Annotated in this window: 56 protein-coding genes and 1 tRNA gene (1 of these 57 only partly in view); 21 read left to right on the forward strand and 36 right to left on the reverse strand. The window is 65.5% G+C overall.

Annotated features, from left to right (window positions below):
- Positions 1-550 (forward strand): 2-polyprenyl-3-methyl-6-methoxy-1,4-benzoquinone monooxygenase (coq7, locus tag DN824_RS07455; protein ID WP_138407722.1); only part of this gene is annotated, 550 nt, incomplete at its 5' end.
- A 55-nt stretch (positions 551-605) separates the two neighbouring features.
- Here coq7 and speD read toward each other — a convergent pair.
- Entirely contained in the window at positions 606-1400 is a 795-nt protein-coding gene (gene speD / locus DN824_RS07460; protein ID WP_138407858.1) for an adenosylmethionine decarboxylase, read from the reverse strand.
- Between the two features lie 235 nt (positions 1401-1635).
- Complete coding sequence (locus tag DN824_RS07465) at positions 1636-2058, reverse strand: OsmC family protein (protein WP_138407723.1); 423 nt, start codon at positions 2056-2058, stop codon at positions 1636-1638.
- Between the two features lie 227 nt (positions 2059-2285).
- Here DN824_RS07465 and crp point away from each other — a divergent pair, with 227 nt between their 5' ends.
- Positions 2286-2930 carry a cAMP-activated global transcriptional regulator CRP gene (crp, locus tag DN824_RS07470; RefSeq protein WP_138407724.1) on the forward strand — a complete coding sequence of 215 codons (645 nt, stop codon included), beginning with the start codon at positions 2286-2288 and terminating at the stop codon, positions 2928-2930.
- 52 nt (positions 2931-2982) lie between these two features.
- On the opposite strand, the gene trpC is transcribed toward crp, so the two are convergent.
- From trpC to rpe, 6 genes are all read right to left on the reverse strand, one after another.
- Positions 2983-3816, reverse strand: coding sequence for an indole-3-glycerol phosphate synthase TrpC (gene trpC, locus DN824_RS07475; protein ID WP_138407725.1), 834 nt, complete (start codon positions 3814-3816; stop codon positions 2983-2985).
- The gene (trpD, locus tag DN824_RS07480) at positions 3813-4859 is read right to left on the reverse strand and encodes an anthranilate phosphoribosyltransferase (RefSeq protein WP_138407726.1); all 1047 of its coding nucleotides are present in this window, start codon (positions 4857-4859) and stop codon (positions 3813-3815) included. The genes trpC and trpD overlap by 4 nt, the downstream gene beginning before the upstream one ends.
- On the reverse strand, positions 4859-5452 hold the full coding sequence (locus DN824_RS07485) for an aminodeoxychorismate/anthranilate synthase component II (RefSeq protein WP_138407727.1): 594 nt from the start codon (positions 5450-5452) through the stop codon (positions 4859-4861). Before DN824_RS07485 ends, trpD begins: the two co-directional genes overlap by 1 nt.
- Position 5453: 1 nt before the next feature.
- On the reverse strand, positions 5454-6944 hold the full coding sequence (gene trpE / locus DN824_RS07490) for an anthranilate synthase component I (protein ID WP_138407728.1): 1491 nt from the start codon (positions 6942-6944) through the stop codon (positions 5454-5456).
- 217 nt (positions 6945-7161) lie between these two features.
- Positions 7162-7845 (reverse strand): phosphoglycolate phosphatase, encoded by a 684-nt coding sequence (locus DN824_RS07495; RefSeq protein ID WP_138407729.1) that lies wholly within the window; start codon positions 7843-7845, stop codon positions 7162-7164.
- Positions 7845-8519, reverse strand: a complete 675-nt coding sequence (gene rpe / locus DN824_RS07500; protein WP_138407730.1) for a ribulose-phosphate 3-epimerase — start codon at positions 8517-8519, stop codon at positions 7845-7847. The genes DN824_RS07495 and rpe overlap by 1 nt, the downstream gene beginning before the upstream one ends.
- A gap of 123 nt (positions 8520-8642) precedes the next feature.
- On the opposite strand from rpe, the gene DN824_RS07505 reads away from it, so the two are divergent.
- Positions 8643-9617 (forward strand): DUF3530 family protein, encoded by a 975-nt coding sequence (locus DN824_RS07505; RefSeq protein ID WP_138407731.1) that lies wholly within the window; start codon positions 8643-8645, stop codon positions 9615-9617.
- A gap of 19 nt (positions 9618-9636) precedes the next feature.
- On the opposite strand, the gene DN824_RS07510 is transcribed toward DN824_RS07505, so the two are convergent.
- The 3 genes from DN824_RS07510 to DN824_RS07520 are packed head-to-tail and all read right to left on the reverse strand — an operon-like array spanning position 9637 to position 12086.
- Complete coding sequence (locus DN824_RS07510; RefSeq protein WP_138407732.1) at positions 9637-10401, reverse strand: TerB family tellurite resistance protein; 765 nt, start codon at positions 10399-10401, stop codon at positions 9637-9639.
- Positions 10402-11070 (reverse strand): N-acetylmuramate alpha-1-phosphate uridylyltransferase MurU, encoded by a 669-nt coding sequence (murU, locus tag DN824_RS07515; protein ID WP_138407733.1) that lies wholly within the window; start codon positions 11068-11070, stop codon positions 10402-10404. It lies immediately after the preceding gene.
- Positions 11067-12086 (reverse strand): aminoglycoside phosphotransferase family protein, encoded by a 1020-nt coding sequence (locus DN824_RS07520; RefSeq protein ID WP_138407734.1) that lies wholly within the window; start codon positions 12084-12086, stop codon positions 11067-11069. Before DN824_RS07520 ends, murU begins: the two co-directional genes overlap by 4 nt.
- Positions 12087-12215: 129 nt before the next feature.
- Between DN824_RS07520 and DN824_RS07525 the strand changes: the two genes are divergently transcribed.
- The 11 genes from DN824_RS07525 (at position 12216) to DN824_RS07575 (ending at position 26087) form a co-directional block, all read left to right on the forward strand.
- Complete coding sequence (locus DN824_RS07525; protein WP_138407735.1) at positions 12216-14972, forward strand: LPS-assembly protein LptD; 2757 nt, start codon at positions 12216-12218, stop codon at positions 14970-14972.
- A complete protein-coding gene (locus tag DN824_RS07530) occupies positions 14953-16251 on the forward strand; it encodes a peptidylprolyl isomerase (protein WP_138407736.1) in 1299 nt (432 codons plus the stop codon). Before DN824_RS07525 ends, DN824_RS07530 begins: the two co-directional genes overlap by 20 nt.
- Positions 16252-16265: 14 nt before the next feature.
- Positions 16266-17246: a 4-hydroxythreonine-4-phosphate dehydrogenase PdxA gene (pdxA, locus tag DN824_RS07535; RefSeq protein ID WP_138407859.1), complete on the forward strand. Its 981-nt coding sequence runs from the start codon at positions 16266-16268 to the stop codon at positions 17244-17246.
- Positions 17247-17346: 100 nt separating this feature from the next.
- Positions 17347-18144, forward strand: coding sequence for a 16S rRNA (adenine(1518)-N(6)/adenine(1519)-N(6))-dimethyltransferase RsmA (rsmA, locus tag DN824_RS07540; protein ID WP_138407737.1), 798 nt, complete (start codon positions 17347-17349; stop codon positions 18142-18144).
- A gap of 21 nt (positions 18145-18165) precedes the next feature.
- On the forward strand, positions 18166-18546 hold the full coding sequence (gene apaG, locus DN824_RS07545) for a Co2+/Mg2+ efflux protein ApaG (RefSeq protein WP_138407738.1): 381 nt from the start codon (positions 18166-18168) through the stop codon (positions 18544-18546).
- Positions 18543-19367 (forward strand): symmetrical bis(5'-nucleosyl)-tetraphosphatase, encoded by an 825-nt coding sequence (locus DN824_RS07550; RefSeq protein WP_138407739.1) that lies wholly within the window; start codon positions 18543-18545, stop codon positions 19365-19367. Before apaG ends, DN824_RS07550 begins: the two co-directional genes overlap by 4 nt.
- On the forward strand, positions 19364-19690 hold the full coding sequence (gene glpE, locus DN824_RS07555) for a thiosulfate sulfurtransferase GlpE (RefSeq protein WP_138407740.1): 327 nt from the start codon (positions 19364-19366) through the stop codon (positions 19688-19690). The genes DN824_RS07550 and glpE overlap by 4 nt, the downstream gene beginning before the upstream one ends.
- Positions 19691-19962: 272 nt before the next feature.
- The gene (locus tag DN824_RS07560; RefSeq protein WP_138407741.1) at positions 19963-21885 is read left to right on the forward strand and encodes a PrkA family serine protein kinase; all 1923 of its coding nucleotides are present in this window, start codon (positions 19963-19965) and stop codon (positions 21883-21885) included.
- Between the two features lie 86 nt (positions 21886-21971).
- Positions 21972-23243: a YeaH/YhbH family protein gene (locus DN824_RS07565; protein ID WP_138407742.1), complete on the forward strand. Its 1272-nt coding sequence runs from the start codon at positions 21972-21974 to the stop codon at positions 23241-23243.
- Positions 23244-23274: 31 nt separating this feature from the next.
- Positions 23275-24825, forward strand: a complete 1551-nt coding sequence (locus tag DN824_RS07570) for a SpoVR family protein (RefSeq protein WP_138407743.1) — start codon at positions 23275-23277, stop codon at positions 24823-24825.
- Between the two features lie 68 nt (positions 24826-24893).
- Complete coding sequence (locus tag DN824_RS07575; protein WP_138407744.1) at positions 24894-26087, forward strand: multifunctional CCA addition/repair protein; 1194 nt, start codon at positions 24894-24896, stop codon at positions 26085-26087.
- Between the two features lie 21 nt (positions 26088-26108).
- On the opposite strand, the gene folK is transcribed toward DN824_RS07575, so the two are convergent.
- Both folK and folB read right to left on the reverse strand, forming a co-directional pair.
- The gene (gene folK, locus DN824_RS07580; RefSeq protein WP_138407745.1) at positions 26109-26657 is read right to left on the reverse strand and encodes a 2-amino-4-hydroxy-6-hydroxymethyldihydropteridine diphosphokinase; all 549 of its coding nucleotides are present in this window, start codon (positions 26655-26657) and stop codon (positions 26109-26111) included.
- On the reverse strand, positions 26648-27001 hold the full coding sequence (gene folB / locus DN824_RS07585; RefSeq protein ID WP_138407746.1) for a dihydroneopterin aldolase: 354 nt from the start codon (positions 26999-27001) through the stop codon (positions 26648-26650). The genes folK and folB overlap by 10 nt, the downstream gene beginning before the upstream one ends.
- 74 nt (positions 27002-27075) lie before the next feature.
- On the opposite strand from folB, the gene plsY reads away from it, so the two are divergent.
- Complete coding sequence (gene plsY / locus DN824_RS07590) at positions 27076-27645, forward strand: glycerol-3-phosphate 1-O-acyltransferase PlsY (RefSeq protein WP_138407747.1); 570 nt, start codon at positions 27076-27078, stop codon at positions 27643-27645.
- Positions 27646-27654: 9 nt separating this feature from the next.
- On the opposite strand, the gene tsaD is transcribed toward plsY, so the two are convergent.
- Positions 27655-28680, reverse strand: a complete 1026-nt coding sequence (gene tsaD, locus DN824_RS07595; protein WP_138407748.1) for a tRNA (adenosine(37)-N6)-threonylcarbamoyltransferase complex transferase subunit TsaD — start codon at positions 28678-28680, stop codon at positions 27655-27657.
- A gap of 200 nt (positions 28681-28880) precedes the next feature.
- Between tsaD and rpsU the strand changes: the two genes are divergently transcribed.
- The 4 genes from rpsU to DN824_RS07615 all read left to right on the forward strand — a co-directional run bounded on the left by rpsU (position 28881) and on the right by DN824_RS07615 (position 33430).
- Positions 28881-29096: a 30S ribosomal protein S21 gene (gene rpsU / locus DN824_RS07600; protein ID WP_102826188.1), complete on the forward strand. Its 216-nt coding sequence runs from the start codon at positions 28881-28883 to the stop codon at positions 29094-29096.
- A gap of 219 nt (positions 29097-29315) precedes the next feature.
- Complete coding sequence (gene dnaG, locus DN824_RS07605; RefSeq protein WP_138407749.1) at positions 29316-31280, forward strand: DNA primase; 1965 nt, start codon at positions 29316-29318, stop codon at positions 31278-31280.
- A 67-nt stretch (positions 31281-31347) separates the two neighbouring features.
- On the forward strand, positions 31348-33204 hold the full coding sequence (gene rpoD, locus DN824_RS07610) for an RNA polymerase sigma factor RpoD (protein WP_138407750.1): 1857 nt from the start codon (positions 31348-31350) through the stop codon (positions 33202-33204).
- A 149-nt stretch (positions 33205-33353) separates the two neighbouring features.
- Positions 33354-33430, forward strand: a tRNA-Ile gene (locus DN824_RS07615).
- A 301-nt stretch (positions 33431-33731) separates the two neighbouring features.
- Here the strand turns inward: DN824_RS07615 and DN824_RS07620 are convergent.
- The 4 genes from DN824_RS07620 to DN824_RS07635 all read right to left on the reverse strand — a co-directional run bounded on the left by DN824_RS07620 (position 33732) and on the right by DN824_RS07635 (position 39042).
- Positions 33732-35252 carry a PepSY domain-containing protein gene (locus tag DN824_RS07620; protein ID WP_241666670.1) on the reverse strand — a complete coding sequence of 507 codons (1521 nt, stop codon included), beginning with the start codon at positions 35250-35252 and terminating at the stop codon, positions 33732-33734.
- A 5-nt stretch (positions 35253-35257) separates the two neighbouring features.
- On the reverse strand, positions 35258-37417 hold the full coding sequence (locus tag DN824_RS07625) for a TonB-dependent receptor (RefSeq protein ID WP_174236480.1): 2160 nt from the start codon (positions 37415-37417) through the stop codon (positions 35258-35260).
- 75 nt (positions 37418-37492) lie between these two features.
- Complete coding sequence (locus DN824_RS07630) at positions 37493-37918, reverse strand: DUF2946 domain-containing protein (protein WP_138407753.1); 426 nt, start codon at positions 37916-37918, stop codon at positions 37493-37495.
- Between the two features lie 179 nt (positions 37919-38097).
- Positions 38098-39042: an AraC family transcriptional regulator gene (locus DN824_RS07635; protein WP_241666639.1), complete on the reverse strand. Its 945-nt coding sequence runs from the start codon at positions 39040-39042 to the stop codon at positions 38098-38100.
- A gap of 62 nt (positions 39043-39104) precedes the next feature.
- On the opposite strand from DN824_RS07635, the gene DN824_RS07640 reads away from it, so the two are divergent.
- Complete coding sequence (locus tag DN824_RS07640) at positions 39105-39848, forward strand: SDR family oxidoreductase (RefSeq protein WP_138407754.1); 744 nt, start codon at positions 39105-39107, stop codon at positions 39846-39848.
- Between the two features lie 157 nt (positions 39849-40005).
- Here the strand turns inward: DN824_RS07640 and phnP are convergent, their stop codons facing one another.
- The 13 genes from phnP to phnC all read right to left on the reverse strand — a co-directional run bounded on the left by phnP (position 40006) and on the right by phnC (position 50521).
- On the reverse strand, positions 40006-40752 hold the full coding sequence (gene phnP, locus DN824_RS07645) for a phosphonate metabolism protein PhnP (protein ID WP_138407755.1): 747 nt from the start codon (positions 40750-40752) through the stop codon (positions 40006-40008).
- A complete protein-coding gene (gene phnN / locus DN824_RS07650) occupies positions 40743-41294 on the reverse strand; it encodes a phosphonate metabolism protein/1,5-bisphosphokinase (PRPP-forming) PhnN (protein ID WP_138407756.1) in 552 nt (183 codons plus the stop codon). Before phnN ends, phnP begins: the two co-directional genes overlap by 10 nt.
- Positions 41294-42439: an alpha-D-ribose 1-methylphosphonate 5-triphosphate diphosphatase gene (locus tag DN824_RS07655; RefSeq protein WP_138407757.1), complete on the reverse strand. Its 1146-nt coding sequence runs from the start codon at positions 42437-42439 to the stop codon at positions 41294-41296. The genes phnN and DN824_RS07655 overlap by 1 nt, the downstream gene beginning before the upstream one ends.
- Positions 42429-43130 (reverse strand): phosphonate C-P lyase system protein PhnL, encoded by a 702-nt coding sequence (gene phnL / locus DN824_RS07660; protein WP_138407758.1) that lies wholly within the window; start codon positions 43128-43130, stop codon positions 42429-42431. The genes DN824_RS07655 and phnL overlap by 11 nt, the downstream gene beginning before the upstream one ends.
- A gap of 94 nt (positions 43131-43224) precedes the next feature.
- Positions 43225-44037: a phosphonate C-P lyase system protein PhnK gene (phnK, locus tag DN824_RS07665; protein ID WP_138407759.1), complete on the reverse strand. Its 813-nt coding sequence runs from the start codon at positions 44035-44037 to the stop codon at positions 43225-43227.
- A complete protein-coding gene (locus tag DN824_RS07670; protein WP_138407760.1) occupies positions 44034-44909 on the reverse strand; it encodes an alpha-D-ribose 1-methylphosphonate 5-phosphate C-P-lyase PhnJ in 876 nt (291 codons plus the stop codon). The genes phnK and DN824_RS07670 overlap by 4 nt, the downstream gene beginning before the upstream one ends.
- Complete coding sequence (locus DN824_RS07675; RefSeq protein WP_138407761.1) at positions 44906-46015, reverse strand: carbon-phosphorus lyase complex subunit; 1110 nt, start codon at positions 46013-46015, stop codon at positions 44906-44908. Before DN824_RS07675 ends, DN824_RS07670 begins: the two co-directional genes overlap by 4 nt.
- Entirely contained in the window at positions 46015-46617 is a 603-nt protein-coding gene (phnH, locus tag DN824_RS07680) for a phosphonate C-P lyase system protein PhnH (protein ID WP_138407762.1), read from the reverse strand. Before phnH ends, DN824_RS07675 begins: the two co-directional genes overlap by 1 nt.
- Positions 46617-47072: a phosphonate C-P lyase system protein PhnG gene (gene phnG, locus DN824_RS07685; protein WP_414718399.1), complete on the reverse strand. Its 456-nt coding sequence runs from the start codon at positions 47070-47072 to the stop codon at positions 46617-46619. Before phnG ends, phnH begins: the two co-directional genes overlap by 1 nt.
- Positions 47072-47776: a phosphonate metabolism transcriptional regulator PhnF gene (gene phnF / locus DN824_RS07690; RefSeq protein ID WP_138407764.1), complete on the reverse strand. Its 705-nt coding sequence runs from the start codon at positions 47774-47776 to the stop codon at positions 47072-47074. The genes phnG and phnF overlap by 1 nt, the downstream gene beginning before the upstream one ends.
- A 21-nt stretch (positions 47777-47797) precedes the next feature.
- Positions 47798-48592 carry a phosphonate ABC transporter, permease protein PhnE gene (gene phnE / locus DN824_RS07695; RefSeq protein ID WP_138407765.1) on the reverse strand — a complete coding sequence of 265 codons (795 nt, stop codon included), beginning with the start codon at positions 48590-48592 and terminating at the stop codon, positions 47798-47800.
- Between the two features lie 51 nt (positions 48593-48643).
- Complete coding sequence (gene phnD / locus DN824_RS07700) at positions 48644-49648, reverse strand: phosphonate ABC transporter substrate-binding protein (RefSeq protein ID WP_138407766.1); 1005 nt, start codon at positions 49646-49648, stop codon at positions 48644-48646.
- Between the two features lie 36 nt (positions 49649-49684).
- On the reverse strand, positions 49685-50521 hold the full coding sequence (gene phnC, locus DN824_RS07705; protein WP_138407767.1) for a phosphonate ABC transporter ATP-binding protein: 837 nt from the start codon (positions 50519-50521) through the stop codon (positions 49685-49687).
- Positions 50522-50856: 335 nt separating this feature from the next.
- Here phnC and DN824_RS07710 point away from each other — a divergent pair, with 335 nt between their 5' ends.
- Positions 50857-52155 (forward strand): hypothetical protein, encoded by a 1299-nt coding sequence (locus DN824_RS07710; protein WP_138407768.1) that lies wholly within the window; start codon positions 50857-50859, stop codon positions 52153-52155.
- Here the strand turns inward: DN824_RS07710 and DN824_RS07715 are convergent.
- From DN824_RS07715 to DN824_RS07735, 5 genes are all read right to left on the reverse strand, one after another.
- A complete protein-coding gene (locus DN824_RS07715) occupies positions 52130-52933 on the reverse strand; it encodes an alpha/beta hydrolase (protein WP_241666657.1) in 804 nt (267 codons plus the stop codon). The genes DN824_RS07710 and DN824_RS07715 overlap by 26 nt on opposite strands.
- A gap of 85 nt (positions 52934-53018) precedes the next feature.
- Entirely contained in the window at positions 53019-54266 is a 1248-nt protein-coding gene (locus DN824_RS07720) for a hybrid sensor histidine kinase/response regulator (RefSeq protein ID WP_138407770.1), read from the reverse strand.
- A 5-nt stretch (positions 54267-54271) separates the two neighbouring features.
- Complete coding sequence (locus tag DN824_RS07725; protein ID WP_138407771.1) at positions 54272-54871, reverse strand: chemotaxis protein CheB; 600 nt, start codon at positions 54869-54871, stop codon at positions 54272-54274.
- Positions 54868-55686, reverse strand: a complete 819-nt coding sequence (locus DN824_RS07730; RefSeq protein ID WP_138407772.1) for a CheR family methyltransferase — start codon at positions 55684-55686, stop codon at positions 54868-54870. Before DN824_RS07730 ends, DN824_RS07725 begins: the two co-directional genes overlap by 4 nt.
- Positions 55687-56367, reverse strand: the final stretch of a protein-coding gene (locus tag DN824_RS07735; RefSeq protein WP_138407773.1) for a response regulator. It continues 2853 nt past the right edge of the window; the window shows 681 of its 3534 coding nt (coding positions 2854-3534); its start codon lies off the right edge, out of view — the gene reads right to left on this strand; the stop codon is at positions 55687-55689.

The following is a 56367-nucleotide window of genomic DNA, read 5'->3' on the forward strand; positions in this document are numbered from 1 at the left end:
CCCTTCCCCTGCGCAGCTGAAGGACGAAGCCGAGCTGAGCGAAAGCGAGTCGCGTCATGTGGCCGGTCTCATGCGAATCAACCACACCGGGGAAGTCTGCGCGCAAGCCCTCTATCAAGGCCAGGCGCTCACGGCCAGCCTGCCCCGCGTACGCCAGGCGATGGAAAAGGCGGCCGATGAAGAAGTCGACCACCTGGCCTGGTGCGAACAGCGAATCCATCAGCTCGGCAGCCATACCAGCGTGCTCAACCCCTTGTTCTATGGACTGTCGTTCGGCATCGGCGCTGGCGCCGGAGTGATCAGCGACCGCATCAGCCTGGGCTTCGTCGCCGCGACCGAAGAGCAGGTCTGCAAGCACCTGGACGATCATCTGCAACAGCTGCCCGCGGCAGACGAGAAGTCCCGTGCGATCCTCGAGCAAATGCGCGAAGACGAAGCCCATCACGGGGCCATCGCGATCGATGCGGGCGGCTTCCGTTTCCCGGCTCCGGTCAAGTTCGGCATGTCGCTGCTGGCGAAGGTCATGACCAAGGCGACCTACCGCATCTGAGCAAGGGGATATGAAAAAGGGCGCCTCGGCGCCCTTTTTCGATCAGCGAGATCAATCAGCCCGGCATGTTGCGGGCATAGAAGATTTCCAGCATCTCGTGGCGCAGGCGGTCCTCGACCTGCTTGCGCTGTTCCTTGGAGAGGTTGCGCGTGGCATCGCCGAACAGGTAGTTCTCCAGTTCGAAGTCCTTGAGCAGCATCTTGGTGTGGAACAGGTTCTCCTGGTACACGTTCACGTCGGTCATCTGGTACGCGGCGCGGGTGTCATCGGAGAGGTATTTCTGGATCGAGTTGATCTCGTGATCGATGAAATGCTTCTTGCCTTCCACATCCCGAGTGAAACCGCGGACGCGATAGTCGACGGTGACGATATCCGAGTCGAACTGGTGGATCAGGTAGTTCAGCGCCTTCAGGGGCGAGATGACGCCGCAGGTGGACACATCGATATCCACCCGGAAGGTGGCGATGCCGTCGACCGGGTGGATTTCCGGATAGGTGTGAACCGTGATGTGGCTCTTGTCGAGGTGAGCCAGGATGGTTTCGGGCAGAGGGCCCGGTGACTCTTCGATCTGGCTGTCGGTCGGCGTGACCGGCTGTTCCGAAATGAGGATAGTCACGCTCGCGCCCTGCGGCTCGTAGTCCTGCCGGGCAATATTCAGGATGTTGGCGCCAATGATGTCGACCACATCGGTCAGTATCTGAGTAAGGCGCTCGGCGTCGTACTCTTCGTCGATGTATTCCACGTATGCCTGCTGATCTTCCGGGGTTTCGGCATAGCAGATGTCGTAGATATTGAAGCTCAAGGTCTTGGTCAGGTTATTGAACCCGTGGAGCTTGAGTTTGCTTTTCACCATTGGAAACTCTCTTCAAAGCGGCTCTGCCGCGTGGTTGAGCATGCCCGTCAGATACCGGTGGTTCTGCGTAGGGCGATTTACACCTCTCGCGATGCGATTTTGGCAATTGATTGCACACCCCGAAAAATCGGGGCGCGCATTATGCAGAGCGGCCAGCCCATGCGCCAGAGCCTGACGCCCCATTGTGATGATCGGATGTCAGCGACTGGAGTCGAAGCCGCAACCTTTCGGTTCAGCCGAGTTCGACGATCTCGTAGTCGTGGGTGATTTCCACACCTGCACGGCCAAGCATGATGGAAGCCGAGCAGTACTTCTCCGCCGACAACTCGACGGCCCGCTTCACCTGGGCCTCTTTCAAGCCGCGCCCCTTGACCACGAAATGAAGATGGATCTTGGTGAACACCTTCGGGTCCTCGCTCGCCCGCTCGGCCTCGAGAAAGGCTTCGCAGCTTTCCACCGGCTGGCGGGACTTCTTGAGGATGCTGACGACGTCAAAATTGCTGCACCCGCCCAGGCCGATCAGCAGCATTTCCATGGGACGAACGCCGAGATTCCGTCCACCGTTTTCAGGCGGGCCATCCATGACGACGGCATGGCCACTGCCCGACTCCCCCAGGAACAGAGCTTCTCCAGCCCATTGAACGCGTGCCTTCATCGGAAACCTCTGGTTATTGGCAAAGGAGTTGCAAGAGTACCACGAGGCGGGAAAACCAGCCTGCGACACCATGAAGGCACATTGACATCACATATCTGTTGACTGGACGACATTTTGCGGGTTGCCGGTCGTACTACGTCTGTTAAGCTGACGTCGACTTAATGACATCCTAGTCACATCAAAATAGACCAGTCGTTTACAAAACGCTGCTCTCGGGACCTCACTGCATGGTTGCTATCACCCTTACCCCAAAGATAAAGAACCTCGACAAGCTGCTCGCGCATTGCCACCGCCGGCGTTATACGGCCAAAAGCACGATTATTTACGCAGGCGATCGTTGTGAAACGCTGTTCTTCATCATCAAGGGGTCGGTCACGATCCTGATCGAGGATGACGACGGCCGCGAGATGATCATCGCGTATCTGAACTCGGGCGATTTCTTCGGCGAGATGGGTCTTTTTGAAAAGGAAGGCTCCGAGAAAGAGCGCAGCGCCTGGGTACGGGCCAAGACAGAGTGCGAAGTCGCCGAACTGAGCTACGCCAAGTTCCGCGAACTGACCCAGCAGGATCCCGATATCCTCTACGCACTGGGCAGCCAGATGGCCGAGCGCCTGCGCAACACGACCCGCAAGGTCGGCGACTTGGCGTTCCTGGATGTGACCGGTCGGGTCGCCCGCACGCTGCTGGACCTGTGCAAGCAGCCGGACGCCATGACCCACCCGGACGGCATGCAGATCAAGATCACCCGCCAGGAAATTGGCCGAATCGTCGGCTGCTCGCGGGAAATGGTCGGACGCGTGCTCAAGAGCCTCGAGGAACAGGGCCTGGTACACGTGAAAGGCAAGACGATGGTGGTCTTCGGCACTCGCTAAGCCGAACACCGCGGACAAAAAAGCCGGTCATCGACCGGCTTTTTTGTGCCCGTTATTCCGGATCGGCGGTCGTCGTGCGCGGCTTGCGCTCCGGGAAGAACAAGCGCTGCAGCTCGAGCCCGGGCTGCTCGGCGCGCATGAACGCCTCGCCCACGAGGAAGGCATACACCTCGTTGATCTCCATCAGCTCCACGTCGGCGCGATTGAGGATGCCACTTTCTGTCACAACCAGACGATCCTGCGGCACTCGCGGCAGCAGATCCAGGGTGGTTTCCAGGCTGACTTCGAAGGTGTGCAGGTTACGGTTGTTGATTCCGATCAGCGGCGTATCCAGACGCAGCGCCCGCTCCAGCTCATCGCCGCCGTGCACTTCGACCAGCACGTCGAGCTTCAGGTCAGCGGCCACGCTGGCGAGTTCGGCCATGCGCGCATCGTCCAGCGCCGAGGCGATCAGCAGGATGCAGTCGGCACCCAGCGCACGGGTCTCGACCACCTGGTACGGGTCGATCAGGAAATCCTTGCGAATCACCGGCAACGCGCAGGCGCCACGGGCCTGCTGCAGGTAGACATCGGCCCCCTGGAAGAAATCGATATCGGTGAGTACCGACAGGCAGGCCGCGCCACCGGCCTCGTAGCTGGCCGCAATCTCGGCAGGCTCGAACTGCTCGCGCAACACGCCCTTGCTCGGCGACGCCTTCTTGATCTCGGCGATCACCGCGGGCGCCTTGCGCTGCGCACGTTCCAGCAAGGCACTGGCGAACCCGCGCACAGGGTCGGCCTGGCTGGCCCGCCGCTCGAGTTCATCCAGGCTCACCTGGCTCTTGCGCTGCGCCACCTCGACAGCCTTACGCGCCAGGATGTTTTCCAGCACCGTCGGCACGCTCATGCCTGATTCTCCTGTCTGAATACCGCCGTGAAGGCGCTGAGCTCTTCCATCTTCTCCCGTGCCAGCCCCGAACTCAGCGCATCCTGGGCCAACGCCACGCCCTCGGCCAGACTGCTGGCACGGTCGGCCGCATAAAGCGCCGCGCCGGCGTTGAGGGCAATCATGTCGGCCGCTTTGCGGCCATTCTCGGTATTACGCCTGCCCAGTGCCTCGCGAATCAGCTCGAGGGATGCGGCAGGACCGTCCACATTGAGCCCGATCAGGCTCTGACTCTTGATCCCGAAATCTTCCGGCTGGATGCGGTACTCGGTGACCTGGCCATCCTTGAGTTCCGCCACATGGGTCGGCGCCGCCAGGCTGATCTCGTCGAGACCATCCTGCGCGTGGACCACCAGCACATGCGAGCTACCCAGCCGCGCCAGCACTTCGGCCATCGGCCGGCACAGCGCCTGGCTGAACACGCCGACCACCTGATGACTGACTCCGGCCGGGTTGGTCATGGGGCCAAGCATGTTGAACAGCGTACGCAGCCCGAGTTCGCGACGCGGGCCGATAGCGTGTTTCATCGCGCCATGGTGGGCCGGCGCGAACATGAACCCGACGCCGACGGTCTCGACGCACCGGGCGACCTGCTCCGGCCGCAGGTCGAGATAGACGCCGGCGGCCTCCAGCAGATCGGCACTGCCGCTTTTACCCGACACCGCGCGGTTGCCGTGCTTGGCGACCTTGCCGCCCGCCGCCGCGACGACGAAGGCGGCGGCTGTGGAAACGTTGAAGATGTTCATCCCGTCGCCGCCGGTGCCGCAGGTGTCGACCAGCTGCTCGGCGTCGATCACCACCGGGGTGGCGAGTTCGCGCATGACTATCGCGGCCCCGACGATCTCGTCGATGGTTTCGCTCTTCATGCGCATGCCCATCAGGAAGGCGCCGATCTGCGCGTCGCTGCAGTTGCCGGTCATGATCTCGGTCATGACCTGCTTCATTTCCTCGGTGGTCAGGTCGAGCTGACCGACGATCCGGTTGAGGGCCGTTTTGATGTCCATCAGCGCGTGCCTCCGGTCTGCTTGAGGAAATTGGCGAACAGTTCATGGCCCTGCTCGGTGAGGATCGACTCGGGATGGAACTGCACGCCCTCGACGTTCAGCGTCCTGTGCCGCAGGCCCATGATCTCGTCGACCGAGCCGTCGTCGGTCTGGGTCCATGCCGTGACCTCAAGGCAGTCCGGCAGGGTCTCGCGCTTGACCACCAGCGAGTGATAGCGGGTCACGGTGAGCGGATTGTTGAGACCGGCGAACACACCCTGGTCGAGATGAAACACCGGGCTGGTCTTGCCGTGCATGACCTGGCGCGCGCGGACCACGTCGCCACCGAACGCCTGGCCGATGCTCTGGTGCCCCAGGCAGACGCCCAGGATCGGCAGCTTGCCGGCGAAATGGCGAATCAGCTCCAGCGACACACCCGCCTCGTTCGGCGTGCAGGGGCCGGGCGACACCACGATGCGCTCGGGCGCGAGCGCCTCGATTTCGGGGACGCTGAGTTCGTCGTTGCGCACCACCTTGACCTGCGCACCGAGCTCGCCGAGGTACTGCACCACGTTGTAGGTGAAGGAGTCGTAATTATCGAGCATCAGCAACATGTCAGTTCACCTTCGATTGATGGGGCTGCTCGGCCAGCGCCACCGCACGGAACATGGCGCGACGCTTGTTCAGGGTTTCTTCCCACTCCATCGCCGGCTGCGAGTCGGCGACGATTCCGGCACCCGCCTGCACGTGCAGCTGGCCGTCCTTGATCACCGCCGTGCGAATGGCGATGGCGGTGTCCATGTTGCCGTTCCACGCGAGATAGCCGACCGCGCCGCCATAGACGCCGCGCTTGACCGGCTCGAGCTCGTCGATGATTTCCATGGCACGGATCTTCGGGGCGCCGGACAGCGTGCCGGCCGGGAGAATCGCCCGCAGCGCGTCCATGGCGGTCAAGGGCGCCTTGAGCTGGCCGGTGACGTTGGACACGATGTGCATGACGTTGGAATAGCGTTCGATGACCATCTTTTCGGTGAGTTTCACCGAGCCGGTCTGTGCGACGCGCCCCACGTCATTGCGGCCGAGGTCGATCAGCATCAGGTGCTCGGCCACTTCCTTGGCGTCGCCGAGCAGGTCTTGCTCGAGCGCCAGATCCGCTTCTTCGCTGGTGCCGCGCGGCCGCGTGCCGGCGATGGGGCGAACGGTGACCAGGCCGTCCTCGACCCGGACCAGCACCTCAGGCGAGCTGCCGACCACATGGAAGTCGCCAAAATCGAAGAAGTACATGTAGGGCGTGGGATTGAAGCAGCGCAGCGCGCGGTAGAGATCGATCGGCGCCGCCTTGAAGGGGATCGACATGCGCTGGGAAATCACCACCTGCATGCAGTCGCCCGCCAGGATATAGTCCTTGATCCGGTTGACCGCATGCTCGTAATCATCGCGGCTGAAGCTGGAGTTGAAGTCCGGCTCGTGCTGCCGCGCGGTGTCGAAATCGAGCCCCAGACGCGGCTCGATCGGCTGGCGCAGCTTTTCCCTCAGCACCCGCAGGCGCGCCTGGCCCTGCTCGAACGCATCGGGCTCGGCCGGATCGACCAGCACGATGCAGTGCAGCTTGCCGGCCAGGTTGTCGAATACCACCACCGCATCCGACACCATCAGCAGGATGTCCGGCGTGCCCAGCGGGTCGGGGTTGGGGCAGCGCGCGAGCTTGCGCTCGACGTAGCGCACGCTGTCGTAGCCGAAATAGCCGACCAGGCCGCCATTGAAACGGGGCAGGCCTTCGACCGGGGCTACCCGATAGCGCGCCTTGAATGCCTCGACGAACGCCAGTGGGTCCTCGACTTCGCAACGTTCGCTTTCGCGTCCGTCGACGGTCACGCTCACATGGTGGTCATGGACCCGCATGACGGTGCGGCACGGCAGGCCGATGATCGAGTAGCGGCCCCATTTTTCGCCGCCCTGGACCGACTCGAGCAGGTAGGCGTTGGGCGCGTCGGCGAGCTTGAGGTACAGCGAGAGCGGGGTATCGAAATCGGCGAGGGTTTCGAACGACACAGGGATGCGGTTATGGCCTTCGGCGGCCAGGCGCAGGAATTCGTCGCGGGTCATGATCAGCCTCGTGGCTAACAAAGGGGTAGGTCAGGGCAAACGCGCCAGCTCTCGGCCGGCCAGTACGATTCAGGCGCGCCAGCGCCAACGTGCCAGGGCCTTGACGACTTTCATCCAGGCGCTGGTGTACCGATGTTTGCAGATGACAACCACGTGTCTGATCTCGTAAGGCGGGGATAAAACGGTTCGGCCACACTAGCGCAGCGCGAATGCCGAATCAACCTACGAGCAATTCGCGCAGATCATCGAGAACGAACTCGGGGTTCTCCTCGTCGATGGGCCGGCCATGGTTATAGCCGTAACGCAGCGCGACGCAGGGAACGCCGGCGGCCTTCGCCGCCAACACGTCGTTGCGCGAGTCGCCCACGAACAGCGCCTGGTGCGCCGACACCCCTGCCCGTTCGAGCACATGCTGCAACCCTGCCGGATCGGGTTTCTGCCGGGGCAATGTGTCGCCGCCGACGATCCAGGTGAAGAAGCCGCCCAGATCCTTTTCCTGCAGCAGCGGCTCCACGAAGCGCTCGGGCTTGTTGGTCACCACCGCCATCGGCACGCCCTGCGTACGCAGCCATTGGAGCAAGGGCGGGACACCGGGATACACGGTGGTCAGGGCATGGCCGCCCGCATAGGCCTCGAGGAACAGCTGCAGCGCCCGCTGCGCCAGCTCGTCGTCGACGCCCCGGTGATCGATCCCGCCGGCCAGGGCCCGGCGCACCAGCACCGGCGCACCGTTGCCAACCCAGTCGCGAACCCGCGCCAACCCGGCCGGCGGGCGCCCCAGCTGAATCAGGACGCTGTCCACAGCGGCGGCCAGATCCGGCACCGAGTCGAGCAGGGTGCCGTCGAGATCGAACATCACCAGACGCGGCAGTTCGCCGTCGAACAAGCGGCGCAGCAACATCAGGCGGTGGCCAGCGCCAGCTCGGCGCGCATGGCGTCGATCACCTGGCGGTAATCGGGTGCGTTGAAGATCGCCGAGCCGGCGACGAAGGTGTCGGCCCCGGCCGCGGCGATCTCGCGGATATTCTTGACGTTGACCCCGCCGTCGATCTCGAGGCGGATCTCATGACCCGAGGCGTCGATCAGGGCCCGCGCCTCGCGCAGCTTGTCGAGGGTGCCGGGGATGAACTTCTGACCGCCGAAGCCCGGGTTGACGCTCATCAGCAGGATCATGTCGACCTTGTCCATCACGTAGCGCAGCACATCCAGGGGCGTCGCCGGATTGAACACCAGCCCGGCCTTGGCGCCGCCATCGCGAATCAGCTGCAGGGAGCGGTCGATGTGCTCGGACGCTTCAGGGTGGAAGGTGATGTAGCTGGCGCCGGCCTCGATGAAGTCGCCGATGATGCGGTCCACCGGCTTGACCATCAGATGCGCATCGATAGGCGCGGTGATGCCGTACTTGCGCAACGCAGCGCAGACCATCGGCCCAATGGTCAGGTTGGGCACGTAATGGTTGTCCATCACATCGAAGTGGACGATGTCGGCGCCCGCGGCGAGAACCTTGTCCACCTCTTCGCCGAGACGGGCGAAATCGGCAGAGAGAATGGACGGAGCGATGGCGAACGGCTGCATGACGCACCTCAGGCGGAAAAACACGGGCGCGTAGTGTACCCGAAGCCCCGCACGACGGCGCGTGCGGCTGGCGGTCGCCGCGACGTGCCGCTAGGCTGGCGTTTCGTCCTTAAGGAACCGCCGATGTCGAAAACGCTGATAGCCGCCCTGCTGCTCCTGTGCGCCGCGGCCACTCCACTGATGGCCGACGAGCCGGGCGACGAACAACCTGCCGAGGCAAAGCCCGTGCTGCGCGCCCCGCTGGGCGAGCGAAGCGCGATCGAGGCGCAGGAACTGGCGCGCAAACTTCCGGCGCAGGCGAAGATGCTCGATGCTGCCGGCCAGTCCTTCGTCGCCCTCTGGATGCCGGCCAATACCGCCCAGGCCAAGGGCGCGGTGATCCTGCTACCCGGTGACGGACAGACTGCCGACTGGCCACGGGGCATCGGTCCGCTGCGTCGCCGGCTGCCCGACGACGGCTGGCACACCCTGAGCCTCAGCCTGCCGGACAACCCCGGCGAGGCCCTGCCCAGAACACCGGAACCCGACGCGCAAACCGCTCCACAGCCTCAGGAGGAAGACGAAACGGCACCTAGGCCGGAGGAAGCCCCGGCCGAGGCGGGGTATTTGCCGGAGCAGACGTCGGCACCCGAGGACAGCGCCCCGGAAGCCGAGCCGGCCGCCGATGCCCCGCCCGCGGTCGAATGGCCAACCGCGCTGTTCGAGCGGATCACCGCCGGCATCGGCTTCGCCCGCGAGAGCGGCGCCACCACCATCGTACTCGCCGGCCAGGGCAGCGGCGCCTTCTGGGCGGCCCGCTACCTGCAGGAACATCCGGCGCCGGAAGTGCGACACCTGGCGCTGATCGCACCGCGTGCCGTGCCGGGCGAAACCGCGCTGGAGGATCTGGTGCCGGCGCTCAAGATCGCCACGAGCGACTTCTATTATCCCCAGCCCGAGTATCTGCGCGACGCTGCCATCGCCCGGCGCAACGCCGCCCGGCGGATCGGCCATCCCAGCTACCACCAGGTGATGCTGCAGGCCTTGCCCGCCGATCCGGACGCCGAACAGGAGCAGCTGTACCGCCGGGTACGCGGCTGGCTGGACCGCCAGCCCTGAACGCCCCGGCGCGGACCGGTCAGCGAAAGCCACGACGCTCCCGGATCAGGGCATAGGCATTGTGCAATTCACGGGTACGCTCGGTGGCATCGCGCACCTGCGCGGGCGAGGCGCCCGAACCGGCCAGCTTGTCGGGATGATGCTGGCTGAGCAGCTTTCGATAGGCGCGCTTGATCACCTGCATCTCGCTGTCGGCGCGAACACCGAGCAGCTGCATGGCTTCCTCGTAGGCACCGCCGCGACTGGCGGGCGCGCCCTGCCGCCGCCCGGCGTCCCGGTCCTGAGCGGCAACCTCGTCGCGACTCCAGCCCAGCCACTTGCCCCACAGCATGATCAGCTCATGCTCCCGGGTGTTGACCCTACCTTCGGCACGTGCCATTCGCCAGCAGGCCTGCAGCACGGCAGCCGCCTGCTCGCGATCACGCAGCCGGCGTAACGGCTGACGCAGGCTGTCATCGCCGGATTTGCCGCGATAGAAGGCATCGATGGCTTCACGCTGGCCCGCCTGGTCCAGCCCCCGTCGCTGCATTTCGGCGCGGGCGACGCGGATGTGCGCCTCGCTCACGCGCCCACCGCTCTTGGCCAGGCGCCCGAGCAGGACGAACAGCAAGGCTTCGCCCTGCAGCGGCGCCCCGCTTCGCATGCGCTCTCGCAGACTTGCCCAGGAGTCGAGCCCGAGGCGACGATCCAGCACCTGCCCCAGCAGACCGCCGAGCAGGGCACCGGGAATGCTCGCCAGCAGCCAGCCTGCCAGCGCACCCAGCAAGGTGATGGGCCAGAACATTCAGCGTCGCGCCTCGATCAACCGTTCGACTTCGGCCAGACGCTCGAGCGTACCCACGTCGACCCACCGCCCCGCATGACGCTCGCCGCTGACCTGCCCCCGCGCCATCGCCGCGCGCAGCAGCGGTGCGAGCTTGAACGCGCCTGGCGCACAGCCTTCGAAGAGCGCCGGATGCAGCACGGCCAGCCCGCTATAGGTCAACCGTTCGCCGCCACCGGCTTCGCTCACCCGGCCGCCGGCCAGGTGAAAATCCCCGTCGGGATGGTGAGCCGGGTTATCCACCAGTACCAGATGGGCCAGGCCTTCGAGCCAGCGCGGCAGGGTGGCGAACGAATAATCGGTCCAGACGTCGCCGTTGACGACCACGAAGGGCTCGTCGCCCAGCAGTGGCAATGCCTTGAAGATGCCGCCGCCGGTTTCCAGCGGCTCGCCTTCTGCGGAATAGCGAATGCTCACGCCGTAGCGGCTGCCGTCGCCGAGATAGGCCTCGATGCGCTCGCCGAGCCAGGCGTGGTTGATCACCAGCTCGTCGAACCCGGCCTTCGCCAGCGCCTCGATGTGGTAGACGATCAGGGGAACCCCCGCCACCTCCACCAGCGGTTTGGGCGTATGCAGCGTCAACGGGCGCATCCGCTCGCCCTTGCCGGCAGCCAGGATCATTGCCTTCATTGACGCGGCTCCGTCGGGAGGCTGGCGAGCAGTTCGCCCAGCTCGGCGAGTTCAGGGCGCCGGGCGAGCACGGTATGGATGTAGGCGAAGAACCGCGGCACGTCCGCCAGATAGCGAGGTTTGCCGTCGCGATGGCAGATCCTCGAGAAGATCCCTATCACCTTGAGGTGGCGCTGCACGCCCATCAGGTCGCTGGCCCGCAGGAAGGCCTGGAAGTCCCCCTGGACCGGGATGCCGGCTTCGGCGGCCTGCGTCCAGTAGGCCTCGAGCCAGCCCTGCACGCGCGCCTCCGGCCAGCTGACGAAGGCATCCTTGAACAGCGAGGTGATGTCATAGGTGACCGGCCCCAGTACCGCATCCTGAAAATCGAGAACACCCGGGTTCGGCTCGCTGAGCATCAGGTTGCGCGGCATGTAATCCCGGTGCACCAGCACGCGAGGCTGAGCCAGCGCCGAATCGATCAACAGGCTGCAGACGCGGGCCCACTGCCGCCGCTGGCCCTCGTCGAACTCCACGCCCAGGTGGCGTGCCACGTACCAGTCTGGGAAGAGCTGGAGCTCGCGCTGCAGCAGGGCTTGGTCGTAGGCGGGGAAGCCCGGCTCCGGGCGGATGCGCTGCAGCCGGACCAGCGCGTCGATGGCATCGGCGAACAGCCGGTCGGCATTGCCTTCGTCGATGACGTCCAGATACGTCTGGCGTCCCAGATCGTTGAGCAGCAGGAAGCCACGTTCCAGATCCTGGGCCAGCACCCGGGGCACGTTGAGGCCGCCGGCCGACAGCCGAGCGGCGATGTCCACGAACGGACGGCAGTTTTCCTGCGGCGGCGGCGCGTCCATCACGATCAGCGTCCGGCCGTTGGCTTCCCAGCGGAAATAGCGGCGAAAACTGGCGTCGCTACTGGCAGCGGTCAGCGTCGCCGACGGCGGCGTTCCCCAGTCATGCTCGGCGAACACGGGAGGTAGAACATGCGCCAGCCAGTCGTTCACATCCAGCAGGCGTTGGTCTTGAAGCGGCATTTCAGGGTCTCCCTCGGCGCTAGCCGATAGTCGGGTCATGCTTTATTATCCAGAATCTTTTTCAGCCCATCGAGAGGCGGGCGGCCCAGCCGGCCGATGGCTCGCAGGAAGCCGGGACTAATAAACCAGATGGCACTCAAATACCCCGCATTTCGCAAGAAATTTCCCTTACTGTTCACTGGTAGCCTGCTCGCTCTGCAACCAATGGCAGTCCCTTTCGTTATCGCAGCCGAGCAATTCGATTGCCAGCCTGGCCCCTCCGGCGGCTGGGCATGCGCCCCCAAGGCCACCAACACCGCACTGCCACCCCGCCCGGTACACAGCAGCAGCGCCGTCAGCAGCGCCGGCGCCCAGGCTCCGGCCAGCCGCGCGACCGAAACGCCGACCACCACGCTAGTCACCGAGAGCAAGGGAAAGGGCCTGGCTTCGCGTAGCGCCGACTACAGCCATCTGGACTGGGTGCCTCGCGACCAGCTCACCGCCGCACAGCTGGCCGAAGCCGGCCCCTATTGCGCCGGCGCCTATGTCGAGCCGGATCGCCCAGGCATGTTCGACGACACCCCGCTGAGCGAGGCGCCGACCTACGTTTCGGCGAAAGCCACCCGCTACGAGCAGGCGACCGAGACCGCCACACTGGCTGGCGACGTGCTCCTGCGCCAGGGCCGCATTCAGGTCGAAGCGGACGAGGCGAACCTCTACCAGCTGGAAAACCGCGGCGAGCTGACCGGCAACGTTCGTTTTCGCGACGCCGGCACCCTGGTGGTCGGCGACCGCGCCGAACTCTTTCTCGACAATGGCGAGGCCAAGATCGAGAACGCCGAATACGTGGTACATGCCGGCAAGGTCCGCGGCAGCGCACTCTACGCCAAGCGCGAGGAGACCGCGATCGTCCGCCTCAAGGACGGTACCTACACCCGCTGCGAGCCGGGCGACAACGCCTGGCACCTGGCCGGCAACAACGTCACCCTGGATCCCAACACCGGCCGCGGCACCGCGACCAACGTCACCCTGCGGGTCAAGAACGTGCCGGTGTTCTACACGCCGTACATCTATTTCCCGATCGACGACCGCCGCCAGTCAGGTTTCCTGACCCCGAGCATCAGCTCGTCGAGCAGCAACGGCGTCACCCTGCAGACGCCTTATTACTTCAACCTCGCGCCCAACTTCGACGCCACGCTCTACCCGCAGTACATGAGCGAGCGCGGCCTGCTGATGGAAGGCGAGTTCCGCTACCTCACGCGCAGCAGCGAAGGCCAGTTCGGCGCCGCCTACCTGAACGACCGCGAAGACGAGCGCAAGCTGCAGTCCGAGTACGAAGACCAGCGCTGGATGTACAGCCTGCAGCACCGCACCGGCCTCGACTCGCGCTGGCTCGCGGAGGTCGACTACACCGACATCAGCGACCCTTACTACTTCCAGGATCTCAGCACCGGCCTCGGCATCGATCGTCCCTCGCACCTCAACCAGCGCGGCATGCTGACCTACCGCGGCGACAGCTACGTCGCGCAGATCAATGCCCACGCCTACGAACGCGCGACGGTCACCGACATCACCCCTTACGATCGCCTGCCGCAGATCACCCTGAACGGTGGCCTTCCCTTCCAGCCGGGCGGCCTGCAGTTCGGCTACGAGACCGAGTTCGTCAAGTTCCAGCGCAGCCTGCGCAGCGGCAACTTCATCAACGACAACGGCGCCCCCGAAGAATGGTATGACGAGCGCCTGCAGGGCCTGAACCGAGCGGAGGGCGAGCGCATCCACGTGGAACCGGGCGTCAGCCTGCCGCTTAACTGGGCCTGGGGCTTCCTGACGCCATCGGTCAAGTACGCCTATACCCAATACGACCTCGATATCGACGCCCAGGGCCGCGCCGGTCTCCCGGGCGAGTTCAATTCATCGCCCGACCGCAGCGTGCCGATCCTGAGCGTCGACAGCGGCCTGTACTTCGACCGCGACACCCAGTGGTTCGGCCAGGGCTACCGTCAGACCCTCGAACCGCGGATGTTCTACCTCTATGTGCCGAACGAGGACCAGGACGACATTCCGGTCTTCGACACCAGCGAAACTCCGTTCAGCTACGCCTCGCTGTGGCGCGACAACCGCTTCAATGGCAACGACCGCATCGGCGACGCCAACCAGGTCTCGCTGGGCGTCACCAGCCGCTGGATCGAGGCCAACGGCGTCGAGCGCCAGCGCATCAGCGTCGGCCAGGCGTTCTACTTCGAAGACCGCCGCGTGCAGATGCCGGGCATCGACTACCGCGACTTCGACCAGGCCCAGTCGTCGGTTTCGCCCTACGCCCTGGAATACCAGTACCGCTACAACCAGGACTGGCGCTTCACCTCCACCTTCAACTGGGACCCGGACACCCACACCACACGGTCGGGTAGCGCCATGTTCCACTACCAGGCGGCGGACAACCCGAACAAGATCGTCAACATCGGCTATCGCTATCGCAACGACACCATCCGTTTCGACCAGGCGACCGGTACCTGGAAATACAACGACGATTTCGGCAACCCGGGCGATGCCGACTACATCAAGGACTACTACAAGATCAACCAGCACGACTTCTCCACCATCTGGCCAATCGTGCCGCAGTGGAGCGCGATCGCGCGCTGGCAGTACGACTACGGCCGCAACCGTACGCTGGAGGCGTTCGGCGGCTTCGAGTACGACACCTGCTGCTGGAAGCTTCGTCTGATCAATCGCTACTGGATCGACAACGACGAGACCAGCCTCAACCCACGCCTCAACGACGAGCCGGACCGTGGCATTTTCCTCCAGATCGTCCTCAAGGGGCTCGGCGGCGTATTCGGCGCTTCGACCGAGTCTTTCCTGGACCAAGGCATTCAAGGTTACCGTGAACGTGAAGACCAAGCTTTCTGATCTCCTGCGCCCGCTGATGCTGGGCGCCCTGCTCCTGAGCGGCGCGACCGCCGCCACCGCCCAGGTGCAACCGCTGGACCGTGTCGTGGCCATCGTCGACAACGACGTCATCATGCAAAGCCAGCTCGACCAGCGTGTCCGTGAAGTCCAGCAGACGATCGGCAGGCGCGGCGCCGAGCTGCCCTCCGACGACGTCCTGCGCACCCAGGTGCTCGAACGCCTGATCACCGAGAACCTGCAGTTGCAGATGGGCGAGCGCTCCGGCATCCGCATCTCCGACGAGGAACTCAACCAGGCCATGGGCACCATCGCCCAGCGCAACAACATGACCCTCGAACAGTTCCGGACAGCGCTGGCGGGGGACGGCCTGACCCTGGAAGACGCCCGTGAGCAGATCCGTCGCGAAATGGTGATCAGCCGCGTGCGCCAGCGCCGGATTGCCGAGCGGGTGCAGGTCTCCAACCAGGAGGTGCAGAACTTCCTCAGGTCGGACCTGGGCAAGATGCAGCTGTCCGAAGAGTACCGCCTGGCCAACATCTTGATCCCGGTGCCCGAGTCGGCAGACTCGGCAACCGTGCAGGCCGCCGAGCGCAGCGCCAACGAAACCTACCAGCAGCTGCAGCAGGGCGCCGACTTCGGCCAGCTCGCCGTATCCCGCTCCGCCAGCGAGAACGCCCTCGAAGGCGGCGAGATGGGCTGGCGCAAGGCGGCGCAGCTGCCACCGCCGTTCGACTCCCTGGTACAGGGCATGCAGGTCGGCCAGGTCACCGAACCGATCCGCACGCCGCCCGGCTTCATCCTGGTCAAGCTGCTGGAAAAGCGCGGCGGCGAGACCCAGGTCCGGGACGAAGTCCACGTACGCCATATCCTGATCAAGCCCAGCGAGATCCGCAGCAACGAGGAGAGCCGCCGGCTCGTCCAGCGCCTGCATGACCGTATCAGCGCCGGCGAAGACTTCGCCGAACTGGCCCGCAGCTTCTCCGAAGACCCGGGCTCGGCGCTCAACGGCGGCGACCTCAACTGGGTCGACCCCAACTCGCTGGTCCCCGAATTCCGCGAGGTCATGGCCAACACCGCTTCCGGGCAACTCTCCGCACCGTTCCAAAGCCCCTATGGCTGGCACATCCTGGAAGTCCTGGGCCGCCGCGCCACCGACGCCAGCGAAGAGTTCCGCGAACAGCAGGCCATGACCATCCTGCGCAACCGCAAGTACGACGAAGAGCTGCAGGCCTGGCTGCGTCAGATTCGCGACGAAGCCTACGTGGAAATCAAGATCTGAGGCGCCCGCCGATGATCGTCAGACGCTTCGCCCTCACCCCTGGCGAACCGGCAGGCATAGGTCCGGACCTGTGCCTGCTGCTGGCCGGCTCGGCACATCCCCATGTCCTCATCGCCATCGCCAGCCACGCCCTTCTGAGTGACAGGGCAGCCGCCCTCGGGCTCGCCACCCGCCCGCAGTGCGTCACGCCCGACGCCTGGCCCAGCGAGCCGGCACCTGCCGGCACGCTGTACGTCTGGGACACGCCCCTCGCCCAGCCCGCCGAGCCCGGACACCTCCAGGCCGCCAACGCACCCTATGTGCTCGAGACCCTGACGCGGGCCGCGCAGGGCTGCCTGGACGGCAGCTTTGCCGGCATGATCACCGCCCCGGTGCACAAGGGCGTGATCAACGATGCCGGTATCGCCTTTTCGGGCCATACCGAATTCCTGGCGCAACTGACCGGCACACCGCAGGTGGTGATGATGCTCGCCACCCACGGGCTCCGAGTCGCACTGGTGACGACGCACCTGCCGCTCAAGGATGTCGCGGCGTCGATCACGCCCCAGCGCCTGGAAGAGGTCACCCGGATCCTGTATGCCGACCTTCGGGACAAGTTCGGCATCGGCTCCCCTCGCATCCTGGTCTGCGGGCTCAACCCCCACGCCGGCGAAGGTGGGCACCTGGGGCGCGAGGAGATCGAGATCATCGAGCCCACGCTGCAGCGCCTGCGGGACGAGGGCATGGATCTGGTCGGCCCCCTGCCGGCCGACACCCTGTTCAGCCCGAAGAACCTCGAGCGCTGCGACGCGGTGCTCGCGATGTATCACGACCAGGGCCTTCCGGTGCTCAAGTACAAGGGTTTCGGCGCCGCGGTCAACGTTACCCTCGGGCTGCCCATCGTGCGCACCTCGGTCGACCACGGCACGGCGCTGGACCTGGCAGGCACCGGCCGTATCGACACCGGCAGCCTGCAGGTCGCGCTGGAAACCGCCTACCAGATGACCGGCCGATAGCCATCGCAGCGGCACAGTGCGCGCCGCGCTACCGGCATCAGCGTTATAATCTCTCCTTTTGCATCGGCCCAAGCACCGCTCGGGCCATCGGGAGCTTTGCATGGCGGAAACCTATCAGCACCGTGCGCGCAAGCGTTTCGGCCAGAACTTCCTGCACGACGCCGGCGTGATCCATCGCATCCTGCGCGCCATTCATCCCCGCGAAGGCGAGCGCCTGGTGGAGATCGGCCCCGGCCAGGGCGCCTTGACCGAAGGCCTGCTGGGCAGCGGCGCACAGCTGGACGTGGTGGAACTGGACCTCGACCTGATTCCGATCCTGCAGAGCAAGTTCGCCGATCGCGCCAACTTCACGCTGCATCAGGGCGACGCGCTGAAGTTCGACTTCGCGCGCCTGGGCGGCGAGCCGGGCAGCCTGCGCATCGTCGGCAACCTGCCCTACAACATCTCCACGCCGCTGATTTTCCATCTGCTCGAACACGCCCACCTGATCCGCGACATGCATTTCATGCTGCAGAAGGAGGTGGTCGAACGCCTGGCCGCGCAGCCCGGTGGCGGCGACTGGGGTCGTCTGTCGCTGATGGTGCAGTACCACTGCCGCGTCGAACACCTGTTCAATGTCGGCCCGGGCGCGTTCAATCCGGCGCCGAAGGTCGACTCGGCCATCGTCCGCCTGGTCCCGCACGAGACACTGCCTCATCCGGCACGCGACCCCCGGCAACTGGAACGGGTGGTGCGCGAAGCCTTCAACCAGCGCCGCAAGACCCTGCGCAACACCCTCAAGGGACTTCTCGATGCCGATGCCATCGAGGCCGCCGGCGTCGACGGCAGTCTGCGACCCGAACAGCTCGACCTCGCCGCCTTCGTTCGGCTGGCGAACCAGCTTTCCGACCGCGCCTAACCCGCCTTTCGAGAGAATGCCATGACCGATCCCCGCTACCGGATAGACGTCAGCGTCGCGACCCAGTACCTGCCGGCGCAATCGCAGCCGGAACAAAACCGCTTTGCCTTTGCCTACACCGTAACCATCGAAAACAAAGGCCAGCTCCCTGCCCAGCTGCTTTCGCGCCACTGGATCATCACCAATGGCGACGGCCAGGTTCAGGAAGTCCGCGGCGACGGTGTGGTCGGCGAGCAGCCGCTCATCGCCCCCGGACAGCGACACGTCTACACCAGCGGCACACTGATGGAGACCCGGGTAGGCAGCATGCAGGGCAGCTACGCCATGCTGGCCGAGGACGGGTGTGAATTCGAAGCCGTGATCGCGCCGTTCCGGCTGGCCGTACCCGGAGCATTGCATTGACCACCTACGCTGTCGGCGACCTGCAGGGTTGCCTGGATCCGCTGCTCTGCCTGCTCAGGCAGGTCGACTTCAGCCCCTCGCGCGATTGCCTGTGGCTCGCCGGGGACCTGGTCAACCGTGGCCCGCAGTCCCTCGAAGCGCTTCGCTACGTACGCGAACTGGGCGGCTCGGCCGTCACCGTGCTCGGCAACCATGACCTTCACCTGCTGGCCGTGGCGCATAACGTCGAGCGGATGAAGAAGAACGACACCCTCAAGCCGATCCTCATGGCCGACGACCGGGCGGACCTGATCGACTGGCTGCGCCGGCAGAAACTCGTGCACCACGATGCCGACCGTGAGGTGACCATGGTGCATGCGGGCATTCCCCCCCAGTGGACGCTGACCAAGGCACTGCGGCGCGCGGCCGAGGTGGAACAGGCTCTGCAGAACGACGAGACACTGATGCCCTACCTCGACGGCATGTACGGCAACCAGCCGGCCAAGTGGAGCAAGGATCTGCACGGCGTGACGCGCCTGCGCGTGATCACCAACTATTTCACCCGCATGCGCTTCTGCACTGCCGACGGCACCCTCGAATTCGCCGCCAAGGAAGGTACCGATTCGGCGCCGCCCGGCTACGCTCCCTGGTTCAGCCACCCGAATCGCAAGATGCGCGGACAGAAGCTGATCTTCGGCCACTGGGCCGCGCTGGAAGGCAAGTGCGATGAACCCAACGTCTACGCACTCGATACCGGATGCGTCTGGGGTAACGAGATGACGCTGATGAACGTCGACAGTGGCGAACTGCATCACTGCGACTGCAACGAGGTTTCGACATGACAGAATTCAAACGCATCGCCCCCGAACAGGCACAGGCCCTGCGCAGCCATGGCGCGGTGGTGGTCGACATCCGCGACCCGCAGAGCTTCGCCAACGGGCACATCGCCGGCGCCACGCACCTGGACAACCACTCGCTGCCCGACTTCATCGCCGGCGCCGATTTCGACCAGCCGCTGATCGTGACCTGCTATCACGGCCACTCAAGTCAGAGCGCCGCCGCCTACCTGGCCCACCAGGGGTTTTCCGACGTCTACAGCCTCGACGGCGGCTTCGAGCTCTGGCGCAGCACCTTCCCCGGCGACGTCGCGCAGTCCGACGCGTAAATTTCGTCTCTCCTCCGCAGCCCGCGCACCCCGCGGGCTCGCCCACCGGGCAAGGTGTCCGGTGACACAGATTTACATCCTCGCCCTTGTATTCACCGAAACCGAACTATCCTTAACTGCAGGCCATCCATACTGGAAAGCCCGTACCGGCTTTTTGGGCCTTTGGTTCGACCATGAGGGTGTTCGGGGGAACTCCATTTGGCCGGCTCCGTCGGTCGCCTCCTGAAAACTGCATGATCGCACCCGGCCCGAGCATCGACCGAGGTGAAGTCATGAGCATTTTCAGCCACTTCCAGCAACGCTTCGAATCGACACGCCAGGAGGAGTATTCGCTGCAGGAGTATCTCGATCTGTGCAAACAGGAGCCCAGCACTTACGCCTCGGCGGCCGAGCGGCTGCTCATGGCGATCGGCGAACCCGAACTCCTCGATACCTCCACCGACCCGCGGATGTCGCGCATCTTTTCCAACAAGGTGATCCGCCGCTACCCCGCCTTCGCCGACTTCCACGGGATGGAAGACTGCATCGAGCAGATCGTCTCCTACTTCCGCCATGCCGCTCAGGGCCTGGAAGAGAAGAAACAGATCCTCTACCTCCTGGGCCCTGTGGGCGGTGGCAAGTCCTCGCTGGCCGAGAAGCTCAAGCAGTTGATGGAGAAGGTGCCCTTCTACGCCATCAAGGGCTCCCCGGTGTTCGAATCGCCGCTGGGGCTGTTCAACCCGGCCGAAGACGCGCAGATCCTCGAAGAGGACTACGGCATTCCGCAGCGCTACCTCAATTCGATCATGTCCCCCTGGGCGACCAAGCGCCTGCAGGAGTTCGGCGGCGACATTAGCCAGTTCCGCGTGGTCAAGCTCTACCCCTCGATCCTCAACCAGATCGCCGTGGCCAAGACCGAGCCGGGCGACGAGAACAACCAGGACATCTCCGCCCTGGTGGGCAAGGTGGATATCCGCAAGCTGGAGGAATTCCCGCAGAACGATGCCGATGCCTACAGCTACTCGGGCGCTCTGTGCCGGGCCAACCAGGGCCTGATGGAGTTCGTCGAGATGTTCAAGGCGCCGATCAAGGTGCTGCATCCGTTGCTGACCGCTACCCAGGAAGGTAACTACAACAGCACCGAAGGCCTCGGCGCGATCCCTTTCAACGGCATTCTGCTGGCGCACTCCAACGAGTCGGAATGGCACAGCTTCCGCAACAACAAGAACAACGAGGCCTTCATCGACCGGATCTACATCGTCAAGGTGCCCTACTGCCTGCGCGTGTCGGACGAGGTGAAGATCTACGACAAGCTGCTGGTCAACAGCTCGCTCTCCCGCGCCCATTGCGCGCCCGACACGCTGAAGATGCTCGCCCAGTTCTCGGTGCTGTCGCGCCTGAAGGAGCCGGAAAACTCCAACATCTACTCGAAGATGCGCGTCTACGACGGCGAGAACCTCAAGGACACCGACCCCAAGGCGAAGTCGATCCAGGAATACCGCGACTCGGCTGGCGTCGACGAGGGCATGAACGGCCTGTCGACACGCTTCGCCTTCAAGATCCTGTCCAAGGTGTTCAACTTCGATCCCCACGAGATCGCCGCCAACCCGGTCCACCTGCTCTATGTGCTCGAACAGCAGATCGAGCAGGAGCAGTTCCCCGCCGAGGTCCGCGAGCGCTACCTGCGCTACATCAAGGAATACCTGGCACCGCGCTACATAGAGTTCATCGGCAAGGAGATCCAGACCGCGTACCTGGAGTCCTACAGCGAATACGGGCAGAACATCTTCGACCGCTACGTGCTGTACGCCGATTTCTGGATCCAGGACCAGGAATACCGCGACCCGGAGACCGGGGAGATCCTCAACCGCGTGGCGCTGAACGAGGAACTGGAGAAGATCGAGAAACCCGCCGGCATCAGCAACCCGAAGGACTTCCGCAACGAGATCGTCAACTTCGTGCTGCGTGCCCGGGCCAACAACAACGGCAAGAACCCCACCTGGCTCAGCTACGAGAAACTGCGGGTGGTCATCGAGAAGAAGATGTTCTCCAACACCGAGGACCTGCTCCCAGTCATCAGTTTCAACGCCAAGGCCAGCAAGGAGGATCAGCAGAAACACAACGACTTCGTCGTCCGCATGGTCGAGCGCGGCTACACCGAGAAGCAGGTTCGCCTGCTCTCCGAGTGGTACCTGCGGGTCCGTAAATCGCAGTAAAAGCAGCTGGAAGCCTGAAGCCGGAGGCATGAAGCAGTCCCTCCAGCTTCGGGCTCATGACTTCCAGCTCAGCCCGGAGGGCTCATATGAGCTACGTGATCGACCGACGCCTCAATGGCAAGAACAAGAGTACGGTTAACCGCCAGCGCTTCCTCAGGCGTTACCGTGGCCATATCAAGAAGGCGGTCGAGGAGGCGGTCAGCCGCCGCTCGATCACCGATATGGAGCATGGCGAACAGATCAGCATTCCCGGCCGCGACATCGACGAGCCGGTGCTGCACCACGGCCGCGGCGGACGCCAGACCATCGTCCATCCCGGCAACAAAGAGTTCACCGCGGGCGAACGCATTCCGCGCCCCCAGGGCGGTGGTGGCGGTGGCCAGGGCGCGGGCCAGGCCAGCAACAGCGGCGAAGGCCTGGACGAGTTCGTCTTTCAGATCACCCAGGAAGAGTTTCTCGACTTCATGTTCGAGGACCTGGAACTGCCCAACCTGGTCAAGCGGCACCTGACCGGCGCCGAAACCTTCAAGACCGTGCGCGCCGGCATCAGCAGCGACGGCAACCCCTCGCGCATCAACATCGTCCGCACCCTGCGTTCGGCCCATGCCCGGCGCATCGCCCTCTCGGGCAGCAGTCGCGCCCGGCTGCGCGAACTCAAGGCCGAACTCGAACGTCTGAAGCTCGAGGAGCCGGACAACTTCACCGATATCCAGGCCACCGAAGCGGAGATCGAGCGGCTGCAGGCGCGGGTCAAACGCGTCCCGTTCCTCGACACCTTCGACCTCAAATACAACCTGCTGAGCAAACAGCCCAACCCCAGTTCGAAAGCCGTGATGTTCTGCCTGATGGACGTGTCGGGCTCGATGACCCAGGCGACCAAGGACATCGCCAAGCGCTTCTTCATCCTGCTGTACCTGTTCCTCAAACGGAACTACGACAAGATCGACGTGGTGTTCATCCGCCACCACACCAGTGCCAAGGAAGTCGACGAGGAAGAGTTCTTCTACAGCCGCGAAACCGGCGGCACCATCGTCTCCAGCGCCCTGAAGCTGATGCAGGAAATCATGGCCGAGCGCTACCCGGTCGGCGAATGGAACATCTACGGTGCCCAGGCCTCGGACGGGGACAACTGGAACGATGACTCCCCCATCTGCCGGGACATTCTGATCAACCAGATCATGCCGTTCGTCCAGTACTACACCTATGTGGAAATCACGCCTCGCGAACATCAGGCGTTGTGGTACGAATATAACCAGGTGTGCGAGGCGTTCGGCGACTCCTTCGCCCAACAGCAGTTGGTGTCGGCCGGCGATATCTACCCGGTATTCCGCGAGCTGTTCCAGCGCCGGCTGGCTTGATCCAGCGGGCGCATGAAGCGAGGTGCGCAGTATGAAACGTCAGCCCATTTCCACCGGTTCGGAATGGACCTTCGACCTGATCAAGGCCTACGACCGGGAAATCGGACGGATCGCCGAGCGGTACGCGCTCGATACCTACCCCAACCAGATCGAAGTCATCACCGCCGAGCAGATGATGGACGCCTACGCCTCGGTGGGCATGCCGCTGGGCTATCACCACTGGTCCTACGGCAAGCAGTTCCTGCATACCGAAAAGCACTACACCCGGGGCCAGATGGGCCTGGCCTACGAGATCGTGATCAACTCCGATCCATGCATCGCCTACCTCATGGAAGAAAACACCATGACCATGCAGGCCCTGGTGATCGCCCACGCCTGCTATGGCCACAACAGCTTCTTCAAGGGCAACTACCTGTTCCGCACCTGGACCGACGCCCGCTCGATCATCGATTACCTGGTGTTCGCCAAGCAGTACATCATGCAGTGCGAGGAGCGCCACGGCATCGATGCGGTCGAGGACCTGCTCGACTCCTGCCACGCGCTGATGAACTACGGCGTTGACCGTTACAAGCGCCCCTATCCGATCTCGGCCGAGGAGGAACGTCGGCGCCAGAAGGATCGGGAAGAACACCTCCAACGGCAGATCAACGATCTCTGGCGCACCATCCCCAAGGGCGCGGACAAGGATCGCGAGAAGGACGACAAGCGCTTCCCCGCCGAACCGCAGGAGAACATCCTCTACTTCATCGAGAAGCACGCGCCCCTGTTGGAGCCCTGGCAGCGGGAAGTGGTGCGCATCGTCCGCAAGATCGCCCAGTACTTCTATCCCCAGCGCCAGACCCAGGTGATGAACGAGGGCTGGGCGACCTTCTGGCACTACACCCTGATGAACGACCTGTACGACGAAGGGCTGGTGACCGACGGCTTCATGCTGGAATTCCTCGCCTCCCACACCAGCGTCATCTACCAGCCCGGCTTCGACAGCCCCTACTACAGCGGCATCAACCCCTACACCCTGGGGTTCGCCATGTACCAGGACATCCGCCGCATCTGCGAGAACCCCACCGAGGAAGACCAGCGCTGGTTCCCCGACATCGCCAGCAGCGACTGGCTGACCACGATCAAGTTCGCCATGACCAACTTCAAGGATGAAAGCTTCATCCTGCAGTTCCTCTCGCCCAAGGTGATCCGCGATCTGAAGCTGTTCAGCATCCTGGACGACGACAGCCGCGAGGATCTCCTGGTCCCGGCCATCCACGACGACAGCGGCTACCGCACCATCCGCGAACTGCTGGCGGCGCAGTACAACCTCGGCAACCGAGAACCCAACGTGCAGGTGTGGAACGTCGACCGGCGCGGCGACCGCTCGCTGACGCTGCGTCATCAGCAGCACGATCGCAAGCCGCTGGGCAAGTCCACCGAAGACGTGCTCAAGCACCTGCATCGGCTCTGGGGGTTCGACGTACACCTGGAGTCGCGCCAGGACGATCGGCTGATCACCACCCAGCACATGCCGCCGCGCACCGAGGGCGAACCCGAGAGTCACTTCCCTCGCCTTGATCTGGCCATTCCGCCGATCTAGCAGCGCACGCAACCGCCCCTCGGCATCGCCGCGCCGGTGCCTTATCCTGCAGCGCTACGGAGGTGAGCATGCAGATATACAAGGTGGGCGGCGCGGTACGTGATCGCCTGTTGGGCAGACCGGTCACCGAGGTGGACTGGGTCGTGGTCGGTGCGACGGCCGAAGAGATGCAGGCCAGGGGATACCGGCCGGTCGGGGCGGATTTTCCGGTGTTCCTGCATCCCGAGACCGGCGAGGAGTACGCCCTGGCCCGCACCGAGCGCAAGAGCGGGCGCGGCTACGGCGGCTTCACCTTCTACGCCAGCCCGGACGTCACCCTCGAGGACGACCTCGTTCGCCGCGACCTGACCATCAATGCCATCGCCGAAGACGATCACGGCACGCTGGTGGACCCCTACGGCGGGCAGCGCGACCTCGCCGACCGCCTGCTGCGTCACGTCTCTCCTGCCTTTGCCGAAGACCCGCTGCGCGTCCTGCGCGTCGCGCGCTTCGCTGCCCGCTATCACGAGCTGGGCTTCAGGGTCGCCGACGAGACGCTCGAGCTGATGCGCCAGCTGGCCGAATCCGGCGAGCTGGAGGCGCTGACCCCGGAACGCAGCTGGAAGGAAATCTCCCGCGCACTGATGGAGCCTCGCCCCGATGTGTTCGTCCAGGTCCTGCGCGATTGCGGCGCGCTCGCCCGACTGCTGCCCGAGCTCGACGCCCTGTTCGCAGAGCAGGCCGACGAGCCTCTGCTGCGCGTCCTGCGCCACTGCGCGCAACACGCGCAGCCCCTACCGGTGCGCTGGGCCTGCCTGCTGCTCGACCTCGTTCCCCGTGGGACGACGGCAACCGGCCCCGAGCGCGCCGATGCCCGGCAGCTCGATGCGATCAGCCAACGTTTTAAGGTGCCGCGCGACTGCCAGGAACTGGCCCGGCTCAGCGGCGAATTTCTCGCCCAGGCCCGCCAGTCCACGGCGCTCGAACCCGACACCCTGCTCGCCTTGCTGCAGCACTTCGACATCTACCGCCGCCCCGAGCGATTCGAGCTGTTTCTCGCCGTGTGCGAAATGGATGCCTCGGCGCGCACCGCCGATGGCCTCGAGTCGATGCACCGCCAGACCGACTACCTGCGTCAGGCCGCCGAGGTCGCCCGGGCGGTGCGGGTCGATCAGCTGATCGAACGTGGCTTTCAAGGCGCGGCACTGGGAGAGGCGATCAAGCGTGAGCGGCTAGAAGCGCTCAGGGCGTACCGGCAAAGGTCCGAAGCGGCGGCGCCCTGACGCCGCCTGCTCAGCGCAGGCTCAGGCGCGGCAGTCCGGCCGGGGATAGGCCTCTGTCAGCGCGTTAGGCGTCAGCTCCAGACCGCGCCACTGGAACGGCACCGGCCAGAGCTGCTGATCGATGGAGGCCGCCGCCCAGAGCTCGGCAAAGGTGCGACCGGCGCCGGGATGGCGCGTATCCGGCGCCAGCAGGGCCAGCGGCCACAGGACGAAGGCGTTTTTCAGGATTTCCGGGCGAGGCAGCAGCAGGCCGTCGAACTGCCCGGCCAGGTCGGCGTAGGTCAGCACGTCGATATCCAACGGCAGGCCTTTGCGGTCGGGTGCATAGCGGCCGTTGTCCGCCTCGATGAACTTGAGCCGGCGATCCAACTCCAGCAGCGGCAGCGCCGTGAAGCCGTGGACGACCAGGTTGTAGAAGTTGTCGCTCCTGATGCCTACCGCCAGGCTCTCGAACACCGGCGAGCAACGCATCCCGCTCAGCACCTCGCTCAGGGCTTCGAGCCCTGCGAGCAGATGGCTTTCCCGGGCGATGTTGCTTCCCAGGCCCAGCAATACCGGTGTCAGCGACATCCGCGTTCGATCTCCACGCCCAGCGCGGCCGCGCGTGGGTTGACGCCCGGCTTGGTCACCCGCAACCGCAGCCAGACGATACCGAATTCGCTCATCAGGCTGGCGGCCAGCCGTTCGGCGAAGGTTTCCACCAGCTCGAAACGCGCCTGGGCGGCGAAGCGGTCGATGGATTCGACAACCCGGGCGTAATCCAGTGCCTTGTCCAGCTCATCGTTCTGTGCCGCCGGGCGAATATCCCAGCCCAGGGTCAGATCGAGCCGCAGGCACTGGCGGATCCCACGCTCCCAGTCGTACGCACCGATCAGGGTGTCGACTTCGAGCCCCTCGATGAAAACCCTATCCACGCATCGCTCTCCTACACACGACAAACCCCTCGGGGCGCCGCTAGACTCAGGGCTCCCTGCCCCGGATGGAATTCATGTTCTGGCTGCTGACCTCGCTCGCCTACCTGCTCGGCTCGCTGTCGTTCGCCATTATGCTCAGCCGCCTGGCAGGCGTGCCCGACCCGCGTGTCGGCGGCTCCGGCAATCCCGGCGCGACCAACGTACTGCGCCTGGCCGGCAAGCGCCTGGCCATCGCCACGCTGCTCGGCGACCTGTGCAAGGGCCTGCTGCCGGTCCTGCTCGCCGCCCACCTGGGCCAGACGACCCAGCAGCAAGCCTGGATCGGCCTGGCCGCGGTCTGCGGCCACCTCTATCCGCTGTACTTCCGATTCCGTGGCGGCAAGGGCGTGGCCACGGCCGCCGGCGCCCTGCTCGGGCTCTATCCGCCCGCCGCGCTGCTCGCGCTGGGCTGCTGGCTGCTCGTGTTCAGCCTCACCCGTACCAGTTCCGTGGCGGCCCTGAGCGCGCTGCCCCTGGCCCTTCCGCTGCTCGCCTGGCAGAAGCCCGCCGCCCTCCTGCCGATGGCGGTACTGGCCTGCCTGGTGGTCTGGCGACACCGGGGCAATCTGCGCGACCTGATGGCCGGACGCGAGCGCCATTTCTGAGCCTGCCGATCAGACCGGCTGCAACTGCTCCATCGGCCAGCGCGCCTGCACCTGGATCTGCGGCCCCTCGTGCTGTCCGGCCAGCAACCGCTGGCACCCGGCATAGGCGATCATCGCACCGTTGTCGGTACAAAAGCGGGGGCGCGCATAGAACACCTGCCCCTTGAATTCACCGAGCATCGTTTCGAGCGCCTGGCGCAGCGAGCGGTTGGCGCTCACGCCGCCGGCGATCACCAGGCTCTTCAAGCCGGTCTGCTTCAGTGCCCGCCGGCACTTGATGGTCAGGGTCTCGACCACCGCCTGCTGGAATGCCAGGGCGATGTCGCAACGGGTCTGCTCGCTGTCGTCGCCGGCGTCACGGCACTGTTGCCAGGTGTTGAGGGTGAAGGTCTTGAGGCCGCTGAAGCTGAAGTCGAGCCCGGGACGATCGGTCATCGGCCGCGGGAAGACGAAACGCCCGGCGCTACCCTGCTCGGCCAGGCGCGCGATCTCCGGGCCGCCCGGATACGGCAGGCCCATCAGCTTGGCGGTCTTGTCGAAGGCTTCGCCAGCGGCGTCGTCCACCGACTCGCCCAAGAGCTCGTAGCGGCCGATGCCATCGACCCGAACCAGCTGGGTATGGCCGCCGGACACCAGCAAGGCGACGAACGGAAAGGCCGGCGGCTGCTCTTCGAGCATCGGCGCCAGCAGATGACCTTCCATATGGTGCACACCGAGCGCCGGGACGCCCCAGGCCAGCGCCAGCGCCTGGGCACAGGACGCTCCCACCAGCAGCGCGCCGACCAGTCCGGGCCCGGCGGTATAGGCGACCGCATCGATATCGACCGCCTGTCGGCCGGATTCGTCGAGCACCTGCCGGATGAGCGGCAGCATGCGCTTGACGTGGTCGCGCGAAGCCAGCTCCGGCACCACGCCGCCGAACACCCGGTGCAGGTCGATCTGGCTGAACAGCGCGTCGGCCAAAAGGCCCTGCTCGCTGTCGTAGAGCGCGACGCCGGTTTCGTCGCAGGACGTTTCCAGACCCAGCACAAGCATGCGTGGAGACCTTCGAGGCAGCTGAAAAAGAAGCCGTGCATATTAATCGGCCCGGCAAGCGACCGACCAGCGCTTTTCGATCGGAGGCTTTGCAATCCCCCCGGCGAAGGGGTAACATCCGCAACCCTTAAAACCAGCGTGCTTGCGAGTCATTTGCCGAAGCGCGTTGTAACCGGTAAACAAGTGAAGGTACGTGCTGGATGCCCAATGTCAAAGTTAAAGAGAACGAACCCTTCGACGTAGCTCTGCGTCGCTTCAAGCGTTCGTGCGAAAAGGCCGGTGTTCTGGCCGAAGTTCGTAGCCGCGAGTTCTACGAAAAGCCGACTTCCGAGCGCAAGCGCAAAGCCGCCGCAGCGGTCAAGCGTCACGCCAAGAAAGTGCAGCGCGAACAGCGCCGCAGCGTGCGCCTGTACTGATCCAGTACAGCTGACGCCGCATAAAGCCCGGCCATGCCGGGCTTTGCACAAGACTCCGCTTCGCCAACCGGCGAATGGCCGGAGTTTTTTCATTTCCAGTCACGCCTCGATCAGCGATCGAAGATCGTGCCGACAGGATGACCGGAAGATGAGCGTGGTTACTCGGGCCTTGCGGCCCGTGCCGTTGGCCTGCTTCCACACGCGCGTATCCAGAGACTCATGGCCGGCCTGATCCCTCAATCGTTCATCGACGACCTGCTCAACCGCTCCGACATCGTCGAGGTGGTCGGCTCGCGCATCCAGCTGAAAAAAGCCGGCAAGAACTACACCGCGCGCTGCCCCTTCCATAACGAAAAGACCCCCTCCTTCAGCGTCAGCCCCGACAAGCAGTTCTACTACTGCTTCGGCTGCGGCGCGGGCGGCAACGCCCTGGGCTTCGTCATGGACCATGACAACCTGGACTTCCCCCAGGCAGTCGAGGACCTGGCCCGACGCGCCGGCATGGAAGTCCCGCGCGAGGAAGGTGGCCGCGCCCAGAAGCGCCAGCCGGTGGACTCCCCGCTCTACCCGCTGCTGGACGCCGCAGCCGAGTACTACCGCCAGGCACTCAAGAGCCACCCCACTCGCAAGGCCGCGGTGGAGTACCTCAAGGGCCGCGGGCTCTCCGGCGTGATCGCCCGCGATTTCGGCCTCGGCTTCGCGCCGCCGGGCTGGGACAACCTGATGAAGCACCTGGGCGGCGATGCGCTGCAGCAGAAGGCGATGATCGACGCCGGCCTGCTGATCGAGAACGCCGACACCGGCAAGCGCTACGACCGCTTCCGCGACCGCGTGATGTTCCCGATCAGAGACAGCCGCGGCCGGGTGATCGCCTTCGGCGGACGCGTGCTCGGCGACGACAAGCCCAAGTACCTCAACTCGCCGGAGACCCCGGTCTTCCACAAGGGCCAGGAACTCTACGGGCTCTACGAGGCGCGCAAGGCCAACCGCGATCTCGACGAGATCATGGTGGTCGAAGGCTACATGGACGTGATCGCACTGGCGCAACAGGGCCTGCGCAACGCCGTCGCCACCCTCGGCACCGCGACCAGCGAAGAGCACCTCAAGCGGCTGTTTCGCATCGTGCCGCACGTGCTGTTCTGCTTCGACGGTGACATGGCCGGGCGCAAGGCGGCCTGGCGCGCGCTGGAGGCGACGCTGCCGAACCTGCAGGACGGCCGCCGCGCGCGCTTCCTGTTCCTGCCCGACGGCGAAGACCCGGACAGCCTGGTGCGTGCCGAAGGAACCGACGCGTTTCGCGCCCGCATCAACCAGCAGGCACAGCCGCTGGCCGACTACTTTTTCCAGCAACTGAGCGAAGAGGCCGACCCGCGCTCGCTCGAAGGCAAGGCGCATCTGGCGACGCTCGCCGCACCGCTGATCGAAAAGATTCCGGGCGCCAACCTGCGCACCCTGATGCGCCAGCGGTTGAGCGAACTCACCGGCCTCAACGGCCAGGCGCTTCAGGAGATGAGTCAGGGCAGCCCGCGACAGGAGTCGGCCAGCCAGGACGACGGCTACTACTTCGACACCAGCGAGCCCGAGCCCGCCTATTACGAGCCTCACACCCCGGGCGAAAGCCCCGGACGCGGCGGCAAGAAGGAGTGGAAGAAGGACGGCAAGGGCGATTGGAAGAAAGGCGGCAAGAAGGACTGGAAGACGTCCGGGCGCAAGGACGACGCCGCACCGCGCGGCCCGCGCACGCCAGCCACCGTCGAACCGCCGGCGCTGACCACCCTGCGCACCCTGCTCCATCATCCTGAACTGGCCCAGAAGGTCGAGGATGCCAGCCATTTCGCCGCCGAAGACGACACGTACGCGCAGCTACTGGTCGCCCTGCTCGGCACGCTGCAGAAGAATCCGAAGCTACGGACGCTGCAACTCATCGCCCGCTGGCATGGAACCGATCAAGGGCGGCTTTTACGCGCCCTGGCGGAGAAAGAATGGCTGATTTCGGCCGATAACCTTGAACAACAGTTTTTCGACACTATAACTACCCTGGCCGCAAGACAACGCGAGCGCAGCCTGGAGCTGCTGCTTCGCAAGGCACGTCAGGGTGAACTTAGCGCAGAGGAAAAAGATCAACTGCGCAACCTGTTGAACCGCTCATCATCTGCCGCTACATCGACCTCAACTGGCGCGTGAGGTCCCTGCTCAGCTATAATGCTCAGCTTGTTTTCAGCCCGCCAGAACCGTCAGTGGATAGGGTTTTATGTCCGGAAAAGCGCAACAGCAGTCCCGCCTCAAAGAGTTGATCCAGCGTGGCCGTGAGCAGGGTTACCTGACTTACGCAGAGGTCAACGACCACCTGCCGGAGGATATTTCCGATCCGGAACAGGTAGAAGACATCATTCGCATGATCAACGACATGGGCATCAACGTATTCGAGGCTGCCCCCGATGCGGATGCTCTGTTGTTGGCCGAGGCCGATACCGACGAAGCGGCAGCTGAAGAAGCCGCCGCGGCGCTGGCCGCCGTCGAAACCGACATCGGTCGTACCACCGACCCGGTGCGCATGTACATGCGCGAAATGGGCACGGTCGAATTGCTGACCCGCGAAGGCGAGATCGAAATCGCCAAACGCATCGAGGAAGGCATTCGCGAAGTCATGAGCGCCATCGCTCACTTCCCCGGCACCGTGGACAGCATCCTCGCCGACTACGAGCGCGTCACCACTGAAGGTGGCCGGCTTTCCGACATCCTCAGCGGCTACATCGACCCTGACGACGATGGCGCCTCGGGCGTCGAAGTGGAGCCCGTCGCCCCGCAGACCGCTGCCAAGCCGGCCGCCGATGACGACAAGGACGACGAAGACGAGGAAAGCGACGCCGACAGCGAGGAAGAAGAAGGCGATGGCGGCCCGGACCCGGAAGTGGCCCGTCAGCGCTTCGGTGCCGTCGCCGAGCAGCTCGAGAAGGCCAACAAGGCCCTCAAGAAGCACGGCCGCGACCACAAGCAGTCGACCGAAGAGCTTCAGGCCCTGGCCGAGCTGTTCATGCCGATCAAGCTCGTACCCAAGCAGTACGACGCCCTGGTCGAGCGCGTGCGCAGCGCCCTGCAGCAGGTCCGCGCCCAGGAACGCGCCATCATGCAGCTCTGCGTTCGTGACGCACGCATGCCGCGCGCCGACTTCCTGCGCCAGTTCCCGAACAACGAGACCAACCTCGACTGGGCCGAGCAGCTTGCCAGCGGCAAAGCCAAGTACGCGGAAGCCATCGGCAACATCAAGGACGACATCCGCAGCGCCCAGCAGAAGCTGATCGACCTCGAGCAGGAATGCCACCTCGCGATCGCCGACATCAAGGACATCAACCGTCGCATGTCCATCGGCGAAGCCAAGGCTCGCCGCGCCAAGAAGGAAATGGTCGAGGCCAACCTGCGTCTGGTCATCTCGATCGCCAAGAAGTACACCAACCGCGGTCTGCAGTTCCTCGACCTGATCCAGGAAGGCAACATCGGCCTGATGAAGGCGGTGGACAAGTTCGAATACCGCCGCGGCTACAAGTTCTCCACCTACGCCACCTGGTGGATTCGCCAGGCGATCACTCGCTCCATCGCCGACCAGGCGCGGACCATCCGCATCCCGGTCCACATGATCGAGACGATCAACAAGCTCAACCGCATTTCCCGCCAGATGCTGCAGGAAATGGGTCGCGAACCGACGCCGGAAGAGCTGGGCGAGCGCATGGAAATGCCCGAGGACAAGATCCGCAAGGTGTTGAAGATCGCCAAGGAACCGATCTCCATGGAAACCCCGATCGGTGACGACGAAGACTCGCACCTGGGTGACTTCATCGAAGACTCCGCCATGCAGTCGCCGATCGACGTGGCGACCGTGGAAAGCCTCAAGGAAGCCACCCGCGAAGTCCTCGCCGGCCTGACCGCCCGGGAAGCCAAGGTGCTGCGCATGCGCTTCGGCATCGACATGAACACCGACCACACCCTCGAGGAAGTCGGCAAGCAGTTCGATGTCACCCGCGAGCGCATCCGCCAGATCGAAGCCAAGGCGCTGCGCAAGCTGCGCCACCCGACGAGAAGCGAGCACCTGCGCTCCTTCCTCGACGAGTGATGACAAGAACCCCGGCCCAGGCCGGGGTTCTTGTTTCTGCGCGATCGACATTACGCGTCACGCCGGCACGCCCATCCAGCCCTGCACGCGCAACGGCACAAACCTTGGCGCCCGGGAAAGCCCGCCGGTATAATCCGCCGGCCTTCTGGGGGCCTATAGCTCAGTTGGTTAGAGCAGAGGACTCATAATCCTTTGGTCCACGGTTCGAGTCCGTGTGGGCCCACCATCTTCAAAGCCGCGCACTGCGCGGCTTTTTCGTGCCCTGAACAAACCTTCCTTGTCCCGAGCGCCCCCTGGAGTGGAGCTCGGCAGTGAGCCGAATAGAGTCGCTGATCGGCTCACAGGCGAGCAAATCCATGAATCCCCTTCTGGATCTGGCAACAGCCCGGCTGGCCGCACCTCACCTGGCAAGCCGAACCGCTTGTCCCGCCGCGCCCCGGCTCTCACCACCCAGCGCAAGCATGTACACCACCTGAAGCGCCGCGGTGATCCAACTGGTTCGGTCTCCTGCCGACCTGCCGCTCCAGTTATTTGGGAGACGCCTTGGCTTTGGGGCCTGTTTCCATCGGGGTCCGTGGCACGTCGCGTCGACGTCTGCGCTGGCGCTGCAAACGCCGCCAGCCCAAAACGGTGCCACTGACGCAAATGACAAAACCTCCGAGACTGAAGGCGATGATCAGAGCTTCTCGCAGACGTGGGCGCACCAGCAGCGGTTGCCAATCCCAGCTGTGCAGCAGATTGAACAGCCAGCGTCCGATTCGTTGCCGCTGATCGTGACGCGCGACCATCTCTCCGCTGGCAGGATCAAGGTATATCCAGGTCTGCTCGGGATCGCCGAAACGCACCCGCAGCACCGGAAGCGGCCGGCTCAGGTGGCCATACATGCTCTGCACGTCGCGGGCGAAGTAATAGGAATCGAAGCGTTCGATCCAGTCGGTATCCGCCGATACAGATGCAGATGCCATGGTTCGAGCTGCAGCGAGCAGCCGCTCACGAGGAAGCTCCCGAATGAGTGTCTCGCCTTGCAGGATGCGGCTGTTGCCGGCTGAATCGCGCGCCACTAGATAGGTATCGCCATCCAGGCGGCGCCATTCCAGCTCGACCACTTCCAGCTCCGCGCGTAGCAACTGCAGCGCCTGCGTGACGGAGATCGAAAGATCCGAAGCGCGAAGCGTGCCGCCCTGCATGGCCGCAGCGTCGAGACGCGATCGGCTGTCGGTCACGCTCCACGGGCGCATGGACATCAAACCACTGAAGATCCATGCCACCAGCACGCCCCCGAACAGCAATCCGCCGATATGGTGCCAACGCAACCAACCACCCGGGTAAGGGCTACGCGAGCCGTTGCGATAGGGTTTGCGCAACCGCCAGCGCATCACACCGACCACCATGCCCAGCACGGCCACGGCCGTGCCGAGCAGGGATAAGGCGATCACCAACACACGCCAGCCGTTGTCGAAGCCGAACCCACCGCGCAACGGGTACAACCAGTGCAGCCAGGCCCCCAACCAATTCCAGCGCCGTTCCCCCAGACTGGCATCACGCACCACCTCACCGGTTCTTCCTGAAAGGTAGAGCCAGGTTGTCTCGGCATCTCCCAACTCGACAAGGTGCAACGGGCGATCAGCATCGAGGGCGCGCGAATGCGTCCAGACGTCTTCGTCGAACTGGCCGCGATAGATCAGTGGCACGTCGCCGGCATACTGCCGGGCGCCGGCCAACGCCCAGCCCTCGTCGGCGCGCTCGAGAGGTTCGCCGCTGCGGGCATCGAGGGCCACGCGACGTCCGTCGGCCAGGTCGAGCAGGTAGAACGGCCGCCCGCCCAGGCTGGTCAGGCGCAACCGCTGCAGCGGAGTCCGCGCCCACTGCGCCGGCACCTCGGCGCAGCACGCGGCAGGCAGCGCAGGCAGGTGCCCAAGGCGCTCGCCCGGCGTCAGTTTGGGATAACCGACATAGAGCATCACTACGCCGGACACGAACCACAGCGCCATCAGCAGGCACAGTGCGATGCCCAGCCAGCGATGCCAGAGGTAGAACTGGCGCTTCAGCATCGTCAGTAACGCCATTGCACTGCCATTTCCAGGCTGCGTGGCTCGCCCAGGTAGTACTGGGTGTTGCTCTGGTGGATGAAACGGGCATAGACCTCGTCGGTAACGTTGCGCAGGCGCGCGCTCAGCTCGGTATGTGCGTTCAGGTCATGCTTGATGAACATCCCGTAGACCGTGTAGGACGGCACCCACATGGTGTTGGCGGTATTGGCGTAGACCGAAGAGACGTAGCGCGCATCGGCCCCGACCTGCCAATCTGGCGCCAGGTCGTAGGTCAACCAGAGGTTGGCGACACGGTCGGGAATGTTCACCGGGTTTTTGCCCTTGCGTGAAACCACCGCGCCGTTGTCGGTTTCGTTGAACTCGTCATATTCGGCGCGCACCCAGGCGACATTGCCGGCGGCCAGCAACTGCGGGGTAATCCTGAACGCAGCCGCCAGCTCGATACCGGTGGAGGTCTGCTGACCGGCCTGCTCGGTGGTGTTCGGCACGGTGGAGGACGGCACCGAGATGTTCTTGCGCACGATGCGATATGCCGCTGCCGTGGCCGAACCACGCCCATCGAGGAAATCGAACTTGGTACCGACTTCAACCTGCCGACCGGTGCTCAGGTCGAAATCGCCAACCTGACCGATGCTCGCACTGGTCAGGGTGCCGCCTGGTGGTTCGGCGGAGGTGCTGTACTGGGTGTAGAGGCTAACGGTATCGGTCAGGTCATAGACCAGCCCGACCCGCCCGGTGAAGGCATCCCAGCGCCGATCAAGTTCGGCGCCGGCCGCGTGGTCGACTATGTCGAAATCGATATGGTCGTAGCGCAACGCGGTGACGAGCGCGAGGCGCTCCGTCAGCCGGGTGCGGTTCTCGACGAACGCCGAGGTGGTGTCGGTCCAGGTGCTGCGGCCCTTGGTACGCGGCGCATCCATGCCGGGGATGTCGAGGAATCCGCCTGGGTCGAAGCCATTCGGATCGACCGTATCGAAGTTCGCCGATATCGACAGCGGGTAGTTGGTCTGCCGGTTGCTGCTGTATTCCAGGCCAAAGGCCCAGTCGCTGGCCAGGCCGAGCAGCTCGCCGGCATGAATCAGTTCGAGACGGTTGCCATTCACCTCCTGATCATGCCGTTGCCGATAGGCCGCGGAGCGCGTCACCCCCGTGTTGTCTGCGTTGTAACGGTAGCGCTCGAGGTTGCGGTAATCGCGGTTGCCCTTGTAGTGGTAGAAGGTATTGCGCATTTGAGTCGCGTCGTCGAAACGGTAGTCCGTGATCGAACGCAGCCAGCGGGTACGTTGCTCGTAGCGGCCATCCTCGACGTTGTAGTTGTCGAAGCGGTTGTGCTTGTCGATATGCAGCGTTCCGCTCAGCGGCTGCAACACCGGCGAGCCCCAGTACGGGCTGTCTTCCTTCTCTTCAAGGTACTCGATGGCCAGCGTATGGGAGAGCCGGTCGTTGAGGTCGGTGAGCAGGGAGAACGCCAGGTTGCCGGCACCGTTTTCCTGGCGGTCGATGTAGCCATTGGTATTGGTACGGCTGTAATCCAGACGCGCATAGTGGCGCGGCCCGTCGCCCTCGTTGAGTGCCTGGTTGAGACCGATGGCGGTTTCCCATGTGTCGTAGCGCGAATAGCTTAGCCGGCCCTCAATACTGTCCTCGTCTCGGCTGGCCAGCTTGGTAATGAAGTTGAGGCTACCGCCGACTGCACCGCTACCGTTAAGAAAGGACGACGGGCCGCCCAGCAGCTCCACACGATCATAGATCCAGGCGCCAACGGGGCGGGCCGAGCCGCCGTATTGCAGGTTGATGCCGTTAAATAACTGGCCGATCTGCGCGCCATTGAAACCACGGTAGGCCACATAACCGCCCCAACCGGGCGGAGCCGAGGCATTCACGCCAGGCAAGGCATTGGCGGCGTCCTGAAAGTTGCGCGCCCCGATGCGCTCCATGGTCGCTCGGTCAGCCACGCTGACCGATGCCGGATTTTCGCGAGCGCTCATAGTGAGGCGCGAGCCGCTCTCGATGGTTCTGTCCAGGTTGATACCGGTGGCCTCGTCGGGCTCTGCCGCGACAGCGGTGACGGTATCTGCGGGTAGCGTCAGGGCGTCGTTTTTTTGCGCCCAAGCAAACGGTGCGCTGCCAACAAGCAGCACAAGGGTCGTGGCTCGAAACATGAAGAGCTTCCTGTGGTTTTGGATTCGACAAAGCCCGCCGCCGGCGTGAAAAAAGCCGGAGTCGTGAAGGCGAACTCAGGTAGCAGGAAGCAGTGCTGGGGAGGCGCGAGGGTTGGCGGCAGGCCAGTGATAACGAGGCGTTGTCGGAAGGCCGGGCGCAGGCGGCGGCCGGATGGGATTCAGCGGCAACCGACCGATCAGACCAAAAAGGGCGGCAACCATCACCGCGCCAAACAGGCTCGTCACGGCGCAGCCACTCCCCATGAGCGCGTTCATCGACGAGCTGTCGTGGCTCGCCTGGACGCCGTGGCCCCCGTGGTAGTGGTCGTGGCTGCCCGCATGACTGTCCATGTGCGAGGCGGAGTGATGATGGGCACTGGAACCGACAAGCTGCAGGCCTGCCATCTGTCCGTGGCAATACGCACAAGCCAGCCCGGCGATGAAGACGCTGAGGTACAGCCCCCAAATGATCAGCGAACGTTGTCGGCGGGCCAGTTTCATCAGGCGCAGCTCGGTCAGATTAAAGCGGTGGTTACTCAGAACGGCGCTCGCCGCGCCGCCACCATAAGCGCCCCCGTTGCAGCCGTCTACATCGGTGACGCGCCAAGGGGGCACCGGCGCACGCCGATACAGGGACGAGGAACACCATTCGGCGTAACCGGAACCTTCCCTGACGCCGGCTACTGGCCAGCCCCCTGCCTGCGGGCGTATCGGCTGGGTGACTCGCCGACATGCCGGGCGAATGCGAAGCCGAAAGCGCTGGCGGACCCATAGCCCACCCGCTCGGCGACATCGGAGACCGAGAGGCCGCCCCCACGAAGCAGTTCCTTCGCGATCCTCATGCGCCAGGCCAGCAGGTATTCCATCGGCGCCACGCCCAGGGTCCGCGTGAAGCGCTCGAAGAACGCGGAGCGGGAAAGCGCGGCCACCTTGGCCAATTGGTCGACCGTCCACGGATGCCCCACCCGCGCATGCATTTGCCGAAGCGCCGGAGCCAGGCGCTCATCGCCCAGGCCTCGCAGTAAGCCTGGAGGGGCACCCGGGGCCGTTTTCGAGCGCATCGCCTCGACCAGCAACAGGTCGACGAGCCGCGACAGCATGAAATCGCTTCCCGGCTCCCGGGCCGCGGACTCCTCGCCCACCAGGTTCACGAGTTGCTGCAGCCGTGTCGAGCCTTGCACATGCACCACCTCCGGCAGCAAGGACAGCAACAGGCCAGGATCCACGCAATCGAACAGGAAGGTGCCGCCGAGCGACCTCATGTCGGGCGTGCCTTCCCGCTCGCCATAGCGCACCTCGTCACGCCCTCCGGCAACGTCGTGAGGGTTCAGGTAGACCGGCGGCACCGGCGCGAAACTGGACAGCATGAAGCCCGGCGTGGCGGGCAGCAGAATGAAATCGCCCGCACTGATGCGGATGGGCTCGTGTCCATCGACCGCCAGCAGCGCGCTCCCCTCCAGCACGATGCAGAAGCTCGGCAGCCCATACCGCGAATAACGCACCGCCCAGTTTCCCTTGCCACTGACGACGTTGGCGAAGACCGCTCGTGGACGCAGGAACCTGACGACCTCAGAAAGGGGATCATTCATATCTTGGACGATCGGTAGATAAATCAGGATTTTCACCTTAGATCATCCAGAGCCGACTGCCTATCGTGTCTTCGAATCAAATCGCACTGGAGACTGAAATGAAAACTGCACTGATCACCGGCTGCTCGTCCGGCTACGGCCTGGAAATCGCGCGCCACTTTCACGCCCAGGGCTGGAACGTCATAGCCACGATGCGTACACCCCGACACGAACTGCTGCCCGACGACGACCGTATTCACGTGCTGCCCCTGGACGTAACCCGGCCCGACAGCATCGCGCTTGCCCTGGAGGGCAGCGGGCCGATCGATGTGCTGGTGAACAACGCTGGCATCGGTTTGTTCGGAGCCTTCGAAGCAACGCCCATGGCAACCGTGCGTGAGATTTTCGAGACCAATACCTTCGGGGTGATGGCGATGTGTCAGGCGGTCATCCCGCAGTTCCGCAACCGCCGAGCAGGCACTATCGTCAATGTGACCTCGAGCGTGGCGCTGGCGCCGATGCCCCTGGTGGCGGCCTACACCGCCAGCAAGATGGCCATCGAAGGCTTCACGGCATCCCTGGAGCACGAGCTGAGGCATTTCGGCATCAGCACGAAGCTGGTGGAACCCGGCTACGGCCCCACCACCCGCTTCGCCTACAACGGGCAGGCTCGCATGCAGGGGCTGGTTCCGGAGCCGTACGCTTCATTCGCGCAGGCGATATTCACGACATTCACGCAAGCCGGCGAGGTGACGAGGGAAACCGATGTGGCAGAAGTCGTTTGGCGTGCAGCCAACGATTCAACGCAGCGGCTGCGTTTTCCCGCCGGCGCCGACGCGATCGCGCTGGCCGGAGCGCACTAGTCAGCGTGCCTCCCTGGTTCGCTGGGATATCCTGGAAATCGCCGGCTCAGCATCACAGCCTATTCATCTGATCGCTCGCCCACTCCAGCACTGCCGGCAGGAGAAACGACAGGCGACGCGGTCCGTGGGAGCGGTCCCCACGCTCCTGGATAGACGCCTATAGCAGCCGCCCGTCGTGGGCCAGGCTCACCCCTGCCGGCAGGGCCGCAGGATGTTCCAGCAGCCAGGCATCGAGGGTATGGCCGATATGGGTCAGCACCGTCTCGGTCGGGCGCAGCCGTTCGACGATCGCCAGGGCGCGCGGCAGGTCGTTGTGGTTGCGCGGCTCCGGCTGCGGCGGCGCCGAGCAGTCCAGCACCAGAATATCCAGCGGCTGCGCCGCGAGCACCGCGGCGCTCGGTTCAGCGAGCCCGAGGGTGTCGGTGAGGTAGGCGATGCGCCGCCCCTGCCCTTCGAGCAGGTAGCCCAGGGTCGGCTTGGAGTGCTCCAGGGGCACGGCGGTCACCGTCAGCGCGCCCAGCTCGCGGCGCTCGAAGGCAGCGAGCGGCCGCGAAAAGTCGAGGATGCCCGGGTGCTTGTAGAGGTCTGCCAGGCCCTCGGCGTCCGCCGGACCGTGCACCGGGATCGTCAGGCCGAGCCCCCAGCGCAGATGCAGCAGCCCCTGGGCGTGGTCGGCGTGGTAGTGGGTGAGCAGGATGCCGCTCAGCGCATGCGGGGGGAAACGCTCGGTGAGGTCGGTCAGGCCCGCGTCCAGCAGCCAGCGCTGCTCGCCGCATTCGACCAGCGCGCTGCACGGCCCGCGCCGGTGTGCCGGATCACGGCGCGCACGCTCGCAGGCGACGCAGTCGCAGCCGTAGACCGGCACCTGTCGGGCATTGCCGCTGCCGAGCAGGGTCAGGCGCATGCGCGTCCCCGGATCAGCTGCAACAGCGTCTCGGCGGCCTGCGCCAGGCTGCCGGAGTTGTCCAGGCGCAGGCAGTCCTCGCCCTCCCCCTGCAATTGCTCGTTGCGCGCCAGCCGCGCCTCGATCTCATCGGCGCTTTCACGGCCGCGCGCCAGCAGGCGCTGGCGCAGTACCTGCGGCTCGACGCTGAGCAGCACCGCGCAGAGGTCCGGATAGCGCTGCCGAGCCTCGGCCAGATGCCCGCGCGAGCCGTTGACCAGCACGTCGCGGCCCTCGGCCAGCCATTCGTCGATCTGCCGCGGAATGCCGTAGGCCAGCCCGTTGGCGCGCCAGTGCAGGGCGAAGGCGCCCTCGGCCAGCATCTGCTCGAAGCGCTGCGGGGACACGCCGAGCGCATCCTCGCCGACCGCTTCCGGCGAGCGGGTGATGACGCGCCGCGCGATTCGCCCGCCAGCCGCCAGCACGGGCTCGCGCACCGCGTCCAGCAGGCTGTCCTTGCCGGAGCCCGAGGGTCCCATCAGATAGATCAACCGTCCGTTCATCAGAACACCCGTTCCCCTTTGCGCCAGACCTGCCTCACCACCGCCTGCGTACCAGCCACCCGCGCCTGCAGCAGGTCGGCGCGCAGGCCGACCTGAAGTTCGCCGCGATCGACCAGCCCGGCGGCCACCGCCGGTGCGCGGGTGACGGTGCTCACCGCCCGCGGCAGGTCGTAGTCGTTGTCCTGCTCGGCCAGCATCAGCGCGGCCGGCAGCAGGCTCGCCGGATAATAGTCGCTGGAGAGGATATCGAGCACACCCCAACGCGCCAGTTCGGCGGCGGCGATATTGCCCGAGTGCGAGCCGCCGCGGACCACGTTCGGCGCGCCCATCAGCACCTTGAGCCCGGCCCGGTGGCTGGCCTGCGCGGCCTCCAGGGTGGTCGGGAACTCGGCGATGGACATGCCGAAGCCTGCCGACTCGGCGACGTGTTCGAGGGTGGCGTCGTCGTGGCTGGCGACCGACAGCCCGCGCGCCCGGCATTCCTCGACGATGGCGCGCCGCTGGCGGTCGCTGTGCTCCAGCGAATTGGCCTTCTGCCGGCAGCTGAAGTCGGCCATCTGCTCGGCGTCGAACTGGTACTTGCCCATGTAGTACTCGCGGTACTTGTCCTCCTGGACGAACTGGCGCTGTCCCGGCGAGTGGTCCATCACCGAGACCAGCTGCACCAGCGGGTGGCCGACCAGGTCGCGGAACACGCCCAGGGTGTCGGGGTGGCAGACCTCGCAGCGCAGGTGCAGGCGGTGCTCGGCGCGGCTGTGCCCCTGCATCGCGGCATTGGCGATCGCCTCGAGCATGATCGGCAGCTGCTGCATGCGCTTGCCCTTGGGGTTGACGTCGCCGATCGACAGCGCGTCGAACACCGTGGTGATGCCGGCGGCGATGATCTGCGCGTCATGGCTGAGTACCGCCGAGGCCGACGGCCAGTCGACGCCCGGGCGCGGGGTCATGTGCTTTTCCAGGTTGTCGGTGTGCAGCTCGACCAGCCCCGGCAGCAGGTAGTCGCCACCCAGGTCGAGCGCCTGCGGCAGGCCGCTGCGCCCTTCGTCGATGGCGGCGATGAGCCCGTCGCGCACCACCAGGCAGCCGTCGATGACCCGCTCGGCGGTGACCAGGCGGGCGTTGCTCAGGATGATTTCAGCTGGCATTGGCGTAGTCCTCGCCGGTCATGTCCAGGTAACGGTCGGCGACCGCCTCGCGGGCAGCGCGGTCGTGGAAGATGCCAATCACCGCGGTGCCGGCGGCCTTGGCCTCGGCGATCAGCTGCAGCACCACCTGACGATTGGCCTCGTCCAGCGAAGCGGTGGGCTCGTCGAGCAACAGCACCGGCCACTCGACCATGAAGCCGCGCGCCAGGTTGACGCGCTGCTGCTCGCCGCCGGAGAAGGTGCCGGGCGCCAGCGCCCAGAGGCGCTCGGGAATGTTCAGCCGGGTCAACAACTGGCGGGCGCGGGCCTCGGCCCGCTCGCGCGACCAGCCCCGCGCCAGCGCCGGCTCGGTCACCACGTCGAGGCAGGACACCCGCGGGATCACCCGCAGGAACTGGCTGACGTAGCCGAGCGTTTCGCGACGCACCGCGAGCACCTGGCGCGGCGCGGCGCCGATCAGCTCCAGCGGCGCGCCGCGGTGCAGGATGCGGATGCTGCCATCGGCCAGGTAGTTGCCGTACAGGCTGCGCAGCAGGGTCGACTTGCCGGCGCCGGAACGGCCGTGCAGCACCAGGCATTCGCCGGCGCGCACTTCGAAGCTCAGCCCCTCGAGCACCCGCAGCACCACGCCTTGCTGCTGGTGCAGGGTGAAGCGCTTGTGCAGGTCGCGGACTTCGATCGGGTTGTTCATGGGTTACCTCGCAACGGAAGGAGGAAGGTGAAGGCCGCAGGACGGGTTCGGGGCGAAGTCCTGGCCATGGGCCGGCTGATTCGTACCAGGCCCCTCATGGCTGCAGCACCGAGGACACCAGCAGCTGCGTGTAGGCATGCTGCGGGTCGTCCAGCACCTGGTCGGTGAGGCCGGTCTCCACCACTCGCGAGCGACGCATCACCATCAGCCGGTCGGCCAAGAGGCGCGCCACGGCGAGGTCGTGGGTGACGATCACCACCGAAAGGTTCAGCTCGCGCACCAGGCCGCGCAGCAGGTCGAGCAGGCGCGCCTGGACCGACACGTCGAGCCCGCCGGTGGGCTCGTCCATGAACACCAGGCGCGGGCCGGAGACCAGGTTGCGGGCGATCTGCAGGCGCTGCTGCATGCCGCCGGAGAAGGTGCCGGGCACGTCGTCGATGCGCGCCGGGTCGATTTCCACCTGCCGCAGCCATTCGAGCCCGGCCTCGCGCAGCCGCCCGTAGTGGCGCACGCCCTGGGCCATCAGCCGCTCGCCGATGTTGGCGCCGGCCGACACGCCCATGCGCAGGCCGTCGCGCGCATGCTGCTCGACGAAGCCCCACTCGGTGCGCAGCAGCGTGCGCCGCTCGGCCTCGCTGGCGCTGTAGAGGTCCAGCCACTGGCCGTGACGGTCGCGGTAGGCGACGCTGCCGCGGTCCGGCGGGCAGCGTCCGGAAAGCAGGCCGAGCAGGGTCGACTTGCCCGAGCCGGACTCGCCGACGATGCCCAGCACTTCGCCGGGATAGAGTTCGAAGCTGACGTCCTGGCAGCCGGTGTCCGGCCCGTACAGGCGGGTCAGGCCACTGACCTGCAGCAGCGGCGCGTCGGCTCCGACGTCCGCCTGGGAAAGGGGCTGAGCGGCGTTCATTGGCCGGTCTCCTGTTGGTGCTGACGGCAGTAATCGGTGTCGGAGCAGACGAAGCGCCTGGTCCCGGCGTCGTCGACGATCAGCTCGTCGAGGAAGGAGTCGCGGCTGCCGCAGATGGCGCAGCACTCGTCCCAGCGCTGCACGGCGAAGGGGTGGTCCTCGAAGTCCAGACTCACCACCCGGGTGTAGGGCGGCACCGCGTACAGGCGCTTTTCGCGGCCGGCGCCGAACAGCATCAGCGCCGGGCTCATGTCCAGCTTGGGGTTGTCGAATTTGGGGATCGGCGAGGGGTCCATCACGTAGCGCTCGTCCACCGTCACCGGGTAGGCGTAGGCCGTGGCGATGTGGCCGAAGGTAGCGATGTCCTCGTAGAGCTTGACGTGCATGACGCCGTAGTCACGCAATGCGTGCATGGTGCGCGTCTCCGTCTCGGCCGGCTCGATGAAGCGCAACGGCTCGGGATTCGGCACCTGGAACACCAGGATCTGGTCGTTCGACAGCGGCGTCTCCGGAATCCGGTGGCGGGTCTGGATCACCGTCGCCTCGGGTGTGCGGGTGGTGGTGGCGACCCCGGCGGTACGGGAGAAGAAGCGCCGGATAGACACCGCGTTGGTGGTGTCGTCGGCGCCCTGGTCGATCACCTTGAGCACGTCGTCCGTGCCGAGGATGGCGGCGGTCACCTGCATGCCGCCGGTGCCCCAGCCGTAGGGCAGCGGCATCTCGCGGCCGCCGAACGGCACCTGGTAGCCGGGGATGGCCACCGCCTTGAGCAGCCCGCGGCGGATCATCCGCTTGGTCTGCTCATCCAGGTAGGCGAAGGCGTACGCGTCGCCGGTCTCGCTGGCCGGGGCTTGGCTGTGAAGGACGGTCATGCGCGGTTCTCCTCGAGCGGGGCGGGTTGGGCCTGTCCGGTCTGCGCCGGCTGGCGCATCTTGCGGATCAGCTCCAGCTCGGCCTGGAAGTCGACGTAGTGCGGCAGCTTCAGGTGCGAGACGAAGCCGCCCGCCTCGACGTTGTCGCAGTGCGCCAGCACGAACTCTTCCTGCTGCGCCGGCCCCTGCACTTCCTCGCCGTATTCGCCGGCGCGCAGTGCGCGGTCGACCAGCGCCATGCCCATCGCCTTGCGCTCGGCGTAGCCGAAGGCCAGCCCGTAGCCGCGGGTGAACTGCGCCTGCTCGGGGGTGTGGCCGACGAACTGGTTGATCATTTCGCACTCGGTAACCTCGATGTCGCCGAGCGGCACCGGGAAATCCAGCTCCGGCGTTTCCAGCCAGACCTCCACCTCGCCGATGCGGATCTCGCCGGCGAACGGGTGGTTGCGCCCGTAGCCGCGCTGGGTCGAGTAGCCGAGCGCGAGGAGAAAGCCCTCGTCGCCGCGGGCCAGCGCCTGCAACCGCTGGGCGCGGCTGGAGGGGAACTCAAGCGGCTCGCGGGTCATGTCCGGCACCGGCGCGCCCTCGTCGCGCTCCGGGGTCATCAGCCCCTCGCGGCCGAGCATCTCCAGCACCCGCGGGCAGGGTTCGAGGCTCGCTGGCGCCTGGCTCTCGGCCGGCGCGGCGGCCGGCTCGCCCTCGGCCAGCAGGGCGAAGTCCAGCAGACGGTGGGTGTAGTCGAAGGTCGGCCCGAGCAGCTGCCCGCCGGGCAGGTCCTTGTAGGTCGCCGAGATGCGCCGCGACAGCTGCATGCGCCCGGTGTCCAGCGGCACGCTGGCGGCGAAGCGCGGCAGCGTGGTGCGGTAGGCGCGCAGCAGGAAGATCGCCTCCAGCAGGTCGCCGGCCGCCTGCTTGATCGCCAGCGCCGCCAGTTCCTCGTCGTACAGCGAGCCCTCGCTCATCACTCGTGCCACCGCCAGCGGCAACTGCTGGCGGATCTGCGCGACCTCCAGGGCCGGTCGAGCTGTGTCGCCGCGGCGCTTTTTCGCCAGCAGCCGGTGTGCGTTGTCGATGGCCTGTTCGCCACCCTTGACGGCTACGTACATCAGCTGGCCTCCCTGACCGGTGCCCGGCAGCGGGTGCTGCGCGGCAGGCCGAGCAGCGCCTGCCCGGCGGTGAAGAACAGATCGAGCCCGCGCGGGAAGTCGCCGTGCAGGTCGCGCTGTTGCCAGAACGGCCACGGCAGCGGCAGGTCGACCTGACGCTGCCCGGCGATGCCCGGCCCCTGCCAGGCCAGCGCCTCGCCGCCGTCCAGGCGCTCGAGCTGGACCAGCAGCGTGCAGGACTGGTCCGGATAGCGCTCGCTGCCCAACGGGAAGCCGGACAGGTCGGCCAGATCGCTGGCGTCGAGCACGGCGAAAGCCGCCTGCTCGCGGTGCTCCACCACCGGGCAGCCGCAATGGAAGCTCAGGTTGGCGCGCACCACCGGGGTATCGAAGGCCGGGGCCAGCCACACCGGGGTGTCGGCGTCGAGCAGGCTCAGGCACAGCGCGTAGGTGGCCGGGGCCATGCGCTCGAGCGTCGGGGTCGACGGCAGCGGCCGCGCCAGACCCGGTTCGGCGAGCGCCCTGAGCGCCGCGCGGAAGGTCTGCTGGGCGGCTTCGGCGGGGCGCTCGAAGGCCGGTTGCAGGTATTGGGCATCGCTCATCAGCTCTCTCCTCGGACCAGGGTGACGAACTCCACGCGGGTGGAAGCGGTTTCCGCGGCCTGCGCGGCGCGGCGGGCCGCCTGCTCGCGGGCCAGCGGCTCGATCAGGGTTGCCTGCCAGTGCCGCTGGTCGCGGCCCTGCAGGTGGGCGTCGGCCAGCGCCGCGAGCTCGGCGTGGCGCTTGTCGCGCCCGGCGACGTAGCTGTAGCCGGTGCGCCCGTCGGCCAGGCGCACCACGCAACGGGTGACGGTCATCTCGCCGAGGTTGAAGACCGCGCCGGTGCCCCCCATGCGCCCGCGCACCAGGGTCATGCCGATCTCCGGGGCGCGGATCAGCTGGTAGGCGGTGTCCTTCAGGCGCGCCTCGTGGGCGCCCAGCGCCGCACCGGCGCGGGCGAGCACGCCCATCCAGCGCTGCCTGGCGGCGGTATCGATTGCGTTCATGGCGTTCTCCATCAGGGGGCGACCTGGTATTCGAAGCAGTCGGCGCGGCTGGTCGAGTACGACAGCTCGACCGGCCGCCCGGCCAGGTCCTGGGACAGGGTGAGCACCGTCAGCAACGGCGCGTGGCGCGGCATCAGCAGCCGCTTGGCCTCTTCCGCCTCGGGCAGCCGCGCGCCGATCAGGCTGTAGGCGCGGCTCAGGGTCAGGCCATGCGCGGCCAGGTGGCTGCGCAGCGAACCGCCGCGGTAGTCGGCCAGCAGCGGCTCGCGGCTGGCGCAATAGCGGTGGCGTATCAGGCTGACCGGCTGCTCGTCGATCAGGCGCAGGGTGTCGAGTTCGAGCAGCTCGCTGCCGGGCTCGAGCTGCAGGTGCCTGGCCTCGGCGTCGCTGGCCGGACGTATCCGGCGACCCAGCAGCACGGCCTCGACGCCGTGTCCCTGCGCCGAGAGCGAGGCGGTGTAGGCGCTGCCGGCCTGCATCGGGTAGATCATCGGCTGCGCCAACACCTGGGTGCCCTTGCCCTTCTGCCGCAGCAGGCGCCCTTCGCGCACCAGCTCGTCGACCGCGCGACGCAGGGTGTGTCGGTTGACCGAGAAGCGCGCCGCCAGGCTGAGTTCGCCGGGCAGGTAGTCGCCGGGGGCGAAGCGGTGCAGTTCGCCGCGCAGGCGCTCGGCCAGCGCCCGGTAAAGCGGTTGCTCTTGTCTAGACAGGTCCATGGATGAAAAAGGCCTCCTGGCTCAGATGAAGGATTTGCGCAGGCGCTGGGAGAGGATGTCGATCAGGCTCACCACCAGGATGATCACGATCAGCAGCGCGCCGGTCTGGGCGAACTGGAAGCCGCGGATGGCCTCCCAGAGGATCACGCCGATGCCGCCGGCGCCGACCATGCCGACCACCGTGGCCGAGCGCACGTTGGACTCGAAGCGGTACAGCGCGTAGGAGATCCACAGCGGCAGCACCTGCGGGATGACCCCGAAGATCACTTCCTGCAGCGCGCTGGCGCCGGTGGCGCGCACGCCCTCGACCGGGCCCGGATCGATCGCCTCGACCGCCTCGGCGAAGAGCTTGGCGAGCACCCCGGTGGTGCTGACGAACAAGGCCAGCACGCCGGCGAACGGCCCGAGGCCGACAGCGACCACGAACAGCATGGCGAACACCATCTCGTTGATCGAACGGCAGGCGTCCATCAGGCGGCGCACCGGCTGGTAGACCCACCAGGGCATGATGTTCTCGGCGCAGAGAATGCTCAGCGGGATGGCGCAGAGGATCGCCAGCACCGTGCCCCAGAGGGCGATCTGCACGGTGACGATCATCTCCTGGAGGTACATCCGCCAGTTGGAGAAATCCGGCGGGAAGAAATCGGCGGCGAACACCGCCATGTTGCCGGCGTCGCGGAACAGCGCCAGCGGGTTCATCTCGGCGCCCTGCCAGGACCAGCCCAGCACTGCGAGGAACAGGCCCCAGCCGATCAGGCGGCCCCAGGAGCGCTTGCCGGCCGCCTCGGCGGAGGGAGTGGTGGTCAGTGCAGTCATCGTCAACCTCGCAAATGGCGGGCCGCCCACCGCAGCGGGCGGCCCGGACGATCAGCCGGCCTTGGCCAGGCTCTTCTCGCGCTCGGCCATGCGCACCTTGAGCGCGTCCAGCTGGGCGTCGATTTCGGCCAGGCGGGCCTGCTTGTCGGTTTCGTCCAGGCGACTGTCGGCAGCGACCTCGGTGCGCTTCTTGAACAGCTCGAGCTGGCGGATCGGCAGCAGCTGGTCGTCGTCCGAGGCGCGGAACGGCGACCACTGCAGGCCGGCAAGCACCTGCTTCTCGGCGTCGCTGGCGCCGTAGTTCATGAAGAAGTCGCGAATCTTGCCCTTGACGGTTTCCGGCAGATTCTTGCGCCAGACGATGGGGTCGGCCGGAATCAGCGGCGACTGCCAGATCACCTTGAGCTGCGCGGCCTTGTCCGGCGCGGTGAGCTGCAGGCGCTCCATGCCCTCGTTGTTGAAGGTGCCGACGTCGACCTGGCGGTTGGCCACCGACAGCGCGTTGACCTCGTGGCTGCCGTTGAGCGCGCGCTTGAAGGCCTTGCTCGGGTCGACGCCGTTCTGCGCGAACACGTAGTAGCCGGGCACCAGGTAACCGGAGGTGGAGTTCGGGTCGCCGTTGGCGAAGGTCAGGTCCTTGGCCCGGGCGAGCATCTGCTCGACCGAGTCGATGTCGCTGTCCTTGTGCGCGACGATCAGGCTGTAGTAGCCCGGTGCGCCGTTGGCGGCAACCGTCTGGGCGAAGACCTCGCCACCGGCGCGGTCGACCGCTTCCATCGCCGACTTGTTGCCATACCAGGCGAGATCCACCTTGCCGAAGCGCATGCCCTGGATGATCCCGGCGTAGTCGGGGGCGAAGAAGGCGTTGATCTTCATCCCGGTCTGCTCGCCCATCGCGGAGAGGAAGGGTTCCCAGACGCTGCGCAGGTTCTGCGAGGACTCGGTGGAGATGATGCCGAAGTTCAGTTCCTTGGGTTCGTCGGCCTGCGCGCCGCCGAGCAGGGAGCCGGTGAGCAGCGCGGAGGCGGCCAGGACACGACCGATACGGTTGAACATGGAAGACGCTCCTGTGGGTTGAACGCGAGTGAAGGCTCAGGCCCTGGCGAACGACAGGGCACGAGGCCCCTCACCGGTGGTCCGGGCACGGTCGGAGAACAGCAGGCGGGTGTCGAGATCCGCCCCGTACAACTCGTTGAGAAAGGCCCCGTCGAGCGCGTCGCAGGACCCGTCGTAATGGATGTGGCCACCCTTGAGCGCCACCGCGCGGCGGCAGTAGCGCAGCGCGTAGTCGACCTGATGCAGGGTGACCACCACGGTCTTGCCGTCCTGGCGATTGATGTCGGCGAGGATGTCCATCACCTTGCGCGCCGATTCCGGGTCGAGCGAGGCGATGGGTTCGTCGGCGAGGATCACCTCGGCGCGCTGGGTCAGCGCGCGGGCGATCGCCACCCGCTGCTGCTGGCCGCCGGAGAGCGTCGAGGCGCGCTGCGCGCCGAAGTCGGCGAGGCCGACGCGGCCCAGCGCCTCCTGCGCTTCCCGGCGCTGCGCCTGGGTGAACAGACCGAGCGAACCGCGCCAGCGCGGCATGCGCCCGAGAAAGCCGAGCAGCACGTTGTCCATCACGCTCAGGCGACCGACCAGGTTGAACTGCTGGAAGATGTAGCCGATGTCGGCGCGCAGCCGGCGTACCCGGCCGTCGAGGCGGCCGTCGGCCTGCATTGGCCGGCCGAGCACCTCGATGCGCCCACCGCCCTGGCGATCGCCCCGGGCCAGCCCGGCGACGTGCCGCAGCAGCGTGGACTTGCCGGAGCCGGAGGCGCCGATCAGCGCGACCATCTCACCCGGCTCGACGGTCAGGCTCAGGCCATGCAGGGCATGCTTGGCGCCGAACGTCTTGTTCAACTTGTCTATACAAATCGCGGCGGTCATCGGGCTGTCCTCTGTCTGCCGGCGAATGGATGCCGGTGGCTTTGGACAGACCTTAGGGAGCGCGGATGTCGATCGCGTGAAGTGTCCGTGACGATTCGGTGACCTGGGCGCGAGCGGTTTTCAGGCTTCGGAGGGTGGGCCCGGCAGGCTCTCGACGCGTCTGCTTTCGATCTGCGAATCCTGGAAAGCGCAGGCTAATCCCTCTAGCGCCATATTCCTCCTGCCTTTACACCATTCGATTGATTTCCCCCGACGCCCCTCCAAGAGCACCATCCAACCGGGATGATCCGTCTGTCGTACCCGTTCATAACGCTAACAATGTGCGAGGCTTCATCATGAAACGTTTCCCTGTGGCGGCCCTTTCTTTGATGTTTTGCGCAACGTCCGCCTTGGCGGCCGCTGCAGAACAGAACCAAACGGGCGGTGCGATGGTGGCACTGATCGAGCAGCGTGGAGAGGGGCACTGGGCAGCGGTTGCACAGGATGGTTCCGAGAGCGAAGTGGTGGTTCGGCAGGAAGGCATGGCGAATCGGGCCGGCGTCACCCAGAACAATGTCACCCACAGCAATGCCGTCATCGATCAAATCGGTAACCGCAACAGCATCGAAGCCACACAGGATGGCCGTTACGCCGGCGCCGAGCTGATCCAGCGCGGTGACGACAACCACATCGGCCTGTTGGAGCTAGCCGGGGAGCACTACAACACGGTTCTGATCGTCCAGGACGGCGAGCGTAACGAGGCTGACGTGACGCAAACGTTCATGGGCGATACGAAGCTCTATCAGAACGGAGCGGATAACCGGGTCCTCATCGAGCAGCTGCAAGGAGACGACTTCTTCATAACCATCGATCAGAGCGGCCAGGAAAACGTCCATCACATCGTCCAGAGCGGGAACTACGGCACGGTGCGCTCGCATGTCGTGGGCGACCGCAATCGGATAGAGGTGTCGCAGGAAGGATGGGTCATGTCCGCCCAACTGGATCAGACCGGCGACGACAACCGAATAGCCGCGACCCAGCGCCTCGACGAGTACTGGCGGGGAACCGACCTGGTGGCGACTCAGACGGGCTCGGGTAACGCCATCGACGTCGAACAGGACAGCAACGCCCACGCAACGCTGGCGCAGACCGGCACGGGCAACGAGATGGTGGTGCGGCAAACGCCGAACAACGACCTGACCTTCACCCAGAACGGCTCGGGCAACGTCTTCAAGGCCGACCAGGGCGGCTCGGAGAACACCATTACCGGCGCCTCCACCGGTAACGGCAACTCGGTGGATATGCGCCAGGCCTCCAACCATAACGAGCTGCAGCTGAGCCAGGACGGCGACGGCAACCTCGTGACCATCGGCCAGCTCGGCTGGAGCGAGATCGAGCTCGCCCAGACCGGCGATGACAACGAGGCCCACATCCGCCATGCCAGCCGCTTCAACGAACTCACCCTGGAGCAGATCGGCGAGGCCAATCTCGCGTCCGTCGCCCAGGACGGCGGCGTGACCGAGGTGCAGCTGCTGCAGCACGGAACGGCCAACCAGGCCGATATCACCAGCTATCTGTCCGGCTCCCGGGCATCGGTGAGCCAGACCGGCTCGGGCAACAGCGCGACGGTCAGCCAGCGCTGGGTGGTGCGCTGAGGGGTGCGGAGGCCGGCGGGCACACGCCGGCCTGAAGCAGCGGCAGGTACGCGGGGCTGAGGGACAGGTCGTTGTGGCCCCGCGACGGGACCGGGTGCAGCGACGCGACGCCGGGCGGGAAGTGGCTCAGCAGGCGTGCGCTGCTCGCACGCGGGATGATGTCGTCCCGTTCGGCGACGATCAGCCGGGTGGGGACGGTGATCGCGCCGGCATGACGCCAGGATTCGAAGCGGTCCTTGAGCAGCCAGCCCACCGGGAAGACGGGGAACTGGCGGGCAGCGAGTTCGGCCAGGCTGTTGTAGGGCGTGACCAGGATCAGCCTGGACACCGGGCGCTGGCTGGCCAGGCGGATCGCCACGCCACTGCCGAGGCTGCGGCCCACCACCACGATGCAGCGGTGCGCGGTGGCAACCCGGTCGTACAGCGCCAGGGCATCGGCGGCCAGCGCCTCTTCCGAGGGTGAGCCGCCACTGTCGCCGTAGCCGCGGTAATGCATCAGGTACAGCGCGTGGTCGGGAAAGGCGCGGGTGAAATCCGGCAGGTTGAGCGAGACGTCCTCGGCATTGCCACCGAAGTAGATCAGCGCATTGGGCCCGTCATGGCGCCGCAGCGAGACCTGAACCGAGGCGTCGGGCTGTTGCAACACGAGGCTCGGCGCATCGAGCTGGCGTGGCTGGGGGAAGTAGATCAACCCGCGCTGGTAGACGAACAGCAGCAGACAGATCCCGGCGTAGAGCGCGGCCAGCAGCAGGAAAGACCAGATCAGGGTTCGGGGCACGGACAGTCTCCACCGGCTAGGGCGACGGCGCCCTCGCGGTTTCGACCGTTGCCCGGGGCATTCGCTCCTGGCGTGCGGCGGCCGGTCAGCCGCGCGCCGAAGAGGTCCGCAGCAGGGGCGCGTTGAGGTTGTTGTTTTCCGCGACCGCATCGAGCGGCAGCACCACGCTGAACAAGGCGCCCTCGCCCTCCCGGCTCCAGACATGGATGCGCCCGTTGTGGGCCTTGACGATCTGTTCGGCGATGAACAGGCCGAGCCCGAGGCCCGCGCTGCTTTCGCTGCCTTCGGCACGTTCGAACTGGCAGAAGATGCGCTCCAGGCTACGCGGGCTGATGCCGATGCCCTGGTCCTGGACCTCGATGCGCGCGCCTTCCTCGGTGGCGCAGGCGCGTACCGTGACCGGCTTGCCGGCGCCGTAGCGCATGGCGTTGGTCAGCAGGTTGGCCAGCACCTGTTCGATGCGGAACTCGTCCCAGACCCCGACCACCGGCTCGCAGCGTTCGATGCGCAGTTCGCAGCCCTGGGCGGCCATCTGCGGCGCGAAGCTCTGGGCGACGTTCTCGACCATGCGGCCGAGGTCGAAGCGCGACGGGCGAATCGAGAGCTTGCCGGTGCGGATGCGCGAAACGTCGAGCATGTCGTCGATCAGGCGGATCAGGCTCTGCACCTGGCGCTCGTCCTTTTCCACCATCTGCCTCAGGCGGTCTTCGGAGAACGCTGCGAAGTTGCTGCGGCCCAGCTGAAGCTTGCGCAGCTGCACTTCGAGAATCAGGGTGTTGAGCGGGGTCTTGAGCTCGTGGGAAACGATCGACATGAAGTCGTCGCGCATGCGGATGGCGTTTTCCAGTTCGACCTGGGTGCTGCGCAGCTCGTCGAGCAGCAGCTCCTGCTCGCGGCGGCTGCGCTCGAGCTCGTCCAGCTGGCGGCGCATGTGCTTGCGGTTGCGGTACAGGTCGACGAATACGCTGACCTTGCTGCGCACCGCATGGGGGTCGAGCGGCTTGTGCATGAAGTCCACGGCGCCGGTCTCGTACCCCTTGAAGGCATAATTGAGTTCGCGCCCGGCGGCGCTGACGAAGACGATGGGGATGTGCTTGGTGCGTTCGGTGCTGCGCATCAGCTCGGCCAGCTGGAAGCCGTCCATGCCCGGCATCTGCACATCGAGAATGGCCAGGGCGAATTCATGCTGAAGCAGCTGTTCGAGCGCCTCTTCACCTGATAGGGCCTGATGCACGGCGAGTCCCGGCGCCCGCAGCAGGGCGTCGAGAGCCAAGAGGTTTTCCGGCAAATCATCGACGATCAGCAGCTTCGCCTCATCGGTATGATCCTGCATCTGTGTCACTCCAATTCGCGCAACAGCTGGTGAATAGCATGCAAGGGCAGTACGTGATCCGGGACGAAGCGCCCGATCGCGGCGCGCGGCATGGTGTCGACAGCCGCCTCGCAAGGGTCCTGAACGATGGTCAGCCCTCCTGCCTCGTGTATTGCCTCAAGGCCAGCGGCGCCATCCTCGTTGGCGCCGGTGAGCAGGACGCCGGCGACCCTCGGGCCCCAGACGTCGGCCGCGGATTCGAACAGGACATCGATCGAAGGCCGCGAATGGTGTACCGGGTCATCCTGGCTGAGCGACAGTGTGAGGTCGTCCTCGACCAGCAGATGATACCCAGGCGCCGCGAAATATAACGTACCGGCGGCCACCTGTTCCTTTTCGTCCACTTCCTTGACGTGTAACCGGGTCTTGCGCTGGAAGATCTCGGCCAGTTGCGTCGGTCCGCTGTCCGGAACGTGCTGCACCACCAGCAACGGCACCCGGTACTTCTCCGGCAGCCCGCTGACCAGCGCCGACAGGGCTTCGAGGCCTCCCGCCGAGGTGCCGATGACCACCGCCTCGATGGCGGGCCGGCGTGCCCGGAGCGAGCCGCGCAGGTAACCGCTCATAGCTTGCGGAAGATCCGTTCCGGTTTGACGAACGGCTCGAAGCTGTCCGCGTAGCCGGAAAACTCCACCGACTCCTTGCTGCCCAGCCCCAGGAAGCCCCGATGACACAGGGACTCGTGGAACAAGCCGAACGCACGATCCTGCAGCGGCCGGTTGAAATAGATCAGCACGTTTCGGCAGGAAATCAGGTGCGTTTCGGAGAATACACTGTCGGTCGCCAGGCTGTGGTCGGCAAAGGTCACGTTCTCGCGCAACGACTTGTCCATGATCACCGAGTCGTAGGCGGCGGTGTAATAGTTGGAGAAGCTCGTCTTGCCGCCGGCCTGCTGGTAGTTCTCGGTGTACTTGCGCACGTGGCTGATGGCGAAGATGCCGCGCTGGGCCTGTTCGAGCGAACGCGGGTTGATGTCGGTGGCGTAGATCAGGGAGCGCTCCAGCAAGCCCTCTTCGCGCAGCAGGATGGCCAGCGAGTAGACCTCTTCGCCGGTGCTGCAGCCGGCGATCCAGATCTTCAGCGACGGGTAGGTGCGCAGCACCGGCACCACCTGCTCGCGCAGCGCCCGGTAGTAGCTGGGGTCGCGGAACATGTCGCTGACCGGGATGGTGAGGAACTGCATCAGCTCCATGAACGCATGGGGCTCGCGCAGGACCTTTTCCTGCAACGCCGAGATCGTCTCGCACCGCATGTGCTTGAGCGAGAGCAGGACACGACGTTTGAGCGAGGCACCGGAGTAGCCGCGAAAGTCATAACTGTACTGGAGGAAAATCGCCTCGATCAGCAGTCTGAGTTCGATATCGACGATCCGGTGCGGCATTCAGAGCAACTCCACTTTCGGTAACCAGACACGAATCAGCGAGAACAGTCGGTCCAGGTCGATGGGTTTGGCCAGGTAGTCGTTGGCGCCGGCCTTCAGGCAGCGTTCCTGGTCGTTCTTCATGGCCTTGGCGGTCACCGCGATGATCGGCAGCTTGGCGAACTTCGGGTCCTTGCGGATCTCCTGCATCGCGGTGAAGCCGTCCATCTCCGGCATCATGATGTCCATCAGCACCAGGTCGATGTCGCTGACCTGCTGCAGCTTGGCGATCGACTCATGGCCGTTGCGGGCGATTTCCACCAAGGCGCCCTTCTGCTCCAGCGCGCTGGTCAGGGCGAACACGTTGCGCACGTCGTCGTCGACGACCAGGATCTTGCGGCCCTCGAAGGCCTTCTCGCGGCTGCGCGCGCTCTTGAGCATCTTCTGCCGCTCGGGCGGCATTTCCGACTCGACCTTGTGCAGGAACAGCGTCACCTCGTCGAGCAGGCGCTCCGGCGAGCGGGCGCCCTTGATGATGATCGAGCGCGAGTACTTCATCAGCGAGGCTTCCTCGTCGCGCGTCAGGTTGCGCCCGGTGTAGACGATCACCGGCGGGAAGGAGCAGATTTCCTCGTGGGCCATGCGCTCGAGCAGCTCGTGGCCGTCCATGTCGGGCAGCTTGAGGTCGATGATCACGCAGTC

Origin of the sequence: Stutzerimonas nosocomialis (genome assembly GCF_005876855.1) — a bacterium.
Taxonomy (GTDB): domain Bacteria; phylum Pseudomonadota; class Gammaproteobacteria; order Pseudomonadales; family Pseudomonadaceae; genus Stutzerimonas; species Stutzerimonas nosocomialis.

Excerpts from the sequence above, each read along its gene's own strand:
- DN824_RS07725 (WP_138407771.1), bottom strand. The coding sequence starts at position 54,871 with ATGAGCGGTTACCTGCGCGGCTCGCTCCGGGCACGCCGGCCCGCCATC.
- phnF (WP_138407764.1), bottom strand. The coding sequence starts at position 47,776 with ATGGACCTGTCTAGACAAGAGCAACCGCTTTACCGGGCGCTGGCCGAG.
- phnN (WP_138407756.1), bottom strand. The coding sequence starts at position 41,294 with ATGAACGGACGGTTGATCTATCTGATGGGACCCTCGGGCTCCGGCAAG.
- DN824_RS07655 (WP_138407757.1), bottom strand. The coding sequence starts at position 42,439 with ATGCCAGCTGAAATCATCCTGAGCAACGCCCGCCTGGTCACCGCCGAG.
- trpE (WP_138407728.1), bottom strand. The coding sequence starts at position 6,944 with ATGACCCGCGACGAATTCCTGCGCCTGGCCGCCGAAGGCCATAACCGC.
- rsmA (WP_138407737.1), top strand. The coding sequence starts at position 17,347 with ATGGCGGAAACCTATCAGCACCGTGCGCGCAAGCGTTTCGGCCAGAAC.
- DN824_RS07495 (WP_138407729.1), bottom strand. The coding sequence starts at position 7,845 with ATGTTGCTGCGCCGCTTGTTCGACGGCGAACTGCCGCGTCTGGTGATG.
- DN824_RS07575 (WP_138407744.1), top strand. The coding sequence starts at position 24,894 with ATGCAGATATACAAGGTGGGCGGCGCGGTACGTGATCGCCTGTTGGGC.
- phnE (WP_138407765.1), bottom strand. The coding sequence starts at position 48,592 with ATGACTGCACTGACCACCACTCCCTCCGCCGAGGCGGCCGGCAAGCGC.
- DN824_RS07640 (WP_138407754.1), top strand. The coding sequence starts at position 39,105 with ATGAAAACTGCACTGATCACCGGCTGCTCGTCCGGCTACGGCCTGGAA.
- DN824_RS07630 (WP_138407753.1), bottom strand. The coding sequence starts at position 37,918 with ATGAAACTGGCCCGCCGACAACGTTCGCTGATCATTTGGGGGCTGTAC.
- phnH (WP_138407762.1), bottom strand. The coding sequence starts at position 46,617 with ATGAGCGATGCCCAATACCTGCAACCGGCCTTCGAGCGCCCCGCCGAA.
- phnD (WP_138407766.1), bottom strand. The coding sequence starts at position 49,648 with ATGTTCAACCGTATCGGTCGTGTCCTGGCCGCCTCCGCGCTGCTCACC.
- apaG (WP_138407738.1), top strand. The coding sequence starts at position 18,166 with ATGACCGATCCCCGCTACCGGATAGACGTCAGCGTCGCGACCCAGTAC.
- DN824_RS07505 (WP_138407731.1), top strand. The coding sequence starts at position 8,643 with ATGTCGAAAACGCTGATAGCCGCCCTGCTGCTCCTGTGCGCCGCGGCC.
- DN824_RS07485 (WP_138407727.1), bottom strand. The coding sequence starts at position 5,452 with ATGTTGCTGATGCTCGATAATTACGACTCCTTCACCTACAACGTGGTG.
- phnG (WP_414718399.1), bottom strand. The coding sequence starts at position 47,072 with ATGGAGAACGCCATGAACGCAATCGATACCGCCGCCAGGCAGCGCTGG.
- DN824_RS07625 (WP_174236480.1), bottom strand. The coding sequence starts at position 37,417 with ATGTTTCGAGCCACGACCCTTGTGCTGCTTGTTGGCAGCGCACCGTTT.
- rpoD (WP_138407750.1), top strand. The coding sequence starts at position 31,348 with ATGTCCGGAAAAGCGCAACAGCAGTCCCGCCTCAAAGAGTTGATCCAG.
- folK (WP_138407745.1), bottom strand. The coding sequence starts at position 26,657 with ATGTCGCTGACACCGGTATTGCTGGGCCTGGGAAGCAACATCGCCCGG.
- DN824_RS07670 (WP_138407760.1), bottom strand. The coding sequence starts at position 44,909 with ATGACCGTCCTTCACAGCCAAGCCCCGGCCAGCGAGACCGGCGACGCG.
- DN824_RS07560 (WP_138407741.1), top strand. The coding sequence starts at position 19,963 with ATGAGCATTTTCAGCCACTTCCAGCAACGCTTCGAATCGACACGCCAG.
- phnP (WP_138407755.1), bottom strand. The coding sequence starts at position 40,752 with ATGCGCCTGACCCTGCTCGGCAGCGGCAATGCCCGACAGGTGCCGGTC.
- DN824_RS07565 (WP_138407742.1), top strand. The coding sequence starts at position 21,972 with ATGAGCTACGTGATCGACCGACGCCTCAATGGCAAGAACAAGAGTACG.
- DN824_RS07710 (WP_138407768.1), top strand. The coding sequence starts at position 50,857 with ATGAAACGTTTCCCTGTGGCGGCCCTTTCTTTGATGTTTTGCGCAACG.
- phnC (WP_138407767.1), bottom strand. The coding sequence starts at position 50,521 with ATGACCGCCGCGATTTGTATAGACAAGTTGAACAAGACGTTCGGCGCC.
- dnaG (WP_138407749.1), top strand. The coding sequence starts at position 29,316 with ATGGCCGGCCTGATCCCTCAATCGTTCATCGACGACCTGCTCAACCGC.
- DN824_RS07570 (WP_138407743.1), top strand. The coding sequence starts at position 23,275 with ATGAAACGTCAGCCCATTTCCACCGGTTCGGAATGGACCTTCGACCTG.
- plsY (WP_138407747.1), top strand. The coding sequence starts at position 27,076 with ATGTTCTGGCTGCTGACCTCGCTCGCCTACCTGCTCGGCTCGCTGTCG.
- phnL (WP_138407758.1), bottom strand. The coding sequence starts at position 43,130 with ATGAACAACCCGATCGAAGTCCGCGACCTGCACAAGCGCTTCACCCTG.
- murU (WP_138407733.1), bottom strand. The coding sequence starts at position 11,070 with ATGAAGGCAATGATCCTGGCTGCCGGCAAGGGCGAGCGGATGCGCCCG.
- DN824_RS07525 (WP_138407735.1), top strand. The coding sequence starts at position 12,216 with ATGGCACTCAAATACCCCGCATTTCGCAAGAAATTTCCCTTACTGTTC.
- trpD (WP_138407726.1), bottom strand. The coding sequence starts at position 4,859 with ATGGACATCAAAACGGCCCTCAACCGGATCGTCGGTCAGCTCGACCTG.
- rpsU (WP_102826188.1), top strand. The coding sequence starts at position 28,881 with ATGCCCAATGTCAAAGTTAAAGAGAACGAACCCTTCGACGTAGCTCTG.
- DN824_RS07720 (WP_138407770.1), bottom strand. The coding sequence starts at position 54,266 with ATGCAGGATCATACCGATGAGGCGAAGCTGCTGATCGTCGATGATTTG.
- rpe (WP_138407730.1), bottom strand. The coding sequence starts at position 8,519 with ATGCAGCCGTTCGCCATCGCTCCGTCCATTCTCTCTGCCGATTTCGCC.
- DN824_RS07675 (WP_138407761.1), bottom strand. The coding sequence starts at position 46,015 with ATGTACGTAGCCGTCAAGGGTGGCGAACAGGCCATCGACAACGCACAC.
- tsaD (WP_138407748.1), bottom strand. The coding sequence starts at position 28,680 with ATGCTTGTGCTGGGTCTGGAAACGTCCTGCGACGAAACCGGCGTCGCG.
- DN824_RS07730 (WP_138407772.1), bottom strand. The coding sequence starts at position 55,686 with ATGCCGCACCGGATCGTCGATATCGAACTCAGACTGCTGATCGAGGCG.
- crp (WP_138407724.1), top strand. The coding sequence starts at position 2,286 with ATGGTTGCTATCACCCTTACCCCAAAGATAAAGAACCTCGACAAGCTG.
- DN824_RS07510 (WP_138407732.1), bottom strand. The coding sequence starts at position 10,401 with ATGTTCTGGCCCATCACCTTGCTGGGTGCGCTGGCAGGCTGGCTGCTG.
- DN824_RS07465 (WP_138407723.1), bottom strand. The coding sequence starts at position 2,058 with ATGAAGGCACGCGTTCAATGGGCTGGAGAAGCTCTGTTCCTGGGGGAG.
- phnK (WP_138407759.1), bottom strand. The coding sequence starts at position 44,037 with ATGAACGCCGCTCAGCCCCTTTCCCAGGCGGACGTCGGAGCCGACGCG.
- trpC (WP_138407725.1), bottom strand. The coding sequence starts at position 3,816 with ATGAGCGTGCCGACGGTGCTGGAAAACATCCTGGCGCGTAAGGCTGTC.
- DN824_RS07520 (WP_138407734.1), bottom strand. The coding sequence starts at position 12,086 with ATGCCGCTTCAAGACCAACGCCTGCTGGATGTGAACGACTGGCTGGCG.
- glpE (WP_138407740.1), top strand. The coding sequence starts at position 19,364 with ATGACAGAATTCAAACGCATCGCCCCCGAACAGGCACAGGCCCTGCGC.